This is a genomic window from Paenibacillus sp. P3E, assembly GCF_001909045.1.
In the GTDB taxonomy this organism is placed as follows: Bacteria; Bacillota; Bacilli; order Paenibacillales; family Paenibacillaceae; genus Paenibacillus_AQ; species Paenibacillus_AQ helianthi.
In genome coordinates this window covers 57,672-115,342 of the sequence record NZ_LVWH01000002.1, presented here as the reverse complement: position 1 = coordinate 115,342, position 57,671 = coordinate 57,672, and the positions used below count along the sequence as shown (strand labels likewise).

Sequence of the window (57,671 nt, the reverse complement as noted above, 5' to 3'; positions counted from 1 at the left end):
CAACTGATGGACGCTCTGTCCATCGCCACCGGCGCTTCCCCGGAACAGATTGCCCGCCGGAGCATGCCCGTCGATAAATGAGATCAGCATTTCTTGCAGCTCATCCAGTGAATGAACTGACAGCGCAAGGCGTTCCTCGAACTCCTCACGGCCCGTTTGCAACGTAAATGCGAGCTTACTCAAGGTAATGGAGCTGACCGCTTGAGCATTCTCCAGGAAGTTCAGCAGCCTTTCCGCATACTCCCGGAGAGCCTCTGCGGTTTGGGCGGACAGAACGATCAGGAACTCTTCGCCGGTGTCGTCGCTGACCACGCTGTCAGGCTGCATGAATTCCTCGATGACGATATGGGCATTCACTCCGCCGAAGCCGAAGGAGCTGACCCCGGCACGGAATGGAATATCCCTTCCATCCTTGCCCGTAAGCCGCTTCCAGGCCTGTGTGCCGCGCACCAGATAGAACGGGGAGCGCTCCAGCTCAATCAGCGGATTAGGCTCGCTCAGCTGCGGATTGCCCGGTATCGTCCGGTGCTTCATCGCCAACAGCACCTTCAGCAGACCGGCAATTCCTGCGGTAGCCTCAAGGTGGCCAATGTTCGCTTTCACTGAACCGATGGCGCAGTAAGGCTCTGCGTCCTTGCTGCCGCCGCTCCAATGCCCCAAGGTGTCGAACGCTTTTTTGATTCCGTTAATCTCGATCGGATCACCGAGCGCCGTCCCGGTTCCATGAGCTTCCAGATAGGTAACGGTGGAGGAATCAATCCCTGCCTTCCGGTAAGCCTGGACCAGCAGATCCGCTTGGGCGTTGACATTCGGGGAGGTCAAAGAATTAGTACGACCGCCGTGATTCTCCGCCGAGGCGCAGATGACCCCGTGAATGTGGTCGCCGTCCGCAACCGCCTGAGCCAGCGGCTTTAACAACACGGCCGCAATGCCTTCGCCGCGGACATAGCCGTTGGCGCTTTGGTCGAAGGCCCGGCAGCGTCCGTCCGGACTCAGCATATCCGTTTTGCTCAGGGCAATGTGAGCAAAGGGGCTGAGGATCAGATTGACGCCTCCGGCGATAGCCATGGAGCATTCGCCGTTCAGGATGGCGGCAACCGCTCTATGTACTGCAACCAGCGAGCTGGAGCATGCTGTATCGACAACGGCGCTGGGTCCATGGAAATTGAACAGATAGGAAACCCGGTTCGGGATGACGGTGCGGGACAGCCCTGAAATGGAATGGGCGTTGATCGCTTTGCCGCTGGACTGCAGCACATCCAGAAAATCGGTTCCTGTGCAGCCGACAAAAACTCCCGTATCCGACCCCGACAGCTCGGACAGCCTGTAACCGGCATTCTCGAAGGTCTCCCAGACCACTTCCAGAAACAGCCGCTGCTGCGGGTCCATAATCTCGGCTTCTCTAGGCGATATCCCGAAGAACAGGGAGTCGAAATGGTCTACGCCGGACATGAATCCGCCCCATTTGGAATGGCTCTTATTGCTGCTTCTCTTGGAATCTCCGTAGAACGAATGGTAATCCCAGCGGTCCTCCGGAATTTCCGTAACCAAATCTGCACAGCGCTCCAGGTTATTCCAGAAGTCCTGCAGAGTGGGTGAACCGGGCAGCCGCGCCGACATGCCGACGATGGCAATCCGGTTGTCCTCCCGGTCTTGTTCGGCAGCCGCGCCGGCATTACCGGACAGCACCGCCCCGGCTTCGCCTGGCGCTGCCGCACGCCGGCCCCCTTCCGCCTCCGCCGGAGCCTGCCCGGCAGCCTCCGTCACCGGCTCGGAGCGGAGTGCCGGGACAATGCTGACCTGTTCCGACAAGTAGGCGGCGATGTTGTCAATCGTGCTGTATTCGTAGAACAGTGTCGCATTTATTTTGATGCCAAAAAGACGGTTGACCGCAACCCCAAGGTCCGTAAACGAGATGGAATCGAAGCCGTAATTGCCGATTGGCACATTTGTGTCAATTTCGTCCGGGTCCAGCTCCATTATGCCGGCGATCGCCCGGATCAGCCCGCCTTTCATATCCTCTGCCGCAATTTCGGAGCCTCTCGGTTCCGTTGGTCCCGGTTGTTCCGCAGCAGCTGCTGTCCCGATCCCCCGAAGATCTGCAAGCGGTGCCGTTGACAATGTTTTCCGGTCAATTTTGTTATTCAAGGTGTGCGGATATGTCTCAACGGCAATATAATGGGCAGGAATCATATAGTCCGGCAGCACTTCGGCCAACCGCTTCTTAAGCAGCGCCGCTTCCGGCTCCGCCGCATTTCCGGTTATGAGAAAAGCCGTCAATGGCCTGCGTTCACCTTCATTGCGGAGCACTACAACCGCATCCTGCACCCCGCTGATCCCTTTCAATGCGGTTTCAATTTCACTCAGCTCGATGCGGTAACCGCGAATCTTCACCTGATTGTCCATCCGCCCTAAGTATTCAATGGTTCCGTCCGCTCTGTAACAGGCCAGATCTCCCGTCTTATAGAGCCGCTTCCCGGTTCCGCCGTCCAGACTGTGGACAATGAATTTAGCGTCCGTATCCTTCCGGTTATTCCAATACCCATTGGCGAGACCATATCCGCCGATATGCAGCTCTCCTGCTACTCCCGGCGGACAAGGCTGCAGCCTCTGATCCAGCACATACATCTGCGTGTTGGCGATCGGATGACCCAGGCTGATCGGCGAGCCGCCGCTGACCTTCAGGACCGACGACCAAATTGTCGTCTCGGTAGGTCCATACATATTCCACACTTCTCCGGCCCGCTCCAACAGCTGATCGGCCAATCCGGGCGACAACGCTTCCCCTCCGCACAGTAGCTTGAAAGGTCTGCTTCCGCTCCAGCCGGCCTTGAGCAGCATGCTCCAGGTAGCCGGAGTGGCCTGCATGACGGTAAACCCGCCTTCTTCAATCCGGTCCTTCAGCGCAATTCCGTCCTTAGCCACATGCGAGGGCACAAGCTCCACAACCCCGCCGCAAACCAGGGGCAGAAGCAATTCCAGATAGGCAATGTCAAAGCACACGGTGGTGACGGCAAGCAGATGATCCGTTGCTCCGAATCCCGGCGCTTCAGCCATTGAGCACAGAAAGTTCGTCAGCCCTTGATGCGCCACCTCGACTCCTTTCGGACGTCCGGTGGAGCCGGATGTGAAAATGACGTAGGCCGCATCCTTCGGATCATGCTCTCGGGACGGCTTGCCGTAACTCCCGGCCGCCGCTTCAATGCCGGACCACTCGGAGTCCATGGCAAGCCCGGTGGCAGCTCCTTCCGGCAGCAGGCTTAACAGACCGGCCTCGCTGATAACACAGCAAGTTTCGCTGTCTTCAAGCATCATCCGGATGCGGTCTGGCGGATAGAGCGGGTCCAGCGGCACAAAGCCGGCTCCGCTTTTCAGCACCCCGATCAATGCCGTCAGCAGGTTAACCGACCGCTCCATAAATACGCCAACCAACCGGCCTCTGCCGATCCCCCTGGACTGGAGATAAGATGCCAGAACATCGCTTCTTCGATCCAGTTCCCCGTAGGTCAGCGCTTGTCCGCCTGAAATTACCGCTGTGGCAGCGGGAGCCGCCTCTGCCTGCTCTGCGAACAAACAGGCGGCGCTCTTGTCAATCGGATAGGTGCATTCCGTATGGTTCAGCTTGTCCAGCATCCCGGTTGCTTCCATAGGCTCCATAATGCCGATCTCCGACAGACAAAGCTCCGTATCCGCAACGCAGGCCGACAGCACATTGACATAGTGCCGGTTCATCCGCTCAATCGTACGGTCCTCGAACAGATCCGGGTTGTACTTCCAGTACAGCCGGTATCCGTCCCCCAGGTCCATAATCTCCAGAGTCAAATCGAATTCGCCCTCCTGGCGAAGCCCTTCATACGGGCCAGCAATCAAGGCAGATGCCTTGTTGAGACCCGGCTGCTCCAGCCAGTTCTGGTAATAGAATGCCGTATTGAACAGAGACTGGACCGACTTATCCTGTCTGCGCATATCCTGAAGCAGTGTGAAATACGGATAGTCGCTGTTCTCAAGCGCTTCAAACACGGCTTGTTTGACATTACGAAGCTGATCAATGAAGCGGGAATGCTCATTTAGCTTGCTTCGGATGACCACCATGTTCATGAAATAGCCGATCACCCGCTCGAAATAGGCCTCCGGCCTTCCCGCCATCGGAGTCCCCACCGGGATATCCTCGGACTGGCTGTACCGGTAGAGCAGTGTTGTATAAGCGGACAACATCACCATAAATGGAGTAAAACCATGTTGGGCAGCCAGTTCACGAACCCTCTCTGCGGTATCTCCGGGCAGCGGATACGCCTGGCTCTTGCCGGAGAAGCCCGGAGAGGCCGGCCGCTGCTTGTCATACGGGAGTTCGATATGGCCTTGCCCCCCGTTCAGCTTGCCGAGCCAATACTGCTTCTGCGCTTCTCCTTCTCTGCCGGCCAAGAATGCCCGCTGCCACCGCACATAATCACCGTAATCCAGTTCGTCGCTTCCGGGACTGCCGTTCCCGCCGGACAGCTCCGCCTGATAACAGGCTTCCAGCTCCTCTACAAGAATCTGGGAGGATATTCCATCAAATATGATGTGGTGGATGTTGAAAAATAACAAATGCGCACCATCCGGCCGCCGATACAGCCGTACCTTGAACAGCGGACCGTTCTCCAGCTCAAACGGGCTGCGTGCCTCCTCCTTCATCAAGACCTCCAGCTGCTCCTCCGTCATCCGGGCGGTGTCCTGCTCCAGCATATCGATTGGCAGCCCGGCATCCGTATGCTGCAACGGATTGCCGTCTGTGACGGCAATCCGGGTGGACAGGATGGTCCGGCGCTTCACCAGACGGCCAACCGCCCGCTTCAGCGCCGGAAGATCGGCTTCCGGCCGCAACCGGAAGACCAAGGGCGTATTGTACGCGTAATTGTCCCTGGAGAGCTGATAGATGACCCATAACGCTTTTTGTCCTTCGGATAAAGGGTATCCCGCTGCTTCGTCCCGCTCCGGTTCAGCGGCTTCCCACGATTCTTGTCTGCACATCTCCAATGCTTCTTCGTCAGACAGCTCCGATGCCAACTGGTACAAATCTTCAAGCTTCATCTCGCTTAGAGCCACCTCTCGTTTCAGTTTTGACAAGCCTTTGGTGGAGCCTGCTTGCTTCGGCTGCGGTAAGTCTTCCCGCTTTTACCCCCGCAAGCAGCATGCGGAACACCTCCGCTGCACCATCGCTGCCACCTTCTCTGCGCTGGTCAGCTTCGGTCAATCCGTTGCTGCTCCAGATCCCTTCATCCGCTAAATATTGCGCCAGCTTATGAACGGTCGGATGTTCGTACAAGGCGCTGACCGGTATTTTTGTCCCAAGCCGTTCTTTCAGTTTATTTACAAAGCGCATTCCGCTTAACGAGTCAAAACCAAACCTGTGGAACGGCAAATCGGCATCTAGCTCTTCAACCGGAATTTTGACAATATCGGCGACCATCTGTTTCACCAGCTCTGCAAGTGTGTATCCTTCAGGCCGTTCAGGCTTGCTGCCCGCTGCCACCTCTTCCGGGGGAGCGATCCTGCCGCCCGGCTCTGCACCTGTCCATGATTCTGTAATCCAGCAGCGTTTACGCTCAAAAGGGTACGACGGCAGCGGAGCACGGCGGGCCTGACTCAGCTGCGGGAACGAGCGGGCTTCGATCTGCGCACCGTTCACCCACATCTGTGCGAGCCCACCCAGATCTCCGCGTTCCCAAGCCCGCTGCACATCGTCTGCCTCCTCCTTCCCGGATATCCCGTCCATAGGGTCGAGTGTTCCGTAATAAATCCCCCACTTGCGGCGGCTTCCCTCCAGGACAAGCTCCAGCTTCTTCAGCAGATCCGCTCTGCTCTCTGCAACGATTGCCACTCTGCTCTCCATCCCTTCGCGTCCGCTCAGCAGCGTATAAGCGATATCCGCAGCCGGTAGGCTTGGATGATTCGCGATGAAGCTGTACATTCGGCGCGTATGCTCCATGAGCCGCTCATCATTCTTGGCTGACCATACGAACAACAGCGGCCAGGTATCCGCTCTTTCGCTGCCGCCAGGCTGAGCTACCCTGTACTCTTCCACGACCAGTGCGGCATTGGAGCCTCCGGCACCGAATGAAACGATCAATGAGCGGAGAGGCTCACCGGGGGAAGGCTCCCATTCCTGGAGCGATTGTTGAAGGTATAGCGGCGAACCCTCAAGCTTAATATCCGGATTCAACGGATCGGCGCTGATGGTCGGCACCAAGGTTCTGTGTTTCATCTGCAGCAGCACCTTCGTCAGCTGGGAGATCCCCGAGGCCGCTTCCAAATGGCCGATATTGGCCTTCACCGTTCCGAGCGAAATACTGCCCGGTCGGCTGCCCAACTCCTTAAACGCTTTGATAAGGGCATGGATCTCGATCATATCGCCAAGCGGTGAACCATTGGCGGCAGATTCCACATAACGAAGCGTGTCTATCGGAATGCCGGCCTCTTGCACGGCTCTCGTTACGAGCGCTGCCTGCGCATTGGGGTTTGGCATGGTGAAGCTGTTCGTTTTCCCTCCATGATTGGAGCAACTGCTCTTGATGACGCCATAAATGACATCGCCGTCTTTGACCGCCTCGGACAACGGCTTCAGAAGTACGGCTCCCGCCCCTTCCCCCATGACGTAGCCGTCACCGTCGCTTAAGCTTTTGCTGCGGTCGGCGCTTCCGATCATCCGGGTCTGGCTCAGCCCCAAATACTTGTCGGGCAACAATGTCAGATTGATGCCTCCGGCAACGGCGCTCAAGCATTCTCCCCGCCTGATGCTCTCACAGGCCAGGTGTATAGCATTCAGGGAAGACGAGCAAGCCGTATCAATCACCATGCTCGGCGCCTGAAAGTTAAAGAAATAGGAGATCCGGTTCGCGATCGACCAATAGGAGGTGCTGGCGAGCAGGCTCCCAACCTCCAAATGTCTGGCTGCCCAAGGATAATGCTTGTACATCGTACCCACGAACACGCCCACAGAGCTTCCCAGCGTTTCTCTTGTATAACCTGCGTCTTCCATCGTTGCCCAGACCGTTTCCAGCATCAGGCGTTCCTGCGGGTCCATCAGCTCCGCCTCTGCCGGAGAAATATTAAAGAACAACGGATCAAACCGGTCTACACCGTCGATGAAACCGCCCCATTTGGAATAGCTTTTCCCCTGAACCTCCTGGTCGGCATCATAATACATGTCTCCGTCCCAACGCTCCTGCGGCACCTCGGTAATACAGTTGGTCCCGCTTTTCAACCGCTCCCAGAATTCATCCAGGTCCGCTGCAGAGGGATACTTGCCGCTCACGCCTACGATCGCAATCTCCTGACCGTCACGCCGGTCTGCCGGCTGAACAACGTTATGCTGTCCGGTATAATCCGGGAACGTCGGTTCTGCAGCTTCGGCCGGCACATGCACATCAGTCAACGGTTCGGCTGCCACAGCAGCTTCATGCAGCATATCCAGATGCTCCCGCAACGGCAGCTCATAATGCTCCGTAAAATAATCTGCCAGTTGGCCCAAGGTCTGCAGCTCAAAAAACATCACCTTGGACATAGAAGGAAGGTAAGCCTCCAACTCCGTGCTGACTTTCATGAGCATGATGGAATCAAGGCCGTACCTTTCGAAGGGAACCCGCTCCTGGAAGGTATCGACCGCAATCCCGCTGATCTTGGCAAATACCTCTGTCAGCATATGCAGCGTCCGCTCCCGCAAGCCAGTCGAATCGGCCGCCTCCCGGCTGACGGCTTCTGCCGACAGATCAGCGGCCTCCGCAGGAGCAGGGACGGCAACGTTGGCCGCAGCCGGACCTTGCTCTGCTCTGCCGATGCCAAACACGGCTGCGATTTGATTCCGGTTCCCGCTGAACACAGTAACATGGGCTTCCCCGGAATGAAGCCCCGCCTCCAGGATGCTGCAGGCTGAAGCGGTGTCTATCGCTCCCATGCCCGTCAGCTCCAGCATCTGTTTTTCGGCGGAAGCATCTATCGTCATTCCCCCGTCGCGCCAAAGCGGCCAGTTGACAGATAACGATTTGCCGTGACGCTGCCCCTTCCGGCGAAGGCTCTCCCTCCATACCGCAAAGTGATCCAAAAAGTGGTTGGCATAAGCATAATCGCTTTGTCCCACATTCCCTATCTGGCCTGAAATCGAAGAGAAGAGGACAAACAAGTCAAGCGGCAGGTCACGGGTATACGTGTCCAGATGGAGGAGTCCATCGATTTTGGGAGCGAGCACCTGCCTCATTTGCTCTTCAGTTTTACGCGTCAAATAAGCATCGCGGATTGTCCCGGCCAGGTGCAGCACACCATGGATGCTTCCGAAACACCGTATCGTTTCTTCGATGACGAAGGCCACATCGCTTCCGTTGGTAATATCCTTGTTCCAATACAGGATTTCGCCGCCCAGCTCCTCCAGCTCCCGCAGCTCCCGCTCCTTCTCCCCATCGAGCGGAGAACGGCCAAACACGACTATCCGGGCTTGATAGACCGACAACAGATGCTTGCACACCAACCGGCCTACGCCCCCTAAGCCGCCGCTGATAATATAGACCCCGCCGTTACGGAACGGCGACGGCCCCTTTCCGTTGAGGGGAAGGCCGCATTCGATCAGCTTGCCGGTCAGCCTGTGCCCATCCTGATAACGGACTACTTCTACCGCAGCCGGCTTCGCTTCCCGCCTTAGCTCCGCAGCCGCTTGTGCAGCCAGAAGATCCGGCTGGTCTGAGCTTAAGGAAATGCACGCCAGCAGGCGGTTCTCCAGCGCCATACTTTTGAGCAGCGCGCTTGCAGCGGCGTGGTATACCTCGGTCTCCTGCGGTTCCCGGTGGACCGGATAGGCGAACACAAGCTGCAGCGGCAGCGGCTTCATGATTTGTCCAAAGGACTGCATCATATAGGCCAGTGAATAGAACCCGGACTCTACAGCAGACAGCCCGGCCTGGCCATCCGTCAGCATGCTCAGCAGGCTGTCCGGCTGTATTCCCCGCTCCTGCAGCACTCTCCAGAGAGCCTCATAATCCCGGCGGTTCACCGGATTGATCCGGTACTCCAGCTTGCCGCATGCCGCAAATTCAGTTCCGGGCATAACGGCAATCAGGCATTCGGTACCAGGCAGCTTATCCTTGACCTGAAGCAAGGCCTCTTCGCCGGATACGAATACGACGGCAGTTCTCGGCCGCTCCTCTCTGCCATCCCCATTCAACGGCGCTTCGATCCAACGGCTGCGGGTGAACAGGAAGCTGTCCGTATGCTGCGGTCCAGGCTGAAGGGATGCCGCTTTTTTGGCAAAGTCCGTAAACTCTGCGCAGACACGGCCCGCTTCGTCAAGCAGCCGAATATGATATTTCTTGAACGTCTGCCCGACCGCTGCATCCAAGCCGCCTGCACCTGCCGGAGTTACATACACGTACCCTTTCTCCGGCAGCGGACGGTACCAATACAGCTCTGCCAGGCTGAAGGGCAGATATGCCGTATCGCCGGCTTCTTCAAGTCCGGAGACCATTGTGCTTTGCAGCGCGCCATCCATAATCGACGGGTGCAGCATATACTTTGCATCCCAAGACCTACACTCTTTAGGTATAATCCAATTGGAGAGCGCTTTCATTTCATTTTTATGCACTTTTTGGATACTCCGCATAGCAGGACCGTAGGAGAAACCCTTCCGCTGCGCCTGCTCGTAGAAATCCTTCCCCGTCTCTTCTGAGCCGCATTGGCGAATAAGCTCTGCAAGCGGCAGATTGTCGGGCTCCTTACGGCTCTGCCTCCCCAGCAGAACCCGGCCCTGACAATGAACGATTTCGCTCCCGTCTGCCTGCAGGCTGGAGATTACAAAGTTAAGCCTTTCCGAATCCCGTTCAAGCCCGGAGAAGGAAACAGACAGCTCCCTGCCCCCCTCCGGCACGGTCAACGGCTGAACCCATACCACATCCTGCAATCCCGCAACCGCTTGTTCGGCGGCGAGTTCACCCAGCGCTCTGGCCATCTCCAGGTAGATGACACCGGGAGCAATCATGCCGCCGTGTATGCGGTGATCCCGGATGAACGGGGCGGTGCTGCGGAGTGTCGAAAGAAATTTTACCTGCCGCAAGGTTGAGGTATTGGCCGTATACAGCGGATGGTTGCCGACTGCCTCCGTTAACTTAACCTCTCCCCCCTCAGCGCCTGCTCCACCGGAACTTGGTATCCCGTACAGCCATTTGATGCTGTCTGTTCCGTCTATCCAATGACGTTCTTTCTGGAACGGATATGTCGGAAAAGCTACCCGTGAGCGTGCCGACGACGTATGTAGCAATCTCCAATCAATTCTTGCTCCCTTCACCCAATGAGCCGCAAGCTCCCCCGGATTATACCGCTCTATCCATTCCTGGATCATAGCCTGTTCCGCAGCACCGGCGTTTGTCAGATTGTCCTCGTCATAGATGCTTCCTCTGTACCAGTCGCCGGTTCCACCGCGGATAAACTGCTGAAGTTTGTGAACCAGTGCATGCCTATCTTCTGCAACGGCGGAGAAGCGCACCTCCAGCTCTTCCCTTGCCGTCTGGGACGTAAAAGCAATATCCTCCAAATCCGCTTCTGTCCGTCCAAGCTCCTGCAGCACCCGCTCGGCGTAGGCAAGGAGCCGCTCTTCGTTCCTCGCGGACAGAACGAAGATCTGGCTGCCGGCAGTCCCGGAGCGGGAGATGTCTGCAGACTTGGGCGCCTCTTGCTTCACATATTCCTCAAAGACCAGATGGGCATTTACCCCGCCTGCTCCAAATGAGCTGACTCCCGCTCTGCGGGGAACCGGGTGCCCCTCTCCGTCCCGGAGCCGGCTCCAGGGCCGGCTCTGCTCCAGGATATAGAACGGACTATGCTTCACATCAATATACGGATTTATCTCCTTCACATGAAGGCTTGCCGGAAGGGTCTTATGTTTAAGGGCAAGCAGAATTTTCAGTACCCCCGCTATGCCCGCCCCAGATTCAAGATGTCCTATGTTTGTTTTGACCGAGCCCAGTCCGCAATGCGGAACTTCTCCAGGACGAATGCCCCATTGGTCATACAGCTCTTCAAAAGCCAGCTTGAGCGCGTTAATCTCTACAGGGTCGCCCAGCGGGGTGCCGGTGCCATGCGTTTCAATATACGTAACCGTAGACGGATCTATGGCCGCCTTACCGTAAGCGGCTTTAATCACTTCGGCTTGGGCCAGCGGGTTCGGTGAAGTCAGGGATTTGGAGCGCCCGCAATGGTTAACCGCATTTCCCCGAATTACCGCATAGATCCGGTCACCCTCTGCCTCCGCCCGGCTGAGCGTCTTAAGCAGGAGCGCTCCGACTCCTTCCCCCCGGACAAAGCCGTTGGCGTCCTTGGCAAATGTTTTGCAGCGGCCGTCCGGGCTGAGCATATCCGCATTGCTGTAGCTGATGTACAGCTTGGGACTCAGGATAACGTTGATCCCGCCGGCAATGGCCAGATCACAGCGGCCGCTGCGGATATCCTCCACTGCCCGGTGAATCGCCACAAGCGAACTGGAGCATAACGTGTCGATCGGCTCACTCGGTCCAGTGAAGCCAAAATGATAGGAGATTTTATTCGGAATCATCGGATGATTGTTCCCCGTCATCGTCAAGGCATCCACCGGACTTTGGGCCAGAACCTCCGAATAGTCCCCGTTGGACACCCCCACATATACACCGGTCCGGCTGCCGGACAGATTGCGGGGCTTATACCCCGCATCCTCGATCGTCTCCCATACGGTCTCAAAAAAGAGCCGCTGCTGCGGGTCCATGTACTTGGCTTCGGCAGGGGTTAAATTGAAGAAAGCCGCGTCAAACTTATCGACCTCCTCTAAAAACCCTCCCCATCTGCTGTTCGTCTTGTTGGCTTCTTTCCGGGGGTCGCCATAGTAGTCCCGCCAATCGAACCGGTCCGGAGGGATTTCCGTAATCAGGTCGCGCCCTTCCCGTAAATGCTCCCAGAACGCATCGAGATTGTCTGACTGCGGCATTCTTCCGCCGATGCCAATAATCGCTATCGGTTCTGCTCCCCCTTCATCACTTACGGAGGAAAGAACGGTTTCGCCGGCGTATTCCGGAGAGGAGGCTGTTGCAACGGTTAGCCGCGATAGTTCATGCTCCTGACGGATCTGCTGCAGCTCACTTTCCTTGAGACGCTCTTCTAGTGCTCCCCTCTTCTTGGCGAGCAGATGACCGGCTACATTATCGACAGTCAAATCGTTCACCTCGAAGAAAAGAGCGGGTGTGGTCTCCAGATGCAGTCTGGCATTAATCAAACCGGAGAGCTCCGTCAACAGAATCGATTCGATGCCATACTGGCTCCAGTCACGGGTCGCGGATATGTCCGCAGCCGGAATATTCACCATCCCGGCCAGAATGCCGGTCAGCTCCTCACACAGGTAAGCAAGCAGCGCATCTGTATTCCGCTCCTCGGCTTGAGCCACCGGGACATCAGCTACCGGCGATGTCCGCACTGACGGCTTGTCCTTCGATAACGGCCGTACCATATAATCCTTCATTCGGATTAACACCCTGCCGGACTCATCCACAATAGCCACCTCCAGCTTTCTTACACCGCCGCTCTCCTGTTCCGGCGCAAAGGCGGCATAAGCCCAGCAATCCGGCGTAAGTCTGCTGTGTATCTCCAGGCTGCCCAGCGCAAACGGAATGTATGGGGAGGCCGTTTCCAGTCCGTGATGCACCAGAAATCCGGCCGTTTGCAAGGCACCCTCCAGCAGCACCGGATGCAGCAAGAAGTCGTCCATACTCTCTCTCAGCGGCTCAGGGACGGAAATCCGGGACAAGGCTTCCGTCCGGTTGCAGCTCAAGCCATGAACCGGCTTGAAGCTGGGCCCGTAGCGGAAGCCCGCTGCTTCAAACAGGGAGTAGAGCCTCGGATGCTCGACCTTTTCAGTACACCGGGCAAGAACCTGCTCAATGGCCACCGACCCGCCGGTTACTTCCGGGTACGCATCATATGCAACTTCCCCCTGGGAGTATACGGCCCCTTGCTCGGATACAATCTCATATTCGGCAGCCTTGTCTGTTTTCCGCAGCCTGATGCCGGTTTCCTTCGGTTCGCCGGTCAATTCCAATGGCTGGGTCCACACAACATTTCTAAGCCCGGTTACCTTCTGTCCGGGACTCGATAAGGCCCCGGCCGAACGGGCCATTTCCAGATAGACGACACCCGGAAGAATCATCCGCTGGTTCACAATATGATCCTTCAAATAGAACTCGGATGGATCATACACTTTTCGGTAAAGCTGATCCCCGAAAGTAGACAGGTTGGAATCAAGCAAGGCGCCCAGGCGGCTATGCTCTGCCCGCTGCTCGTTAAGCCCGCGCTCGCTTCTGTTCACCCAGTACCGCTTGCGGGCAAAGGGGTAGGCGGGCAGCGAAACTTTGCGCGGACTTGGATTCGCATACAACCTTCTCCAGTCATAGGTGCCGCCCGCCGTCCAGGACCGGGCAAGCTGATCCAAGCCATCCTCGGTCCGCCAATCGGCGGTTTGCCCCGGCTGCTTGCAGCTGTCCCTGTAGATTCTGCCTGCCACCGATCCTCCCTCGGCAATAAGCTCCAGCTTGCTTGCAAGCTCATCGACGGAGTTGACAATCAAGGCAAGCCGTTCTTCCATGGCCTCTCTTCCCGTTTGCAAGGTGTAGGCCACATCCCGAAGAGAAAGCGGGCCGGAGGTCCGGCCGTTCTCCGGCCTTGTTGCGGTGCCGGAGAACCGGACTATAGCCGAAAGCTGCTTCAGACTGTGCTCAAGCACAGTATCCTGCTCAAGCACCTGTGATCCATATCTGGCTTCAAGCTTCCGGAGGAAGCCGTCTATCGTAATGGGGTCCAATCCGCATTCGGCCAGCGTCATGTCTTCCTCCAGATCCTCCGGCGAGACGTTCAGGCCATCTGCCAGTAGACGCTTCACCTCATCCATGAGGCGACTGTCCTCCCGTTCAGTTGCCGCCGGTTCCGCCGAATCCATACTGCCGATAAGGAAGGCATGGAGGGAAGCGGCGTAAGCCAAAAGACGGTCTTCACTCCGGGCGGATAATACGATCAGTTGCTCACCGTCCTCTTCCGCTGCAGGTGCCGTTGTTCCCGGTTCAGGCACGAATTCTTCAAGCACAACATGGGCATTCACACCGCTGAAGCCGAAGGCGCTGATGCCTGCCCGGTAAGGAAGCTCCTGTCCATCCGAATCCTTCAAGCGGGCCCATGGCTGTGTCTTCTCCACCAAGTACAAGGGGCTGTCATCCAGCTGAATATAAGGATTCCTTACGCTGTAATTGGCCAATCCCGGCAAGGTCTGATGCTTCATCGCCAGCAGGATCTTAATCATCCCAGCAATGCCGGATGCCGTCTCCAAATGTCCGATGTTCGGCTTCAGGGCACCGACGGCGCAATGTTTGGCCGCTGCCCTGGCATCATGCCCCCAGTCTTCATACAGCTGCTTGAAGGCCCGCTTCAAGCCGTTGACCTCGACCGGATCTCCGAGCTTCGTGCCGGTGCCATGGGCCTCCACATAGCCGATGGTCGCCGGGTCCAGCTTCGCCTTGCGGTGCGCCATCGAGACTACATCTGCCTGGGCGTTCGGATTGGGGGCCGTCAGCGAGCTTGAGCGTCCGCCATGATTGATCGCCGAACCGCGGACAAGCCCGTAGATCCGGTCACCGTCGCGGATTGCCCGGCTAAGCGGCTTCAGCAGGAGGATGCCCGCGCCTTCTCCCCGGACTGTACCTTCTGCGGCTTGATCGAAGGTTCTGCATGTTCCGTCCTGACTGAGAATGCCTACGTTGTCGAAGGAAATGTAGAGCGATGGGCTGGTAATGACATTAACCCCTCCGGCAATCGCCAGCTCGCAGTCGCCGCTGCGCAGACTCTCCACCGCCCGGTGAACGGCAACCAGTGAGCTTGAGCATGCCGTGTCTATCGGCTCGCTCGGCCCGTGTAAATTCAGCAGGTACGAGATGCGACCGGTCAATACATTGTGGGCATTGCCGGTTAAAGCCTGGGCCCGGCTCTCAGTCCTTCCCTCTGCCAGAACGTCGCTGTAATCGTGTCCGGCTACCCCGATAAAAACGCTGGTCCGGCTGCCCGACAATTCACTGGGGTTATAGCCCGCATCCTCGATTGCACTCCAGACCAGCTCCAGGCTGAGCCGCTGCTGGGGGTCCATCAGACTGGCTTCCCTGGGAGACATCCCGAAGAATCCGGGATCGAACTTGTCCACATCCTTCATGAAGCCGCCCCAGATTACCTTGGTCTTATCCCTGTCCTCCGGCGACTCCTTAAAATGATCGCGCCAATCCCAGCGGTCCGGCGGGATCTCCGTCACCATGCTATCCATGCGGACAAGCTTGTTCCAGAAATCAGTCAGATTGTCCGATTGAGGCATGTAGCCGCTGATGCCGATAATCGCAACCGGTTCATCGGCCGGGGAAGAAGATTCGGAATCGGCTACAGCAGAGCCGCTATCCTCTCTCGCTCCGGCTGCTTCGGCCTCCGGCTGTGCTGCTGTGGCAGGATGAATCCGTTCAAGCTCCTGCCCGAATGGCAGCAAGACGGTGAGCTTGTCTCCATGCTCCCTGGTCAAGTACACTGCCAATTCTTCTATATTCGGATATTCAAAGAACAAGGTCGGGTAAACCGGAAGGTCCAGCTTGCTTTGCAGCTCCTGGGCCAGTGCGATTAAATCTCCCGATTCGATGCCCATGGACATAAAGTGGCAGGCCGTATCCATTTCAGACGGGTTCTCCTGAAGCAAGCCGGCGATTTTACCGGTCAAGTACATTTGTACCTCCGCCAAAAGCTTATCCGGGGTCAATGTATGCTGTTTCATGGTACCGCTTATGCTCCTCCCGTTTGCCGGGCCTTCCGGCAGATTCTTGTCCGGTCTTATTCTTTTGCAGACAAAGCCCTTCATCGCCACAAGAACCTGTCCGTCGGCATCCGCCCATTCAATATCGCCTTCCCACAGCTCCGCATTCGTCCTCACTTCCCGCACCTGGCAAAAGCACTCATCCGGCAAAGCGCCGAAGATATACATCTGCTTGACCATCAGCGGAATCAGCGCATCCTTCTCTCCATGAGGCAGCAATGCAAGGCGGCACAGAACCGCACCATCCAGCAAGGCCGGATGAACTGCATATGCCCGCTGATCCTGTCTCATCTCAGCCGTGAGCGCCAGCTGTCCCCATACCGTTCTGGCCGCATGGGAGACGATAATTGTTCTGACGGTAAAGAGCGATGGTCCGTATACCCCCGGCTTGGCTTCATACAACGAAGAGCCCGGCAGCGCCTCATGCTCCGAGAAGGATGGAATCGTAATGCTCCGACTTCTTGCAACAACATCGGCAACCACTTCTCCCCGCGATGCCAGACGCTGCGGTCCCGATCCGTTATATTGAAACAGACTGTCCGCATACAGCTTACCGTCCTCCGCAGCGATACGGGACGTTATTTCAACCTGTTCACCCTCCGGCACTTCAACCGGCTCCTGAAAAAGCATGCCCCGGATCTGCAACCCTGGAGCATCCGGCGTGGAGTGCCTGAATGCTTCGTAGGCCAGGCTACAGTAAGTCACCCCCAACAAGGTGCGTCTGCCCATAGACAAATGATCCCTCAAGTAAGGCTCGTTGTAATGGTAGGTCGCCGTATAAGCGGGACGGTCCGGCACTTCATCCAGCGCCCAGCCATCCGCCAGCCAGTATCGCTGACGGTCAAAGCAGTAGGTCGGGAGCGGCAGACGGTCCGGCTTCCGGCTATTCCGATACAACGCTTCCCAGCTTACCTGTCCGCCTGCCACCCAATGCGAGGCCATTGTTTCCAGGCTTATGTCAGCCGGCGCTTCTCTTTCGGAGGGTTGGCCCGCACTGCCTCTGAACAGGCCTTGCACCGGTTCTCCTCTGCCAATCAAGGCCAGCTTCCCGGTCAACTCCGTCAGATCAGCCGCAACAAAGGCAAGCCGTTCCTTCATCTCCGCGCGGCCCGTCTGCAGTGTGTAAGCAATCCGCTCCAGCGACAAGACTTCTTCCGCTTCCGGCGTCAGCCGTCGCGTAATAAACCGCTGAAGTGCTTCCGCATACGCCAGCAGACTGCTCTCTTGGCGAGCCGACAACACAATGAGCACCGGTTCTGTACTGTACGCTGCCACAGCTTCCTTCCTGTATTCCTCCACAATGACATGCGCATTGGAGCCGCCCGCCCCGAAGGAGCTGATTCCCGCTCTGCGCGGAAGAGTCTTCCGCTCCCCGTTCTCCAGAATTACCGGACGGTTCCATTCCGTCAGCTCCCGCTGCAGATAGAACGGTGAACCCTCGAATGCAATGTACGGGTTGATCCTGTCGGTGTGGATGCTCGGTGCAAGCTTGCCGTATCTCATCTGCAGCAGCACCTTGGTCATTGCGGATATGCCCGATGACGCCTCCAGATGGCCGATATTGGATTTGACGGATCCGATAGAGCAATAGCTTTTCTTGGAGGTGAATCTGGAATACGCGATGCTCAGTGCCCGAACTTCGATCGGATCTCCCAAGGCCGTTCCGGTCGCATGAGCGTCCACATAGCTGATACTCTCCGGATCTACGCCGGACCGCCGTAATGCTTGCTCCACCACCTCTGTCTGAGCACTTAGACTCGGCGTGGTGAAGCTGCTCGATTGCCCACCGCTGTTGATGGCCGTACCTTTGATCACTCCATAGATATAGTCGTTGTCGCGGACTGCCTGATTCAGCGGCTTCAACAGAATGGCCCCGATGCCTTCGCCCTCGACAAAACCGTCGGCCCCTTCGCCGAAGGAGCGGTTCCGATCCGATCCGGCCAGATTGTTCAGGTTGGCCAGACGTACATGCTGTCTCGGATGCAGAATGAGATTGATCCCGCCGGCTACCGCCACATTGCAGTCTCCGTTCACCAGGCTTGCGCAGGCATAGTGAATGGCTGTCAGCGAAGAAGAACAGGCCGTATCGACCGCGATGCTGGGACCGGTAAAGTTGAAGAAATGAGAGGTCCGGTTGGCAATAATCCAGTAAGCCGATTGGGCGTTGGTCGCCGTGCCCTTCTCCCATGCACTGGTCGCAAGCTGTCCGTAAGCGCCGTACATCGCACCGACGAATACCCCAACTTTATCGCCCTTGTCCGCCAGCTTCTGTCCCGGATAGCCGGCATCCTCAAGGAGCGACCAGGTCGTTTCCAGGAACAGTCTTTCCTGAGGGTCCATCTCTCTGGCATGGTCGTCCGGAATATGAAACAGCGCTGCATCGAACTTGTCCACATCCCGGATAAATCCGCCCCATTTGCTGCTTCCTTTTCCTTGCTCACGGTTATCGGGATCATAATAACGCTCCCAGTCCCAACGGTCCCCCGGCACCTCTGTAACACAGTTGCGCCCCTGCTTCAGATTGTCCCAGAACTCGTCCAGCGTTTCGGCTAAGGGATAACGGCCTGATACACCGATGATGGCAATGTCAGTGGCATTGGACACCGCTGTTGAAGGCGTTTCACTGGCGTCGGACACCGCTGTTGAAGACATTTCATTGGCGTCGGACACCGCTGTTGCATGCATCTCCGTGGCAGCTGCAGGAGCTGTCTCCATCATTCCGGCTGGTTGCTCGTTCTTCGGAGCAAACAACGAACCGACCGGGGACGGGGTCTGTGGACCAGGCTTCACGCCGAACCTTTCCGTCATCTTCGCCCTATGCTCCCTTGCCAAGTAGACAGCCAGCGCTTCTACGGTAACATGCTCAAAGAACAGCGTGGACGGAAGCTTGCCGAAATCCTTCGCCAGCTCCTTGTTCAACTCGATAATAATGAGAGAATCGACACCAAGCTTATCAAATAACGTCTGCTCCCCGATTTTGTCAGTATCAATTTTCAGTTTGCGGGACAGCAGCTGTTTAATATATTGGCAGGCGCAATGGTAGAGTTGCTCGTCCGTCATCCCGTTACCGGTGACCGTAACCGCACCCGCTGCCGGGCTTGGGGACATGGTTCCCGGCAGCGAAGCAGGCTTCGGTTGATTCTTCACAACCGGGGGGCTCTCCGCCAATGCCTGCTCTGCCGCAGGCTGCTCCGCCCCTTCATTAATGAACACGCCGTTTCCTTCCGCCAGGATGACGGATTGATCGTTTACCCCGTCAACGTCAGCCAGCCCGTAAATACTGACATGAGTATATCCGTTGCGGTTCAAGCATTCTTCCCAGGCTTCGGCGCTTAACAGCGGGGAGCCCTTGATCCGCCCCGAATCGGTGAAATTCCACCATCCTCCCGTCAGACCGAAGGTCAAGGTGGAGAAATTCTGGAATTTGGTAATCTCGTTGATCACAACGATGCCCTTGTTTTTGAGCAGACCCTTCATATTCCGCAGCGTCCGCTCCACCGATCCCGTCGCATGCAGCACATTCGTTGCCAGAATGACATCGAAGCTGTCCGCTGTGAATCCCTGGCCGCCAGGCTCCTTCTCGATGTCGAGGACCTGAAAGCGAACATCGCTGTACCGGCCGCCGTAAGTCTCTTCACCATAGGCCGTGAAGCTTGCCGAAATGTCCGAATATACATATTCGATCGGGCCGCGCGGCCCGTCCAGCCGATCCAGCCGGTCCAGGACAATGGTGCTCGTGCCGCCTGTACCCGCTCCGATCTCCAGAATTCGGACCGGTGAGCCGTCTCCGACATCTCTTCGCTTACGGATATAGCTGCAGACTGCATCGGCAACCAGCCCGTTGTAATAATCAATAATCAGGTTGCCCCGGTAAATGTTCTGGACCAGTTCCTTAGAGCCGCCGGGGAACATAATCTCGACATAATCCTTCCGGCCGCTGAGCACTTCCGTGTAGTGGGCCACACATTGCCAGGTCAAATGAAAGTACGGTGCCAGCGTCGGGTAGGCCTGCTCAAGCGAAGTCTTGAGCGCTATCAGATTGCCGGCGGCAACCCGGAATTGTTCATCCTCCGCCAAGGAGGAGACAACGACCTCATCCCCGTCCCTGACCATTAAGCCGCCCCGTTCGAGCATATCCAGCAATGCGTCGAACAGCTGCTCATACTTTGGCACAATGCCAAGGGCCTTCAGCAGCTCCTGTCTACCGTAGCGTTCACCCGCTGCCGGAAACAGACTCTCCCTGAAGTACAGCCACAGGGCCAGCAGGCCGAATCGTTCCAGCTCCTTAAATCCGTTTTTCAAGAAATCTATCTGCTCCATCCCGTGCTTGCGTGATCCCGAATCCAAGCTGATCTCCTGAATCACGGACGGCAGCCGGGCAGGATATACCTTGGCACGGATGTTATTATCGAATCCCAGCTTATGGATTAGAGATGGTTTGGCTTTGAACATCAGCACCTGCGGGACCGGCTGAGCCAGCGCTCTGCCGATCGTCTTCATACCCTCAGCCGTATCAATGGGAAGCAGACCGGCTTCCGTGAGCAAACTGCGGTATCCATCCGATGCCACGGCCCCGACATTGCCCCAGAAGCTCCAATTGATTACCTTCACCGGATAAGCGGTCTTGGCGCCCAGCCAGATCGAGAACGCGTCCTGAAAGGAACTAGCCGCACTGTAATTGCTCTGGCCTTGATTGCCCAGAAGCGAATTCGTGGAAGAGAACAAGACCATAAAATCCAGCGGAACATCCATACAGGCTTCGCCCAGAGCAACAGAACCTGTCAGCTTCGGAGCAAGAACACTTATCAGGTGATCCTCGTTCATGTTCTCAATTCTCATATCTTGAAGCACCATTGCCGAATGGAACACTCCATGGATGGAGCCGTATAACACACGGGCCTGTTCTATTGCCGCTGTGAGAGCGGACGGATCGGTAAGATCGGCCTGAATGTAGACAGCCTCTCCCCCCGCCCGGCGGATATCGGCAAGCTTCTGCTCCATCTCTTCCGTCAACCGGCTGCGTCCCGTCAGAATCAGCCGGGCCTGGACCGTTCTGCCCAGGTGCAGCCCCAGTTCCCAACCGATTCCGCCCGCGCCGGCAATCCAGTATACTCCCCGGTTCCGGAAAGCGAGGCCGTCGCCGGACGGAAGATCAAGGCCGATGATCCTGCGGGTATACAGCTTGCCGCGGCGAACGGCAAGCTCTCCCGCTGCCCCCGACGCTGCTGCTTCCAGAAACGCATGTGCAGTCTCGCTGCTTGCTGTCGCATTCAGACAGCCCTGCTGCGGAAGATCCGCCAGCAGCAGGGACAGGCCGGGGTACTCCAGTGCTGCGCTTTTTAAGAAACCGCTTATGGCAGCGTGTACCGGATTCGTTGACTCGCCGGGCAGAACCTCGAAGATACCGTTCGTTACAACAGTGAGCCGGATACCCCGGATGTGACCAACGGCCTTAACCAGATGGAACAGCGCCACAACCCCGCAGCTTTGCCTTGCTTCCCAATCGGCGATCTCGCCGGTTGGGACCGGGCTGTCACTAAGTCCGCCAAGGAAATAGACTTCGGCAATACCGTTCTCCTCCACCGTTCTCCGATAAGACGCCTCATCGTTATAGGCAACGGTCCAACTGCGTCCTTCCTCCATAGAGGTTGCTTCCGCCACTCGGATTTCCAGACAATCCGGCATCTTGTTCCGCAGTGCCTGGGTGAAACCGCTAATGCCCGGAACCTCTTGCTCTCCGGAGATAAGAAGCACACGCCCGCTCTTCATCGGCGTACCGCTCCGGCGTTCACTATAACTGCCCATCACCCACTGCGGAACATATAGACTGTGTTCCTCCGCTTTTTTGATTTCGCGGGAAGCAAGGTTGTGGAAGGCTACGCATAATTTGCCCTGCATATCAAGGAGCGCCAGATTGTGGACATCCTTACCTGCTTGGACGGCATAGACGTAATACTCGCGGGAGCGCAGCGGCTCCATAATATGAATCTGCTCTGCGGAGAATGGCAGCTTGGCTACTCCCTTCTCCGTATTCTGATCAAACAGGCAGCCCATAGATTGCAGCACACAATCCAGTAATACCGGATGGGCCGTATAGCTGCCCAGTTCCGCATAAGCTTCATCCGACAGCTTAATCCGTCCCAGCACTTCCTTCGCACTGTGCCATACCTCTTCCATAGCCTGGAAGAAGGGGCCGTATACAATGCCGCTGCCTGCTGCCATCTGCGAGTAAAATCGCTGCTTGTCCATGTACTGCGGACAACGGGCAATAATCTCACTTACATTCACAAATTCAGCCTTAGCCTGGTGAGCAGTCCCGCTGTCGCTGGACACGCTGCCACTGGCATGCAGCCTGCTCCCGCTTACATCGGGACCGGTGCTCTCGATCTCGAACCGGAAGGCATCGCCATCCTTCTGCACCGAAAGATGCACTTCTGCCAGTGCTGCCTCCTCCACGGTTAGTTGCTGCAGCCACACGATGTCTGATATGCGCCATGTTTGCGCATCTCCGAGCATACCTGTGGCTTCAACGACCATTTCCACATATCCCGTTCCCGGAAACACTGATTTTCCGTTCACCATGTGGTCACGAACAATCGGGTGGGAAGCGCTCCAGACTTTGCGGAACACCAGCCCCTCCCCCAAACTTTGTGCGGGCGCGATATGGTCCAGCATAGCCGTTAAGGTTGCCTTGCTGCCGGAGGATGTTCCGTATTGCGGTTTCCGGTTTCGTACCGGCACCCAGTGGGATTCTCGGAGAAACGGGTAGGTCGGCAACGAAATTCTGCCCGGCCCATCCCCGACATACCACCGTCTCCAATTAGGTTCGAAGCCCTTCAGCCATAGCCGTGCGATCTTGTCCCAATGGCCTTGAGATGCAAGCCTGTCCAGAATCTCGGCCAAATCCCCGTCGTCCAGCACCGCTTCCAGACCTTCGCTGTATGCCGATGCATACAGGTTCGGCACCGGATCTTCTCCCTGCAAATACAGACCAAGCTTGTCCAGTAATTCAGCGGCATCCGATACGACCACAGCAAGCCGCTCCTGCAGCGGTTCCCGGCCCGTCTGCAGCGTATAGGCGATCTTCTCAAGTGGAATCGTTGACCCGCTCGCCTGCATCTCGTCCAGATACCGGACCAGATTCTCCGCTTGCCGTTTCAATTCAGTCGTTCCCTTGGCAGACAGCACGATGATAATCGGTGCTCCGCCCTGTGCCGGTTGCGCTGCTGCCGGTCCACTTACATACTCTTCCAGCAACACATGGGCGTTGGTTCCGCCGAACCCGAAGGAACTGACACCACCCCGCAGCGGGATGTCATTGCCTGCCCCGTCTTTAAGGCGCTCCCACTGTCTGGTCTGGCCCACAAGATACAACGGGCTTCCTTCCAGTGAAAGATAGGGATTAACCTCCCGAAGATGCAGATTGCCCGGAAGCTGCTTGTGATGCAAGGCCAGAACTACCTTGATTAGCCCGGCCACTCCGGCCATCGCTTCCAAATGTCCGATGTTTGTTTTGACCGAGCCTATGCCGCAATGGGATGCTTGGGGGGCAGGCCGGTCCCATTCCCGGTAGAGCTGGTGCAGCGCCGCCGTCATTCCGTTGACTTCGATCGGATCGCCCAGTGCGGTTCCCGTTCCGTGAGCTTCCAGATAACCGATGGTTGCCGGATCAAAGCCGGCATCATGGAAGGCCGATACAATCAATTCCTGCTGGGCATTGCTGTTGGGTGCAGTCAGCGAGTTGGTCTTGCCGCCATGATTGACCGCCGTTCCCTTGATGACCGCATAGATGTGGTCACCGTCGGCCAACGCCTGCGACATACGCTTCAGGAACACAACCGCACAACCTTCTCCGCGCACATAACCGTTAGCCGAGGAATCAAACGCCTTGCACCGTCCGTCCCCGCTCAACATATTGATCTTGCTCAGCGCAATGTGGGCGAACGGGCTCAAGATCAGATTGACACCGCCCGCCAGCGCCATATCGCAGGCACCGCTGCGGATCGCCTCCACTGCCCGGTTAACGCTCACCAACGAACTGGAGCATGCCGTATCGGTCAGTTCGCTCGGACCTTTCAAGTTATAGAAATAAGAGATGCGGTTCGGGATGACGGCTGTAACAATGCCCGATAATGTATGCGGGTCAATATCCGACTCCCTCATGAGAATTTCGGCATAGTCGGAGCTGGTCGCTCCGACAAATACGCCTGTTTTGGAGCCGGAGAGCATGGAAGGTCTATAGCCGGCATCCTCAAAGGCTGCCCAGACGGTCTCCAGCATGATCCGCTGCTGCGGGTCCATCAGTTGCGCCTCCCGTGGTGATATTCCGAAGAAGGAAGCATCGAATTTATCGACATCTGGAATAAATCCGCCCCACTTGGACACGGACTTGTTCGGATCTTCATTGGTTTCATCGTAATACTGCTTCCAGTCCCAACGGTCTGCCGGAATTTCCGTAATCAAATCCCGTTCGGCGACAATCTGCTGCCAGAACTGCTCCAGATTTACCGAACCCGGCAGCTTGCCGCTCATGCCGACAATGGCAATATCCCCGGCATTAGCCGCCGGGCCTTCCCCCTCCACGCTGCCGGCCCGCTCATTCGTCGCTCTCCGGGCCTCGTGAGCCGGAAATTGGGCGTGCCGCTGCTCATCTGTAAGCTGCCCACCGTGATGGGAAGCCATTTCGCCAGGGTATGCAGCCGTCAAATAACCGGCAAAGTCCCGGATCGTCGAATAGCTGTAGAAGAGCGTCGGATTCGTCTTCACGCCGTAATGCTTGTTGATAAGCGCTGCCAGAGCCGTAAAGGAGATGGAGTCAAATCCCATCTGGCCCAGGTTCGTCAGCAGGTTCGCCCCAACGGGCAACGCTTTTATTATCCCGGCAAGGCGGACCAGTTCATTCTCAACCAATGGCTGCAGATCCAGGGCCGAGCTGCCGGAGGTATGTAACTGTTGCTTCTCCGGCCCGCTCTGCTCGTCCATCGGGACAGAACCGGCCAGGCCGAACAAATGCGCAATCTGCTCCGTCCCGGCGGACGCCAGCTGCTTCCGGTCCACCTTGCGGTTTAAGGTCAGAGGATAACCGGATACATACATGATCCGGGAAGGAACCATATACTCCGGTAAAACAAGCCGGACTTGTCTTTGCAGATCCAGCACATCCGGCATCCTGTCCGTATGCTGAGGAACAAGGAATGCCGTCAGCTGCTTGTCATTTCCTTCGTCCCGCGCCACCACAACCGCTTCGGCAATGCCTCCGGTCTTATGCAGCACATTCTCGATTTCGCCCAGTTCTATGCGGAACCCCCGAATTTTGACCTGAAAATCCGCCCGCCCAAGATAATCCACGGTGCCATCCAGCATGTAACGGGCCAAATCCCCGGTCTTGTACATTCTTGAGGATCGATCCGGATGAAATGGGTCAGGCAAAAAGCGGCGCTTCGTTTCCTCCTCCCGGTTCAAATAGCCGATGGCGACCCCGTCTCCGCCGATATACAGCTCTCCCGTGACACCGGCAGGCACAGGCTGGAGCGATGCGTCCAGCACATAGAATTGCGTGTTCGCAATGGGCCGGCCAATGCTGATTCGGCCTGCACTTTCCACTTTGCTGACAGAGGACCATATCGTAGTCTCCGTCGGGCCGTACAGGTTCCAGAGCCCGTTGCCCAGCGGCAACAGCTGATCTGCCAACTCCCTGGACAGAGCTTCGCCGCCGCACAGCATTTTGATCCGCAGGGGGGAATCCCAGCCGGCCACAAGCAGCATTTGCCATGTTGCAGGGGTCGCCTGCATCATGGTGATTCTGCCTTCCGCCAGCTTGTCCAGCAGAAGGATGCCATCCTTCTGCATGTCCTCCGGGGCTATTTCCAATTGGGCACCAACTATAAGCGGCAAATACAACTCCAGTCCCGCAATATCGAAGCAGACCGTTGTTACGGCAAGCAGTCTGTCATCCGGCGTACAACCGGGCTGCCGGGCCATGGAGCACAGAAAGTTGGTCAGTCCAACGTGGCTCACTATAATTCCTTTGGGCTTTCCTGTCGAACCGGATGTGAATATGGTGTATACCGGGTCGTCCGGCTGTAAGGATACCAAAGGGGCTATCTGCTCCAGCTCCTCCGGAGAGGCAGCCTGCCGTGCATCCGCTCCATCCACGCACAGCACCGCGCCGGCAAACTGCGGCAAGCCAGATTTGACGGAAGAATGTGTCAGCACATATGATAATGCGCTCTCCTCGAACATATCGGCCAACCGTTCCTTTGGATATAAGGGGTCCAGAGGAATGTATACACCGCCAGCCATCTGCACGCCAATCAAAGCCGCCAGCAAATCCAGGGAACGGTTCAGGTAGATGCCTACAAAGGTCCCCTTCGCAACTCCGTTGGCCTGCAGATGGAGGGCAAGCGTCTTGGCACGCCAGAACAGCTCCAGATAGGTCAGTCTTTCCTCCCGGAAGCGTACCGCTTCGGAATGGGGAGAGCGCTTGACCTGTTCACAGAACAGATCAACAAACGTTAAGCCGCGCGGATAAGCCGTCTCGGTATCGTTCCAGCCGTAGAGCAGCAGCTGACGTTCTTCCTCGGACAACAGTGTAACTCCGGAGAGCTGGAGACCTCCTTGCCCGGCTATTGCTTCGAGCGCGCGGATATAGTGGCGGGCCAACGTCTCCACCGTATCCAATGCATACACATCGGGATTGTATTTCAGATGGAACAGACATCCGTTAGCCTTCTCGATTACTTCCAGCGTCAGGTCGAATTCCCCAAGCTGATGGATATGGTGCAGACAGTCCAGGAAGATACCATCCTCCGCTGCCTGAATGCCGTTCTGAAAATAAAACGCCGCCTGGAACAAAAAACGTTCCCCCGACGGACGCTGGTCATTGAGCTCGCGGGCCAATGTATAGTACGGATACTGGCTGTGTTCAAGGGATCCAAGCACCGTCCGGTGAACCTTCTCAATGAAGGCCAGCAGCGAATCGGCTGGATCGATATCATTGCGGATCACAACCATGTTCATAAAATTGCCGATTACATTATCGAAGCTCTCTTCCGGTCTGCCGGCCACCGGCGTCCCGATGGAGATGTCGGTTTGATTGCCTAGCCGGGAAAGAACGAGCTGATAAGCCGCCATCATTATAGAGAACAGCGTCACCGGCTTGGATGTCGGTACGGACTTTAAGGCGGCAACCAGCCACTCCGGAGCCGAAAATAAAAAAGACGCCCCTTCCGCAGAAGGGGCAGAGCGCATACCGGTTACAGGCAGCTCCAAAGAAGGTACAGGCACAGCCAGCCGGTCCAGCCAAAAGCTGCGATCCCTGCCGGCCTTATCGCTGTTGAGATAACGTTGTTCGTAATGAACATAATCGGTGAAATCTGCACGCCGTTCCTGCAGTACCGGTGTGCGCCCCTGGCTCAAGGAGGCATAGCAGGTCTGCAAATCGCTCAGAAACAGCTGCGAAGAAAGGCCGTCCAGAATGATATGGTGGAACGTAAACAGCAACAGGGAGTACTCATCCGACACATCATACAGACTTGCGCGAAAGAGCGGTCCCGCTTCCAGATCAAAGGGCCGCTTAATGTCTTCCCGGAGCAGGCGGTTGACCTCATCTTCAGCCAATCCGGCCGCAGCGAACCGGCTGATCGCCGGAAGCACTGCACTGTCGGTCACCTGGTACGGGAAGAACTCCCCTTCCTCACGCAGCAGTACCGTTCGAAGGGAAGGATGAACCGAAAGCATATACTCCAGCGCTTTATAGAGAAGATTCTCGTTAAATCCGGCATGTACTTTAAAGGCACCGGGAGTATGATAGGCCCAACTGCCGGGCGATAGCATATGCTCAACCCACATTCCCTTTTGTCCAGCAGACAGAGCTGTCCGTGAAGATCTGCGCCGGTGGCTTCCGGCTATCAGCTTGAGGGCTTCCTCCCGCGACAACCGGCCGTCAGCAAACTTTTGATATATCTCTCTTTCGATCATTCGTTTCACCGCTTTCAACAAAAGACTTTATGATATCCTTCAAAGCCAGCGCCTCTTCTAATTGAAGCTTGTTATCTTCCATACTCGATAAAATCAAGTTGTTCAGGTAATAGTCGAAGGATGCTTCGCCTTCCGGCTCCGCTTCTGTAGCATCCTTACCGGAGAAGAGGTTCTCCGGCAATTCCCAGGTCTGGGGAGCACCGTGTTCCATTAAGAAGCCGCTGAGCCGCTCAATGGAGTAGTGCTCGAACAAATCAGGCAGGGTAACCGTTATCCCTAAAAATTGCCGGATAGCCTTTACCATACTGCTGGCAGTCAGGGAATCCATGCCGTATTTGTCAAACCGCTGGTCCGGCTTAATCTGCTCCGCCTTCAAATCCAGCAGTTCCGCAAGCAGCTCCGTCAGATAGTCCCTGATTTCGCTCGAAACCTCACGGTCCGGTGCAACTTGGTCTGGTGCAGCCTGATTTGATGCAGTCCGGTCCGGTGCAGCCTCTGCCGCTGGTTCCAGCTGTTGCTTTGCAGTCAAGTCGCTGGCGACCCAATAGCTTTCCCGTTCGAAGGGATAACCCGGCAGAGGCAGCATGAAGCATTCCTCCGGCGGGTACAGATCGTCAAGCACCAACTCAATGCCGTGCACCCACCGCTCCGCAAAGACGGACAACCTGGCCGTAGTCCCGTCAGTTGCACTTAGGCGAGATTGGATACCCGGCTCCTCTACACTCCCCGCAAATATTCCGGTCCCGGCTGCGCTTCCGCCCAACACCCGCTCCAGCGCATCGACGGCAGCCTGCTTATCCTGCACAACAAGGGCCAGCCTTTCTTCCATCGGCTCCCTCAGAGCCAGCGAATAGGCAAGGTCCCTCATAGAGACGTATTCGCTGCTTGTCAAATACTCCAGCAAATTGCGGGCCACCCGGCCAAGTCTCTCCGCGTTTCGGGCCGACATTAACAACAGGAAGGGACCTGCTGTCTCCGGCTCTTGTGTCAGCTCTGCCTGCAGAGCGGGGAGATGCTCTTCTACAACGAGCGCCGCATTGGTTCCACCGGCACCGACAGCATGGATCACTGCGCGCAACGGTATTTCCGGGCCGAAGCCATCGTCGCCGTCTTGCCGCAGCCTACTCCAATCGGCCGTTTCACGTTGAATCTGCAAAACGGTGCCCGTCAGGTCGATCCGTGGGTTCAAGCTGTCCGCATGAAGCGAGGGAACGAGCTTACGGTTCACCAGTTGCATAATGACCTTGGTCAATTGGGACATCCCGGAGGCCGCCTCCAAATGCCCGATGTTGGATTTGACCGATCCGACGGCACACACATGACTGTCCGCGCTGCAATCTTGAAAAACAAGCTTCAGCGCATCCATTTCGATTGCATCTCCGACCGCCGATCCGTTGGCTGCCGTTTCGACATAACCAATCGTGGCAGGCTCCGCTCCCGCATCGGCCAACGCCAGGCGGATAAGCTCCGCCTGCGCGTCACCGGAAGGAACCTTGTAGGCACTGGTTCTGCCGCTATGGTTAACGGCGCTGCCCTTGATCCTGCAGAGAATTCGATCATGGTCCGCTTCCGCCGGTTCGGCGAGCTTCAATATGACGACACCCGCTCCTTCACCCGGAAGATAACCGTCTCCGTCGCCCATGCTGAGACTCCTGCTGTGGCTTCCCAGCAGCTTGGCCTGGGACAAGCCTATATACTTGTAAGGATGCAGGCTTAAGTTCACGCCTCCGACAATAGCCATCGCGCACTCTCCCAACCGCAAGCTGTTGACCGCCAGATGCAGCGCCGCAAGCGAAGAGGAGCAAGCGGTATCCACGGCCATACTCGGTCCCTGAATGCCCAGATAATACGAAATTCGATTGGCAATCGACCAATAAGAAGCACCGGAAAGAATGGCCCCGACCTGTTTATCCTTGGCAACCCAAGGATACGGCTGAGTCATAGCCCCGATAAATACGCCTACCCGCCGCCCTTCCTTCTCCAAGCGGTTCAATTTTGCTCTTGAGTAGCCGGCATCCTCCAGCGCGTGCCAGACCGTCTCCAGCATGATTCTCTCCTGCGGGTCCATACCGACCGCTTCCTTGGGCGAAATGTTAAAAAAGAGCGGATCGAACCGATCCACATCTTTAATGAATCCCCCCCACTTGCCATTGCTGCGCATGTGCCGCTGGTCTGCAGCGGCATTCATATACAAATCGCCGTTCCACCGCTCGGCGGGCACCTCCCGGATGCAATCCTTCCCTGTACTCAGATTGCTCCAGAATTCAGCGGCCGTCTCCGCCTCAGGGTACTTCCCGCTTAACCCGATTACAGCAACCTCTTTGGCACCCGGCCGCACCTGCTGAGGGTTGGCCGAAGGAGCCGGGGTCGAAGGCGTCCAAGGAGTCGAAGGAGCCGAGGCAACTGCATTGGCACAATCCTTCCGGAAATAAGCTGCCAGCCGCTCCCGGTGATTGCTCAGCAACCAGCCGCTTATCTGCCGCACCGAATTGTATTCGACGAATACGGTTTGGGCATCCGCACCGATGACAGCCCCTAGCTCACGCCCCATCCCCATAAGCATGACAGAATCCATACCATACCGGTCAAACGTATCGGTATCGCGGATGCGTTCCACCGCTACCTTTGTCGTCCGGGAGATCATTTCTTTCACAAATGCAGCAACCTGCTCCGGGGCCGGATCATCCCCCCTACCTGGGAGGCCGGCAGCCGCATCCGCCTCCAGCCTCGAAGCTTCGGCAGCAGGTAGGTCCTGCGGCGGGAACAGCCAGTCTCTCACCTTGTTCAGCCGTCCTTCCGCCACCGTCAGCCGGGGATAACCGGCACCGAGCATCACTTCAAAGGCCCGCACTCCCCGGTCGGTCTGCAGAGACGACAGACCGGTCTCTTCTTCCATCCTGGCGCTTACGGCAGCGGGCATCACCATGCCGCCCTCCTGCCACAGAGGCCAGTTCACGGATAACGATACACCGGAGCGCCGGCCGATGTTCGTTAACTGCTGCCTATGCTCCATGTACTCATCCATATAACGGTTGGCGAACGCATAGTCGGCCTGTCCTCGGCTTCCCGCCACCGCCGCTATAGAAGAGAAGGCCACAAAAAATTCAAGCGGTTCTTCCTTGGTGACTTCATCCACATGGAAGATCCCGTTTACCTTGGGCGCAAGCACAGCCTGCAATTCTGCTTCGGACTTCCCTTTCACCAATGAATCCCTGGTGACTCCGGCGGCGTGGATCACACCGTGAACGGCCCCGTACCGCTGCCCGATGATCTGGAAGAGTCGACGTGTATCCGCAGCGTCCGACAAGTCGCAGCTCAGATACGATATCTCGGCTGTCTCCCCAAGCTGTTCCAGCACCGCTTGCTTCTCCGAATTCAGCTCCGACCTTCCGGCCAGCACAAGGATGCAAGGACGCAAGGACGCCAAATACCGGGCGAAGACGAGGCCCAGCCCGCCTGCTCCGCCGGTGATTACATATACCGGCCGCTCCTGTGCATGACTGCGGGGAGACGACCCGGCATGCTGGCGGATATCGGCATTCAGCCGAAGACCGATATCCGCTTCCTCCAGCAGCCGCATCATCCGTATACCGCCGGTATACGCAATCTCCGCAAAGGATTGCTGAATGGCGTTTACTTCCCGATACAGCAGTTGAGCCAGCTCCGCAGCCTGCAGCCGGTCATGCACGCGGACCGTTCTATAGACCGCCTGCTTGCTCTCCAGGCAGACACTTTTGACAAAAGCGGCTGCGCAGGAGCTCTCCCATTCTGGATGCTGCCCCGTGTAAGCAAACAGGATCTTCGTTTGTTCACTCCCCCCCGCACCGGCTATTGCTTTGGTGAAGCAGAGCAGGCGCTGCGCCGAGCGGTGTACATGGTCCACGTTATAGCTGCCGGAAGCATCAACGGCGTTCGTCTCGCTCCATAACCACATGATCTGGAAGTCACGGAGACTGGACTCCCGAAGGGATTGGAAAAGTCTAAGGTATCCCTCCTGCTCCTCCAGGTTCAGCTCAAACCCCGATTCCGTTCTACGGAATGCAGTCCCCGGACGCACCCGCACAATCGTAGAGTATGACTTGCTCAGCTCATCCCTTATATGCTCGAACCTTGCGTTGTCGTCGTCGAAGATAAGCAAGCTCCGTTCCATGGATGGCACTTGAATTGCCAGTTTAACCGGCTTCCATTGCTCCCGCACATACATAAGCCCCTTGTCTTCCGCCTGCTTCTTGGGGCCAGGCGTTCCGGTCAAGCGGAAGCCGTCCATCTGGGCCAAGCGGTTCCCGGACATATCGCAGATCGTAATGTCATATCCTGCGCTGCCCTTTACGGTGTATACCCAGCACTCATTCGGCAGGGCGCCATAGAATGCAATTTCCTCAATGGCAAACGGCAGCCCTGCTTGTTCGGCCGATTCTCCCCATGCCAGAGCGGCAACCGAATGCAGTGCCCCATCCCATATCGCCGGATGGCCCCCGCCGCCTTCATACTGCCGGCTTCCGGACGGCAGCTGGATATGGCCCAGTGCCTCAACCTCATTGTGATACAGCTCCGCCATAACCTGATAACCGGGGCCGTATTGAAGACCCCGATCATGGAGGCCGGAATAAAGCTCGGCAGGGAAGATCAAGTTCAGGCACCGCTTTCTTATCATTGAAAGATCGAGCGGATTGCCGGGGGCAGCGTTTCCATAGGATAGAGTACCTTTAAAGTGAACCGTCTGCTCTCCCTGGACGCCGGTAACAATGGTATACTTCGCTTGGTTGCCGTCCGGGGTTAACATGATCGTCGCCTGTTTGCTTCCGGCCGTTACATCAAGGGACGAGAACCACATTGCATGTTTCAGCCCTGCAACGATTGTCCCCGGCTTCGCCAGCGAGCCGGCCGACCTGGCCATCTCGATCATGGCCGCACCCGGAACAAGAACAGCTCCCTGCACAATATGATCCTGGATCAGAGCATTCTCCCTGTCGAAAAGCTTGGTATACGCCAGACCTTCAAAGGTGGATACATTCGCATCTATAAACGGCAGCAGAGTGTCGGCAGCTGTCGCCTCCACCGTTGCCTGAAGTGTGCAGCGGGTCTCTACCCAGTAACGTTCTCTGCTAAAGGGATAGGTCGGTAGCCGGACCGGACGGCGCTTCGAGTTCGAAAACAATTTTTTCCATGGAATTTCAGAGCCCTCCGTCCAGCTTCTGGCAATATCATTCAGACGGTCCCTGGCCGTTAGATCGACAAGCTCAGGGTCTAGGTCAAGTGCAGGAACCTGCCCGAACAGCAGCTTGTCCGCTGCACATCCGGAGTATAGCCCCGGCGCATCGCCGCCTTGAAGATACACATCCAGCAGATCGCTCAGCTCATTAAAATCCTCGCAGATGATAGCCAGCCGCTCCTCAAAGTGTTCACGGCCGGTCTGTAGCGTATAGACGAAATCCTGCAACGAGCAGCCCGCAACGCCGGCGCCTGTCCGAAGCGGTTGCAGAACTGCGGTTGCCGCCGCCCCTTCGCGTTGTCTTCTGGCATCCGCAATGAGCTTGTCCAGGCCGCCGACCGTCAGACCGCCTGCCACATCGTGCAGATTCAGTTCAACCCCGAACCTCTGATTAATCCCGGATGCGAATTGCATGATGTCGGCCGCAGTGCCCAATACATCTCCGAGCATTTCCCCTGCATCCAGCTGCTCCTGTCCGCCTCCGGTCACCGCCTCGATGTACTCCAGCAGCGAATAAGCCGCAGCCGGTTCCTCTGCGCCTGCCGCCGCTCCTTCCTGCAATCGCCGGATGTCCACAAATGCCTTCATGATACCTGCATACTCAGACAGCCGTTCCCTTGTCCTGGCGGAGAGCACCGCTATGGAAGCAGACTGTCTGTTATCGCTTGACCTTTTGCCGGAGACGGCTTGCTCCTCTGCATATTCCTCTATGACCAGGAAAGCGTTGGAGCCCCCTGCTCCAAAGGAGCTGATTCCCGCCCGGCGCGGATACCTCTCCTGCTTCCCGTTCACCGTGCGGACAGGCTGTCTCCATTCACTGCATTCGCGCTGAACGCGGACCGGAGAATTCCGGAAATCGATTCTTGGATTTAACTGTTCAGCGTGCAGCGACGGTACCAGCATCCGCTCGCGCATTTGCAAGAGCACCTTCGTCAGTGCCGCAATCCCGGCCGCCGATTCAAGATGCCCCACATTCGACTTCACTGAGCCTATGGCACAGAAGCCTTTATCCTCCGTAAAGGATGCGAACGCCCTGTTAATGCCCTCGATTTCAATAGGGTCTCCCAGAGCGGTTCCGGTGCCGTGGGCTTCGAGATAGCTGATCGTGCGCGGGTCAATTCCCGACTCATGAAATGCCTGGCTCAGCAGCTCCGCCTGGGATACCGGGCTCGGAACGGTATATCCGTTGGTTTTGCCCCCATGGTTAAGCGAAGTACCCGCAATTACGCCATAGATGGAATCTCCGTCCCGGACGGCTTGGGCCAGCGGCTTCAATAGCACGGCCCCTACGCCTTCACCCGGCACATACCCGTCTCCGCCTTCGCCGAAGCTGCGACATCTTCCGTCCGTGGAGCCGAATTTGCCCTGGCTGACCAAAATATATTTATTGGGATGCGAGGCCACGTTCACTCCGCCGGCAAGCGCATAATCCGCCTCCCCGCGAGCAAGGCTGTCGCAGGCAAGCTTGATCGCAGTCAACGAAGAGGAGCACATAGTATCTACCGCCATGCTGGGTCCTGTAAAATCCATTACGTACGATACCCTGTTGGCAATGGAGGAGAAGCTTGAGGTCGGTTTCTCCCGTTCATCTCCTGAGGCGCCGTACAGCTGATACTGGCTCCACATCGCTCCCACATATACGCCTACCTTGGCTTTATCCAACGCTTTGCGCGTATAACCGGCGTCTTCCAGCGTTTCCCATGCACATTCCAGAAACAGCCTTTCCTGCGGGTCCATCAGCTCCGCTTCCTTGGGCGATATATTGAAAAAAAGCGGATCGAACTCCTCCATGCCGTCCAGAAAACCGCCCCATTTGGTATAGCTCTTCCCCTTCGCTTCCTTGTTCGGATCGAAGAAAGCGTGCAGATCCCAGCGGTCCGCCGGGATCTCGGCAATACAATCCCTGCCCGACTTCAGATTGTTCCAATAGTCTTCCAGGGTCCGGGCCATCGGATAACGTCCGCTAATCCCGATAATGGCAATCCGTTCATCCTTATCACCGTTCTTCCCTGTCCCGGCAGATTCAGCCAGGGAAGTCTCCTGCTCCTTGACCGCCGGGTCTCCTGCAGCTGCATCCTCCGGAAGAAAGCGTTCTCCTGTCTTCTGCTCAGGCTCCTTGACGGCGAGGTCCTCGGCTTCTCCGCACAGCTTCGCCGTCTGATCCGGGTATGCCTTCACTAAATAGACCGCCAGTTCCTTAAGATTGCGGTGCTCGAAGAATACCGTCTGCGGCAAGGCTCCAAATTGACTGATTAGCTCCCCCGTCATATTCATAATCATTAAAGAATTCAAGCCGTATTCATCCATGCTGCGCTGCGGCTGCACCTTCCCGGCCGGCAGGCGGGTCTCGGTGGCCACAAGGCCTATCAGCAGCTCTTCTACCCGCTTGAGCTTGACAGCGTCATCTTCCGGCGCTTTCACCCCAGGAAGCGCCGAGAGCCGGTCTTGCGGCCCGGCCGAAGCAGCTGCGTACGGTTGCAGCTGCTTCTCCCGCCCTCCCGGTTGAATGAAGAGCCGGCTGGCTGTCCGCTGCAACAGAAGCTCGGGATCACCGGCCAGAACGGCAAGGCACGGATACGGAGACTGCAGCGCCTGTTCTAAGGCGGCTATTCCTGCTCGGCTGCCGAGCTCGGCCATCCCCAGCTCCATCCGCAGCTTCTTCTTGTACGCCTCCGTCAGCTGCAGGCCTCCGTCTGCCCACAAGGGCCAATTCACTGCCAAGCTTTTGCCGGACCTTAAGCCGTTGAGACGCTTCTGCTCCCTTCCCGCTGCGAATTCGTCCATAAAGCGGTTGGCATAGGCATAATCGCTTTGACCGGCATTACCGAACACAGACGAAATGGACGAGAACAGAACAAAGAACTCAAGATCATCGGAAGCAGTCAACTCATCAAGGTTCAAGGTGCCCCATACCTTCGATTGCAGCACGGCATCGAAATCATGGCGCTCCTTATGAAACAATAAAGCATCACGGGTTACCCCCGCACAATGAAGCACTCCCTGGATAGGTCCATAACGCTTCCGGCATTCCTGCAGAGCGCTTCTGGCCTCCCTATAGCTGGCGATATCCCCTTGGATGTAATGGGCTTCGCCTGCAAATGTCTGTAATTGTTGCAGCCTGTGCTTTCGCACTTCATCCAGTTCGGAACGCCCGATGACGATGACCCGGCAGCCGGGATCAGCCAGCATGCGGCAGGCCAATTGATAGCCAATGCCCCCAAGACCGCCTGTAATCACGTATGTTCCACGGTAGACTGGCCCGGCTTCCGGCACTTGCCGCAGTTCAACGGACTCCATAACCTTAACGCTCCGCCCAGGCCCGGAGTACATAACCTCCGAATCCCCGGACACCTCATTCAATTCATTGCTCAGCCTGGCATAACAGGCCGCCCAGTCCTTCCGCAGCAGATCAGGCTCCAGCATGACACTTGTGGTGCGGAATCGCGGATTCTCTGCCGCCGCAGTCCGAAGGAAGGCGTTGACTCCCGCGTAGTGGGGATACGCATCGTTGTTCTCGCCGGAGTATGCATAGACCAGACGCACCGTCTCCGAGCTATATGGCCCATGCATATATGCTTTGGTTAACAGATACAACGAGTATACGCCTGCTTCCATATGAACAGAGGGGTCGCGGTACATGCCGGTATCCAGCGTCCATAGATGCAGGATGCCGTCAGGCCGGAAGCCGCGTTCGAATAATACGTCCATAAGTTTGCTGTAATCCGCATATTCGCAGCCCACTTCGTACATTGTATCCGACAGCTGTCTCCATGACGTTCCCTGCTTGACAACTATGACCCGCTGCTCCGCAAGAGCGCCTGCTGGCACCCGGTATTCCTCACTGCCGAATACCATTATGTTCTTGACGTTTGCAGCAGGAGACGATATGAGCAGTTCCTTACTCTTCCAGCGGCCTTCAAAAAACAGCACTTCCGGCTCCGCCGTTATATTGACAACCGTTTTCCCCGGTGTTGTTATCGCTTTGATTACAAAATCTTTCATGCTCAAACATAATTCACTCTGCTCGTCAAATACGTCGATATCAGCCTTAATTATTCCATGACCCGCTTCATTAGGGCGGTGGAGACGGATATGGGTCCAGCACTGTCGGCCTAGAGGCCGATAAAGCTCCAGCTGCCCCAGCATAAACGGCACATACGAATGATCCGCCTCGAACAGCTCGTCGAAGCCGCCCATAGCATGCATTGCCCCGTCCAGCATCTGGGGCAGCAGCTCATAATAGGGGGCTTCTCCGCCGGTCTGCCCTGCCTGTCCGTCCGGCAGCTCCAGCCGGGCCAGCAGTTCATTCCCGTTGTACGCGAGTGTCTTCACTACTTGATAGCCCGCGCCGTAGCATATCCCCTTCTCCGCAAAGGAAGCATACAGCTCCCCAACCGGCCTCGACCGGGTGCATCTATCCAGAATAGAAGCGGTTTTCTCGTACCTTGCGGCTGACCGGGGAGCAACATCCGGCTCCAGCTTGCCTTGGCATACGGTCTGAGGGCCGTCGTCAGTCTGCTCCGTTATCGTAAAATGAACAGCAGCTTCCCGCTCCGAGAGATGAATAGCCACCTGCTTCGATTCCCCGGTGAAGCGAAGCTCTTTCTTCCATACAATAGAAGAAATTAAGTGTATCTTCTGCTCGCAAGCAGACTCCCCGGCTGCCCTTGCCATCTCCAGCATGACCGCCGCCGGAAGTACAGCCGCCCCATGTATGACATGCTCCCGTACTTCGGCATCCTTCAGCGAAAAGACGGTTCTGAATCGTTGCTCCTTCAGCGTAGAGGCATTCTCCCCCAGGTAAGGGTGTAACTTCTGGTCAGGGTTGGCGTGTTTCTCTTCAAGCTGCACCTGCGGGCGGTTTTCCGACGTCCCTGCAATCCAATAGCTCTGACGTTCGAACGGGTAGACCGGCATGGAAATCCGGCCGAGGCGGCCGTCGCGCGGAATCAGGTTCCAGTAGATATCCTGTCCCTGAACGAACCATACAGCGATCTGACCGGCTATATTTCTGTACTCCTCCCGTTCAAGGCCTACCTTGCCGAGTCTTCTGACAAGCGTGTCCTGCCGGTATGGGCCGTGCTCCTCTGCCTGCGCCTCCGCCTGAGGACGAAGATTGCTGTAAATATACGGCAGCTCCTCCCCGTTCAGAAAGGCTTCCAGCTTGCGCTTCAGATCGTGGTGGCCCGCCGCCACGAAGGCGGCACGGCAATCAAACATGCTCCGTCCCGCCTGCAGCGTATAGCCGATCTCGTCTAGGGTATAGCCACTCCCTTCCTTATCCAGCCAAACGGCCAATTCGCCTGCCTTGGCCATCAGCGCCCGTTTCGTTTTGGCAGAAAGCGGCACGATGTGGTACGGAAGTGAATCGCTGCCGCCCCGCGGGGCGTGCGGCACTTCTTCAACAACCAGATGCACGTTGGTTCCGCTGATGCCGAATGAACTGACTGCAGCCATTCGCGGACCCTGAGCCTCCCAATCCTTAAGCGCCGTGTTGACATAGAAGGGGCTGCCGGCGAAATCAATATGCTCATTAGCGTTTTTGAAATGCAGCGACGGGGGAAGTTTTTTGTGCTTCATTGCCAGCAGAACCTTTACCAGCCCGGCTACCCCGGAGCAAGCAATCGTGTGGCCGATGTTCGTCTTTACGGAACCGACCGCACAGTACCCCTTCCGATCCGTCCAGCCGGCGAATGCTTCCGTCAACGCCTTGATCTCGATCGGGTCCCCCAGCTTGGTGCCGGTTCCATGGGCTTCGATATACGAAATCCGTTCAGGATCAAGCTTGTACTTAGCATACAGATTTCGGATTAATTGCTGCTGCGAGGCAGCACTCGGAGCGGTTATCCCATTGGTTTTGCCGTCCTGATTGATTCCGGAGGCAACGATTACCCCGTAAATGTGGTCCCCGTCCTCCAATGCCCGGTCCAGGCTTTTCAGAATGACGATTCCTACACCTTCGCCCGGCACCATCCCGTTGGCCTCATTATCGAATGCCTTGCATTGTCCATCCGGGGAGAACATCCCCATACTGGAGGACTGATAATACAGCGCCGGAGACGACATCACGGACACGCCTCCTGCAAAAGCCATCTCAGACTCGCCCGCCGCAATGTCGGAGCAAGCCAAATGGATGGCGGTAAGCGAAGAAGAGCAGGCGGTATCCACCGTTATGCATGGACCCTTCAGATTGAGATAATACGAAATCCGGGCTGACAGAATGGCGTTATCATTGCCCATGGTCGTGTAATGATCGTGGGGAAGCTGCCGGTCGCGGATCAACTGGACATAATCCCCCGGCCTTCCGCCAATGTATACGCCAACCGCCTTATCGCTAAGCTCCTTTTCCTGATAGCCCGCATCTTCCATCGCCTTCCAGCACTCTTCGAGAATCAAGCGCTGCTGGGGGTCCATCATTTCGCTCTCCCGTGGAGAAATCCGAAAAAAATCCGAATCGAACTGGTCGATGCCCTGCATAAATCCGCCCCATTTGCTGGCAGACCGGAACGGCTTCTTCAGATCCGGGTCATAAAATGCCTCCATCTCCCATCTTCCTGCGGGAATCTCCGTTACGGAGCAGACGCCGGCGGCCAGATTGCTCCAATACTCTTCGGCATTCCGGGCCCCCGGAAATCTGCAGGACAAGCCGATTACGGCTACTTTTCTGTCAACCGGCTGCCGGCTCGTCGAGACGTCGTCCTCCGGCTTGGCCGGATCATCCGTTGCTGCAAGTCCAGACGAACTGGCCTCCTGCGAAGCATTGCCGGTGTCCACGGCAGCAGTGCCCGGCTCGGGCAGCGGGGGAGCAACCGGAACTGGACGGACCCCCTTTCCGGCCAGGAACATAACCAAATCCTTGATGCTGGGATGATCGTAGAAATCCGTAACCTCCAGCTTGACCGCGAACAACGCTTTGATCCGGTTCATGAAATCAACGATGGTCATTGAATCGAAGCCGACTTCGTAATATTTATGATGCGGCTTGATCTCGTCCGGGCCACCTCCCAGGATTTCTGTTGCAATCCGGAGCAGCTCATCCCTGACGGTGTCATGGTCCAGTTCGGCAGAAGCTTCAACCGGCGGAACGACAGTGTTCGCAGCCTTGCCCGCCGTTTCTTCCAGCTCACGCACAAGGGCAGCGGTATCGGCCTTGATTAGTCTGTGACGATCCAGCTTGCCATTGGGAGTTCGCGGCATTTCCTTCAGAACGATGAAGGAGGACGGAACCATAAACTCCGGCAATCTTGCACCCAGGTACCCCCTTACTTCCTCGTCCGAAAAAACGGCTTCCTGCTTCAAGGCAAGGAAGGCCACCAGCCGTTTGGTCCCGTTGCCGCTCTCCTTGGCCACAACAGCGCATTCCTGTATCCGCTCAACTTCGCCCAGCACCTTCTCGACGGCAGATAGCTCGATACGGATTCCGCGGATCTTCACCTGATGATCCTGTCTGCCCAGCAGCTGGATGGTTCCGTCCGGCAAATAACGGGCCATGTCCCCCATCTTGTACAACCGCTCTCCCGCGCTTCCGCGAAGTGGGTTGTTGGTGAACTTGGCTGCCGTCTCCTCCTGCCTATTCACATACTCTACGGCCAATGAGGCACCGCCGATGTGCAGCTCTCCGGGCACTCCAACAGGGCACAATCGCATCCGGGAATCCAGAATGTAAGCCTTGACATTCGTAATCGGTCTGAACCAGGCCATCTTGCCTTCTGCAAGATCACAGTCTGCCGTTGTAAATTGCATGATTCCGTTCACCTCTGTCGCACCGTAATCAGCTACGAGCAGAGCATCCGGGAAGTGCTTCATAAATGGCTTGAACAAATCCAGCGTGAACGGCTCTCCGACCGTCATCCACATCCGAACCTGCTTCAGAACGGTTAAATCCTCAGACGATTCAAACATCCGGCGAAGCATGGACGGAAGCATCGTGCAACAGCTGACCTTATGTTTATCTAGTGCGTGTATAATCTTACCCGGGTCCTTTACAACCGTATCGGACAGAATCACCGTTGTAATCCCCTGCAGAAGCGCCCCAAGAAATTCCCACATGGACGGCATAAAATTCATGCTGGTCCGTTGGCAGGTCCGGTCCCCCTGTCTGAACGGATATCGGGTCCACATGTGGTTGAAATAATTGATTAGCTGCTGCTGTCTGTGTCTGACCCCCTTGGGAGTACCGGTCGATCCTGATGTATAGAGAATGAGTGAAGCACCGTCAGAGGCATAGAGCGTATCCGGCAGTATTCCTCCATCCTCACCGATTTCGCCGGAGATCGGGTCTGGTCCGTCCAGGCGAAGTACCGGAACACGCCCGCTGTCGATAAATGACTCTCGGGAATCCGTGTCCAGAATCAGAACGAGGCCGGCATCCTGAATCATATAAAGAATTTGTGCCTCCGGATAACTTCCGTCCAATGGAACATACGTAAGTCCCAGCTTAAATATAGCCAGGATTGAAACGATGGTGTGGATGGATCTTTCACCGTATACCCCGATGGAAGAACCGGGGGCGATGCCCAGACTGCTGATCCGCAATGCGAGTCTGTCAACCGCAGTTGACAACTCGCGGAAGGACCACGCATCCGTTTCGCCGTTGCCGCTCTCATGAATAACAGCAACGGCATCACTGTCCAGGGAGGCTGAATGTGCAAAACGTTCATACAGCGACAGTTCAAACGCTACCTCTTCGTCATAACCGGCACATTCCAGCAGGAAGGACTCTTCTTCCCCGCTCATCAAAGGCACTTGATCTATAACCGTATCCGGTTCCTGCAACAGATTCGTGAGGAAGCTCAAGAACTGCCGGAGCGTTAACTCGATGGAGATCGAATCACACAATATCGGCGAGTATTTAATCCCTCCGATGCAAGCCTCCCCTTCCTCCCGGAACGAGACTACGGCGTCCGGCACAGCCGCTTCCTTGTTCTCCAAGGGGAGATTCGGAATCTGCAACAGCAGTTGGTAGGAGGATGCTTCCTTATCATTGGGAAGCGCTTCCTTGACTTGTCCAATCAGTGCCCGCAACGTCCTTCCTTCCGCATTGGAACAGTCAAACCAGGTTATGCTTCGTCCTCTTTTGCCAATTGCCTTTACCCCTGCTTTCATTTCATACTCCGGGTACCTGGCGAGCAATGCTATGAAGACGGCTGCGATTACAACCTGTGGCTTAACCCCGATGGCTTCACTGAACGAACGGACCGGACTCCATTGCTCCTCGGACAGCTTGAAAAGACGAACAAGCTCCCATTCAAGAGCCTGCCGCTGCTGCTCACCCTCACCATGGGGAAGCCGGAAGACTTGCGGCACATTCTGGGCGAACAACCGCTGCACTTCCGGCAATGTCTGCTTATCCTTACCTTGTTTAAGTATCCTTGTATGGGACAACTCCGTAGAAGCCAGCTTCAGAGAATCCACGAATTCAGCCAGTGTATTCTGATCCGCTGTAATTCCGGCCGACAGCCCTTCCATGTTGATCGGGTGCAAGTGGGGCTGACTATTGAAAGAAGTATAATAATCGTAATGATGGCCTTTCCGAAAAAAATGCGATCTGCTTGAAATCAACATTTCAGCTATTGCCAACTCCATCGTCTGCTCCTCCTTACAAGTCCCTGGTTCTTCCGCCGGCGACAGAAGAGGTTGACATATGCAGCATCTGTTTCTGCAGATCAATGAGAACTTTGCAGTTCTCATTCTCCACCTTCTCATGATGCTGCAGCATATCCCTGATCTCACTCAAATCGTCAACCACTTGCGTCACAATATCCTCCAGATGAATCCTTCCCGCTTTTTGCAGCGCCAGGATTTGGCTGAATGCGCCGCATAAATGCCCGCGCGACCCAATAATTTTGATTTCATTCGTAATCATATGATCCACTGCGGTAATCTCCAGGGGAATGCCCTTGCGACCCAGTAAGACAACTCGGCCGTTTTCGCTGACATGTCTGAAGATCCGGGTAACATTCTCCACAATGGCAGAGGTTTCAAATACGACGTCGATTTTTCCAGGGGGACTAGACATAAATTCCTCAGGTGTATACACATAATCCGCCCACTTTTTGGCAAAATCCCGCCGAAACTCAATCGGTTCGATGATGTGCACCTCTGATGCTCCGAATACCTGCTTGCTTAACATCGCGGTTAATAAGCCAATCGGGCCTGCACCAAAAATGACCGCCACCTCCCCCGCCTTTAATGCAGCATTCTCGCACGCCACATAGGCGACCCCTGCAGGCTCAATATTGGCTGCGGCCATGAGATCCCGCTCATCATTAATATAGTCCGTAATGTTGTGCGCAATAGATGCCTGCACATCAACGAATGTTCCGAACAAGCCGTCCTTCTCCAGTCCCAGCAGCTTGGCATGCTTGCACTGGTTGAACTTTCCTCGCTTGCACACCTCGCATACATGACAGACGATGATCGATTCCAGCGCAACGAACATGCCCGGCTTAAGATGCTTGACATGATCTCCGACTTCGATTATTCGGCCAACGCCCTCGTGTCCGATCACCCTTCCCTCTTCAGGAATTTCGAGGGGAGACGTACAGCGGATATACCCGGTTTCCGGATGATTCGTAGTCAGATGCAGATCCGTCCCGCATATTCCTACATAATGCATCTGCAAGCGGATTTCATCGGGGGCCAACCGGGACAGCACCCTATTCTCCACACATACACGCACATTCTGATAGATTTGGTTAGGCAACGGATTAGCTACTCCAGGAACCGGATTTTTGTCAGCCCGTACAAGTAGAGTCCTAGTTTCAACCATATGAAATCCCTCTTTCCTCAATATAGTGTGTGTTACTTGTTGCGAATGGCCAGTGTCAAACCGTCTCCAATCGGCAGCATGCTAACAGTAACCCGGTCATCTTGGTGAATCGTCTTGTTGATGCTGCGTATCTCTCTTACGTCCGGACCCTGGTTCCACTCGTTAATGACGCTGCCCCCCCACAACACATTGTCAACGCCGATCAAACCGCCGGGACGAACCAAACGAATGGCACGCTCATAATAAGCTGTATAGTTTTCTTTATCCGCATCAATGAATATAAAGTCGAAATAGTTGGCATAGTCTCTGGATAGCAGATCGTCCAACGTATCCAGGGCAGGCGCCAAACGAAGATCAATTTTGTGGGCTACCCCTTCCTCTTCCCAATAGCGGTACCCCATCCTTGTCCACTTGTCGTCAATGTCACAGGCAATGATACGCCCATCCGAAGGCATCGCCATCGCCATCAGCAGTGTTGTATAGCCGGTAAAAGTACCGATCTCTAATATGCGCTTGGCACCGATTAACTTGACCAGCAAAGCAATGAACTGGCTCTCCTCAGGCGGACTCTGCATGGCGGACAACAACATACGACCAGTCTCCTCGCGCAGCTTTCTGGCAGGTTCTGGCTCCCGCAGAGATACCTGAAGTAAATAGTCATACAACTCGTCTGTCAGGTTTAACGCACGCTTTCCCATCCTTAACTCCTCCTGAATTTTCTAATTCTGAACAGAACCGGTCATTCTTCCAACATGCTCATTCATCCAGTCAGCGGCTGCGTGCATCAGTTTGTCGGCGATACGATCCACATGCCTGCTGCGCCAATTCTCCAGGTCTGTGTCTGCCACCCACCGGTTGAAGGCCCCCATCGCCGGTCCGCAAAAAATCTGGTAATCCACCTTGTTCTCACTACTTCCGCTGCGGGCCAGCCGGTCGGAACGGTCGAAGTACCATTTGAATACGAGCGCCATTCTATATTTCGCATCATGGTCGGCCTTGTCCAACTCCTCATCTGTACATGAGAGCTTAAGTTCTTCGTAGATTTCTTCGAAGCTGCGCTTAAAATAACGCTCCTGGACCATGCTCTTGCTCTTGGCGTCCAGCTCTTCCAACGAATCATACAGGCGGTACAGCTCATACAGCTTGTTGGCCCTTGCCGGGAAGAACAAGCCTCTCTTCAGCACCTGGGCCTGCGCACCGATTTGAAACAGATCGCCTAGCGGAACCGAAGCTACATCCTGCACATTCATGCGTTGAAGCAGCTCTTTTACCTCAACGCTTGTTCCCGCTTCTACAGTACACTGGTTGATGGAACCAGTCATGACGAAGTCAGCGCCGATCATGAAGGCCGCTGCGGCAGCCTCAGGCACACCGATTCCCCCTCCTGAGCCGACCCTTATCCTTCTGCCATACCCGTATTTACTCATCAGCTCGTCCCGGAGCTTCCGGATAACGGGCAGTAATACCCAGGCAGATCCATGATCGGTCGGTCCTCCCGAATCGGCCAGTACGCAAACATCGTCTGCCATAGGCATGCTTCGCAACCGATCGGCCTGCTCTGCAGTTATGCTGTTATCTTGAAGCAGCTTGTGCAGCAACGGCTCTGGAGCCGGACTCATAAAGGCCTCCGCCACTTCGGGCCTGGATACCTTGGCGATCAATTTGTTGCCGGCCGTAATGCTGCCATCCGCTTCTCTGTTAAGCCCGGCAGCCCGATAGAGCACCAACGATCTTGTTATGCCAATAAAGGATGCCACCTCCAGCACCTTCACCCTGTGATGCAAGAGCAGTTCAAAAACAGCTTTTTCTTTATGGGGATCAAATGGATCATGAACCACATTCACTCCGTATGTATGCTTTCCGTTCAATTCCAGTTGCAGGGACTGAATCATATCGGCAATCTGCGGGATGCCAAGGCCTTTCGTACCTATAAATCCCAAATAACCCGATTTGCTGAGCCGTGCCGTCATCTCCACAGATGATATTCCATGATGCATCCCCCCGGCATAGTACGCCGCTTTAAGCCCGTAATCTCTTTTGAACTCGGCATCACCCAAGTCAGCAGCGGTTATGGAGGCGCTTGCGGGTGCATTGCCAGCTTGCTTCCATTCGTCCTGCTCCGGCTGGCTGTCCTCCAGATCGCCTCCCTGCAACATATCGAGTGGAGGCGCTTCCTTTCTGATCTGGTCCACCAGCTTCGTCAGAACCTTGCCCGGACCAATCTCCTCGAACGCCTCTACTCCCATTGCCAGCATATACCGGACACAGTCCGTCCAATTAACGGTATGCGTAATTTGATCGGCAAGATTGCGCTTGAGATCGGCCTGACGGTAGGGCCTGGCATAGACATTGGAGATCACCGGAAGTTCACAGCGCTTGAAATCAAATCTGTCCAAATATACACTGAACTGCTGCCGCGCCTCCTCCATATATCTGGAATGGAACGCACCGCTCACATTCAGAGGCACAACCATCCGTGCTCCCGCTGTCTCCAGAAACGGCATCGCCTGTTCAATATCCTGTTTGAGTCCTGAAACAACAATCTGCGTCGGCATGTTGAGATTGGCGATATCAATCCCGCCAAGGCCGTTCTCTGAGAGAACCTGGCTCACCTTCTCTGCCCCCAAGCCCAATACAGCCGCCATTCCTCCTCCCGAAGCACGGCTCATCAGCTCTCCCCGCTTTTGGACAAGCATTAACCCGGTTTCAAAATCAAACGCACCGGACGCCAGAAGTGCATTGAACTCGCCTAAGCTATGCCCTGCCACAAAATCAGGTCGCTTGCCCGTCGCTCGTACCTTTCTCATGTAACTTAATGCATTGACGACATACAAGGCAGGCTGGGTATACGCAGTCTGACCTAATTTGTTCTGAGTGTCCGCCAGACAAAGCTGTTTGATTGAATAGCCAAGTATACGGTCAGCCTGAGCCGTTAACTCAGGAAATTCATCGAATAATGCCTCCCCCATACCGAGATGCTGAGAACCTTGACCAGGGAACACGAACGCTTGCATCATTGCATCCTCCTCTTATTCTCGAAATTAGTATAGTCGGCCATGGAATCAGTGACCCTTACTCCATGACAAAAAAGACCTATCCGTCTCCCGGATAGGCTTAATTCATCAATATTATCAATTAATGTATAATAATTACAGAAAAAGAAGGTGCAGGTTCCCCCATTCATCTGCTGTAGGCCACACACTACGGATCGATACAGCTATGTCGCATCATTCTTACCAACGTGCCGAAACAGCGATTGGCTCGACGTGATTCGTTAAGAAAACACAACGAGAAGATACTTACATATTTTTGAATTATTAATCTTTACTATAAATTGGTCCATATAATAATTCAATATACATATATGCCCACTTTGTGTCAATATATAGTATTTTCGTAGAGTTCGTGTTACAATTCCAGGGATTATTGTTAAATATTAATCTTTCTCGTCGAAAGGAATGATTTGTGTGGAAGACCGTCATTTATTTACATCCGAGTCCGTGACCGAAGGCCACCCGGACAAGATGTGCGATCAAATCTCTGATGCCATACTCGACGCAATTCTGATGCAGGACCCCAACGCAAGAGTAGCATGTGAAACCGCGACCTCGACAGGGCTCATGCTAGTGACCGGTGAGATCTCAACCTCAGCTATGATCGACTACCCGCAAATCGTTCGCAACACCATCCGTGAGATTGGCTACACGCGGGCAAAACTCGGCTTCGACTGCGATACCAGCGCGGTGCTGATAGCCGTCAATCAGCAATCCCCAGACATAGCCATGGGTGTCGATGTTGCCTTGGAAGCTAAGGAAGGACGAATGGAAGAGGATGAACTGGAAATGATCGGGGCAGGCGATCAGGGACTTATGTTCGGCTTTGCCTGCAAAGAGACTCCTGAGCTTATGCCGATGCCCATTATGCTGGCACACAAGCTCGCCAGAAGATTAACCGAATTGCGCAAAGCCAAGACCCTTTCTTATTTGCGGCCGGATGCGAAGACTCAGGTTACAGTTGAATATGAGAAGGACAAGCCGATCCGCATTGATACGGTGGTTATCTCTACCCAGCATGACCCAAACGTTACATTGGAGCAAATCAGACAAGATATGATTAGCTTTGTTATTGAACACGCTATACCGTCTGAATACCTGGATGAATCCACTAATATTTTTATTAACCCGACCGGCAGATTCGTGATCGGGGGGCCGCAGGGGGACGCCGGTTTAACCGGACGAAAGATCATTGTCGATACATACGGCGGCTATGCAAGACACGGCGGCGGAGCCTTCTCCGGCAAGGACCCGACCAAGGTAGACCGCTCCGGAGCTTATGCCGCAAGATACGTTGCCAAGAACATCGTTGCCGCCGGCTTGGCCGAGAAATGCGAGATTCAGATTGCCTACGCAATCGGAGTGGCCAAACCTGTGTCCATCATGGTAAATACCTACGGCACTGGAACCATTGCCGATCGTGAGATTGTTGAGTTAATCAGAGGTCTCTTCGATCTTCGACCAGCCGGCATTATCAAGATGCTCGATCTTCGCAAGCCCATCTACCGCGGAACCGCCGCCTACGGACATTTCGGCAGAAATGACCTAGATGTGCCGTGGGAACGCACAGACAAAGTTGAAGCTCTGCAAGCTGCAGCGGAAGCCCTGCATACAAGCGCCCAAATCGCATCCGCTAACGCATAATGTGCAGCTGAATCTGATCGGACAAGAGAATCGGCACACTTATGTATATTAATGCCGATGCCGATCCTCCTGTCCGCTTTCTCACTATTCGACAATATCCAGCATTTCAATGCCTACATCCAGCCACTTCTCGCTTCCCATAAATTCCAGAGATATTCGCGCACGTTTTTTATGTTTGTCAATCTTTCTAATTATTGCTTCTTTTCCCTTTAACGGGCCATCACATACAATTACTTTCTTGTTCTCCACATACAAAGTGGAATAATCGATGATATCATCAGTTCCTGCCAGCTCCAGAATCAAAGCAATTTCCTCTTCATCAATCTTAGAGAATGAATAGACTTCAAGAGCATCTTCCAGACTGTTGATCGACTGGTTCGCAGTAGCCTTAGCCTTACAGTTGTCGAATTGGTTGAGAAGACGATAGAATCTGGGGACTCTTTTTAGATCATAATACGTTTGCACAGTCATCAGCGTCTGCACTAATACATATCCAGGAAACATTGTGTGGCAAACCTCATAGGTCTTTCCTTGTTTACGTTGCTTTAACTTCCGCTTGGGGACAAACGCATGCACCACCGTCTTATCGAAAAACTTGTGGATCATCTTCTGAACTAAATCTTCTTGTCCTGCTTGCACGTACAACGCGTACCAATTCATCCCTCTTCGTCTACCTCCCATCAGGTAACTAAAGCCTTAAGCCGTGAAGAAATTATAATTTTTAACTATATTGTTTTTAACTATAATCTCTTCCAACTATATACATATTACCCTGTGTTTGTTGTCGAAGTCCCTCGAATTGTGTATGATACGATTGATTCTCGAATAATCCTGTAAATGAACAAACGCTATACAGAACACAAAATATAATGCTACATAGAAACTAGACAGCAAAAAAGGGGTCCTTAGTTGTGCTGACATCGAGAAGAACGTTTACACCGTAAGAAAAAGCACGGATCGTGCTGGAGATGCTAAGAGAAGAAAAGTCCATATCACAGTTCGCTTCCGAAGCAGGAATTCATACGAGTGTTCTGAATCGCTGGAAAAATGAAGCCACTCAGAGCCTTTCACAATTGTTTGTGGATGACCGAAAGGGCATCACCACAATGAAAAAAGAATACGAACAGCAGATCGAAGAACTCATCGCCGAGGTAGGCAAGCTTACCCCTCAATTGTCGTGGCTCAAAAAAAATCTAGCCGCTAATTTCACCCGAGACTAGCGTCTTCGCCTTCTTGAATGGGATACCCCTACTAATGTCATTCCTCCTTTATTATCCATAAAAAAAAAGGAACAGCGATTTGTCCCTTTAAATTAGGCTTATTGGATTCTTTTACAAACTCAATTACCTAGTGCCTTAAATCTTTTAAAGTGTCCTTTTCCCCAACCCTGATCGCCTGCCCGCGCGTTATTGTCCGCTTCCCGCCCGCTCCGTAAACAAGCGTCCGGCGTAATCACTGATCAGACCACGCAGGGTAAGCATGTCAGACCACCGCGCAGGGATGCCGCCGAGGCCGTAATATGCTCCGGCAATCTGGCCGTAGACGGCGCCGGTAGTATCAGCATCATCGCCCAGATTAACCGCCAGCAGCGCGCCCTCCTCAAAGCTGGCCGACTGGTGGAACGCCCAAAGGGCTGCTTCCAGCGATTGCACCACGTAACCGGAACCCTTAATCTCCGGCGGAGCCTTGCGTTGGTAGGAACCGTGCTTAATGTCCAGAATGCTGCCGGACAACATCCCCTCGTGCAGCCAGCCGCCGAAGGCGCCCGGGGCCAGCATCTCCTGCTTGCTCCACCCCTGCAGTCCGGCCAGGATGTAGGCCGCCATCAGGCGGCAGGCATCCACACATTCTGCAGCAGCATGGGTCGTCCGCGAGCTGAGTGCAGCGTACTCTATGGCGGCAGCCGGGTCCTCAGCATAATAGAGGACCACCGGGGCCAGGCGCATAATCGAGCCATTCCCGGCAGCATGCGGATCCTCCGACCCGCTCCAGGCTTCGCCGCTGGCCTCGAAATGCATCAGCGCTGAGCGTGTGGCGTTCCCGATATCGAAGCACTCTCCCGTGCTGCTCAGGTAGCCTTCGCGGAACCACCGGACATACCGCCGCAGCTGGTCGGCGGGATCAAATCCCCGGGACGCAAGCAGGCTGTCCGCCAGGCACAGCGCCATCGAAGTATCATCTGTCCACTGCCCCGGCTGCAGACTGAACACCCCTCCGCCAACAATATCCTCCAGCGGCGCAAAGGTCCCCGGAGCCTTGAATTCTACGGTGGTTCCCAGCGCATCACCCGCTGCCAGCCCTTGCAGGCAGCCTTGATAACGATCCATATCCAGTGCCATGTTACACCTCCTGCATTCCTCTTCTAAGCATTAACGAGAGTGGGGTGCTGAACAGATAATCATCATGTCCACGTATCTATCCGGGGTTTATTCACCGGGATAGACAAGCCCCCACTCTGCGCGCACCTGATCCAGCAGCTTCAGAATCGCTACTGATTCATCCAGCGTCAGCACAGGACTCTCCGTTAGTCCTGCCTGCAGGCAGCGTCCCACTTCCTCGGCTTCGAAGGCATACCCGATGGACCTCCGGTCATCCTCAAAGGTCTCCACAAGCTCGCCGCCGACATACAGCTCGGCTGAACTCGGGTTTACAAAAGAGCCTTTAACCACTATATAGCCTTCTGTTCCGAACACATAAGCCTCCTGAAGCATATTCAGGCGTACCCCGCCGTTCAGGGAAGCCGATTTGCCATCGCCATAGGACAGCAGCAGCGAGAAATGCTCATCTACCCCCGTTTCACCCATATGTACAGTGCTGGCTACCTTTTCGGGGTGAGGCCCAAAGATCATGGAGGCAAAGGAAATCGGGTAAATGCCAACGTCCAGCAGCGCCCCGCCGCCCAGTGCCGGGTTCAGCAGACGGCTCTCCGGGTTCCATTCGGTGCGGAAGCCGAGGTCCGCCTTCACCATCCGTACGTCTCCAATCCGCTCTGCGGCGACCCATTCTCTGACCTTAACGTTGGCCGGAATATACCGGCTCCACATGGCTTCCATCAGAAACAGCTTATGTTCGCGGGCATAGGCCACGATCTCCTCAAGCTCGCCGCTGTTCACCGTGAACGGCTTCTCGCAGAGCACCGCCTTGCCGGCACGCAGCGCAAGCAGCGCGTTGTCTTTATGAAAAGGATGCGGTGTCCCGATATAAACCGCATCTACCTCGGGATCATTGACCAAATCTTCATACGTGGCATGGGCTACAGGAATACCGTGATTCTTGGCAAATTCATCGGCGCTTTCCTGATTGCGTGAACCTACAGCATAGGCAATCCCGTTCGATGCATGAGCCAGATCGGTTGCGAACTGGTGTGCGATCCAGCCAGTGCTGAGAATTCCCCATTTCACCTTGTAAGCGTTATCGATTGTCATTGATGAATCCTCCTTGTTTTTGTCCATATAGTACTTTTGATTCTATCAAACTATCCCTTGTGAGTACAGGCTCGGCGAGAGCTGCAGACAAACAGGCTGGTGTCCCCTGGATAAGGGATCGCCAGCCTGTATAAGTTCTGTTTAACCAGCAAAGCATAGTAGGGTTCTACTCTTCTACCGGATAAATTAGTGCACCTGCCCAAGTAACTGATAAGCCTCTTCCTTCGTCGTAACCGCAAGAAGCGCTTCTCTGAAATCATCATCCATTAGCTTACGGGACAACATTTGCAGCACCTTCAAATGGGCATTTCCCTTGCTGCTGCGCGGTACGGCAATCATAAATACCAGCTTCGCGTGATTGCCATCCACACTGTTCCAATCCACTCCACCCTGCTTGATGCCAAAAACCACGCTTGGCTTCAGGACCGCATCTGATTTACTGTGAGGAATAGCAATATTCATGCCAATGCCTGTAGAGCTTTCGTCCTCACGGGCCAATATCCCTTCTTTAAAATCACTTGCAGAGCTTATGGCCCCGTTTCTTTCCAGGATTGCAATCATTTCATCAATAACGGCTTCCTTTGTGGTCCCCGCTACATTCAGCTCCATTAGATCCGGTGTTAAAATATCCGTCAGTTTCTCAAGTTGGCCCTGAGTTGTTTCCATGTCAGCAGCTATAGGGGTTTTGGCAGGCTTGACCTGGGGATCATTTCCCAAGCTTTCCGGGGCAACAGCCTCTACTGCTGTACTCTCCGCCACAATAGCAACGTCCCGCTTCAGCAGACTCACCATGGCCACTGTTACGGCAGATCCAACGATAACAGCAATGAAAAACATAACAACATGGTCAACGGCCCCCAGCACAGCTACAACCGGTCCGCCATGGGCTACTCTGTCCCCCACATTTCCCAGCATTGCAATTACCGATCCAACCATTGATCCGGCCATGATGCTTGGGATCACGCGCAGCGGGTCCTGGGCCGCAAATGGAATTGCCCCCTCAGTAATACCAAACAACCCCATGGTAAATGTCGCTTTGCCGGCTTCACGCTCGGCAGATGCAAATTTGCGTTTGTTGATCATTGCAGCCAGTCCCATCCCGATAGGCGGAATACAAATGGCTACGGCGATAGGCCCCATAATTTCATAATTCCCTTCACCAATCATGGCCGATCCGAACAGAAAAGCTACCTTATTAACCGGACCGCCCATATCGAAGGAGATCATCGCTCCCAGGATCAAAGCCAGCAGGATTGAGCTTGTTCCCTGCATGCCGGCAAGCCAGCCGGTTAGTACTTCAAACAAATGGGCAATGGGAGATCCGATGACAAAGATAAAGATCAACCCTACAATCAGGGATGAGAGCACGGGGATGATGATAATGGGCATAATCGGCTGCAGCGCCCGGCCAACTTTGATTTTGCGGATGCCGAGTGCTACATAACCCGCCAGAAAGCCGGCAATAATCCCGCCGATAAATCCAGCTCCCGCTTCACTGCCATATAAGCTTCCGTTTGCGGCGATAAATCCGCCGACGATCCCCGGAGCCAGCCCTGGCCGATCTGCAATGCTCATTGCGATAAATCCCGCCAGAATCGGCACCATGAAAGTAAATGCAGCAGACCCGATATCCTGAATGTTCTTCCAGATGGAGCCTTCCGGTATCACTAGACCGCCCGGTGTCTTCACACCGCCAATCGTCAATGCGATGGCAATAAGCAGCCCTCCGATGACGATAAAGGGTACCATATAGGAGACGCCATTCATCAAATGACGGTAAATCGGATTTTGTTTCGGTGCTTTTTCACCCGAACGGCTGTCGGAAGAACGAGACTGCGATTGGTACACAGGCACTTCGCCTTTCATGACCCGCTGAATCAGCTCTTCCGGACGGCGGATGCCATCCTGTACTCCGACAACTAGCAGCTTTTTTCCGACAAAACGGTCTTTTACTACCGTTTTGTCCGCTGCAATGATTATTCCGTCAGCTTCACGTATTTCCTCCTCGGTCAACGCATTTTCCACGCCGATGGAGCCCTGTGTTTCAACCTTAATTTCAATGCCTAATTTCTTGCCTGCCTTCTGCAGATTCTCAGCTGCCATATAGGTATGCGCAATGCCGTTAGGACACGAGGTTATCGCTAATATTTTCATTTCTATCATCCCTTTCCACTTTTATCAGCGCTTACATTTTTAATTATATCCACCTTATTCCCGGATATCGGACAAACTTTTTACCGGAACTTCCGGAAAAACGGATTAATATCGCCAAAGGCGTTACCTTCCCACGCAAGTGCCCAGGTCCAGCCCGCTCCAAAAAAGTGGGATGTCCCAAGCAGCCACTTCCTGGCTTTTTGAGACACCCCTGTACCTAAGTATTATTCAATTTGCAATTTATCTGCCCAGCTTTCGGAGCAGGACCATCGCATCCGTTTCTTTGGCCAACGCGCTGACCAGTGCAGGCTGCTCGCTGATTCGGGACAATTCTCTGAACAGCAGCCGCATTTCTTCCCGTTCATCATGCTTGACCGCCAGCAGGAACACCAGATGCACGGTTTCGGCCCCCCATGACAGCGGGTGCTTCAGCGTAGCAATAACAATAGAAGACTCGCTGATATACTCTGAGCTCCCGTGTGGGATAGCCACCCCTCCACCAATGGTGGTATTAGATAGCTTTTCCCTGGCCAGCACACTTTCCGCATAGCCCTTTTCCGCATATCCCTTCTGTTCAAGAATTCCTGCCAGTTTGGCAATTAACTGTTCCGGATGCTGCGCCTCCTGCTGGGGATAGACCAGAAACGGGGTGGTATACTTTAAAAAGACAGATTCCTCCACCGCATGGTCCGGCTCATCCAACCGCCGAATGGACTGTTCCAGCAAGCGCTCATCCCTGCTTTCCAGAAGCGGAGAGACGATTACATGCTTGATGTCCTCAGGAAGAGCCACAGTTGATATAACCAAATCCACTTCATGCAGGGCGAGATAACCTCTGACCTCTGCTTTGGATAAAGTTGCTCCTACATGCACAGACGGGAATTTGCGTTCCACTTTTGTACGGAGCAATTGAGACATTCCAATGCCCATGTGACACACAATAATAGCCTTTTGCGGTTGCCTCTCACTCTGCTGCAGCCGTTCAACAGAAGCTTGAAAATGCAGAGTGACATAGGCGGCCTCCTCTTCTGGAAACGTTTGCCTTATTGCTTTGCCTGCTGCTTCCATGGCCTCTATAACGCGGTCAAACATGTAGGGATACATCTTTTTGATATCAGCCAGCATGGGATTGGATACCTTCAGGCCATACTGGAGACGGTTAAGGGTAGTGAACAAATGAACCTTAAGTCCATTCAGGAGCACCTGATCACTGGAGAATTCTATCATATTCAGTTCCGACATCCGCTTGACCAGTTGCCTGATCAATTCCGGCAGGAGCGGGTGGCTGTCCGCTAGCAGAGTCCGTCTCCCCTCTGTCTCCTCCTGCCCATAGCGAAACTTTCCGCCAAGCAAATGCAGGGTCAGGTAAGCTGTTTCCTCGCGTGAGAATGAGACTGAAAACAGCTTATGCAGTTGCTGCAAAAACGCTGCAGCCCAAGTGTATTCTTCTTTTTCCTGCAGAAAGGCAATATCCTGTTCCAAGAGCGAAATGGGCTGGTTTAGCTTTGTCCGTTTGACCATCAGCAGAATATGCAGCATCAGCCCTTCGAAGGTTTCATCCGTAAAAAAGAGCCGGTGCTGTTCCTGAAAGATTTTCAATTCATGATTTACAGCCGCAATTTCATGCGATTCAAACTGCTTGCGCATCCATTGTCCCGTAAGTTCAGGGCTGTCAATCAGCTGGTTCAGCCTGGCAAGGGCCAGACGTTTATTTTTTTCGGTGCCTTTAATCATAAGCCCTATGCGGGGCCGGATAATTAACGCTAGATCAAGGTGATGCAGCCAGTGCTCAATCTTCTCCAGATCTCTGCGGATTAACGTTTTGTTCACGTAATACTGAGCAGCAAGATCTTGTGTGGTCACTGGACTGGCGTTCATCAGAAGCCGGTAAGCGATATGCAGCACTCTTTCTTCATCCGAATCTTGCTCGGTATCATACTCCTCTGAATACAGCAGCTGAAGCAGAGCAGATTGGTCACCTTCACCCAGCTCCAGATAAATCCCAAGCCCCGGTTTTTTTACAAGTTGTGCTGTGGAATGCTTGTTCATATATTTTTGAATGACCTTCAGATCACTTCGGATGGTTTTGTCCGAGCAGCCGGCCTGATCCGCCAAATCCTGAACCAGCCATAAGCGGCCTGGCTCAGTTAACAAATTCCGAATAATCTCTGTCTGCCTCTTGTTCATTCTGCTCTCCCATAATCAATTTAGTTTAGCCGAAAGGGTTAAGTTCTTTAATCCTTATTATAGCTACAATATCGGATTGTTAATAAAATTTTGGGGGAAGAGCATACCGCTAGATCATAGCGAGCAGGGCACAGACGCTAATCGCGGCGAACCCGGCCGTGACAAGTAATGTGGCCGCATTCCAGATCCGGTGAATGAACGCCACATTATGGATATAGCTGTTCAGGAATATTTTCCGCAATAAGAATTGAAGCAGCCGCATAAAACCGAAGCCGAACCAGCTGAGCAGACAGAGCAGAGCCACATCCACACTCCATTTATTCACAAACCGGTCAGCCGTGGCCCCGTTGTAATGAATCGGTACAAAATCGGGCATCCGCGGGTAGAGATAGAAATACAGCACAATCGGTACAATGGCGGCAGCACTGCTTAAGAGCATGGTCAGTCTGCTTTTGAACATGAATTGTCAACCTCCTATGGCTTGAACGAGAACCATCCGGTACGCGGCTAGCTGTCATCCTCTACCCGTAACAGAAAAATACGCTCCTGGAATCCGCCCCGGCGTTCCGCCTTCTCTGCACGGATCTGCTCCAGAACCTCAGGGCTCCCCCCGTGTGTGGCTGCCAGCGCCCGAATGACCTCCAGCAGATCCGCCAGTTCTTCAAGTGCCAGCCTGTCGTTGTCTTCACGGAAATACTCCTCCGCTTCCTCTCGCAATTTCGCTCGCAGCTGGTCTATGTACTCTTCATGCTCCAGTGTTCTTGTAATGCACGAGTGCCCCCCGGCAGCAATCAGCTCCGGTATGCCGTCACGCACAAGCTTATGGTACTCAGGCAGATGAAACAGCCCCTTCCTATGTATATTCTATCGTCTGTTATCCGGTTTACTGTAATGGATCAAGCAGTCTGTGTACAAAAGGGATATCCGCCGGTGCAAAAGCAAACGCGTCCAGCTCATTCGCGGCCACCCACCGGAAAGCATCATGGTCACTCAGTCTGATTTGGCCTTCCAGAAATTCAGCCTCCCAGGCAATCAGCCTGATCTTGAATCCGCCATAGTCATGCTCATTCACTCCATAAGCCGCGTAAGGAAGTATCGCGATGCTCATCTCCTCCATCAGCTCTCTGCGCAGACAGTCCGGCACCTCTTCGCCGTCCTCCAGCTTACCGCCCGGGAATTCCCATAATCCGGCCTGTGATTTGCCCTCCCGCCGCCGTGCGATCAGGATCTGCCCTTCTGCATTATGTATAATCGCTGCCGCCACTTCAATCATGGAGCTTCCCTCCTTCAGGCTATAGGTAAAAATATACCCCGGTGCAGCTGGGATATCCAGTAAAAACAAAAAAACTCCTCCCGGGGAACCCCAAAGAAGCGGCTG

The 57,671-nt window shown here is 55.0% G+C and carries 15 protein-coding genes and 1 pseudogene (1 of these 16 only partly in view); 2 read left to right on the top strand and 14 right to left on the bottom strand.

The annotated features are described in order from the left end of the window. The 6 genes in view from A3842_RS01640 to fabD are tightly spaced (at most 32 nt apart) and all read right to left on the bottom strand, a layout consistent with a single transcriptional unit that may run on beyond the window. Positions 1–5,106, bottom strand: the 5' portion of a protein-coding gene (locus A3842_RS01640) for a non-ribosomal peptide synthetase (protein ID WP_143186121.1). 11,688 nt of this gene lie to the left of the window's left edge; only the first 5,106 of its 16,794 coding nucleotides appear in the window; the start codon lies at positions 5,104–5,106; the stop codon falls past the left edge of the window. After that, positions 5,060–27,847 (bottom strand): non-ribosomal peptide synthetase, encoded by a 22,788-nt coding sequence (locus A3842_RS31765; RefSeq protein WP_143186120.1) that lies wholly within the window; start codon positions 27,845–27,847, stop codon positions 5,060–5,062. Before A3842_RS31765 ends, A3842_RS01640 begins: the two co-directional genes overlap by 47 nt. Further along, entirely contained in the window at positions 27,813–42,644 is a 14,832-nt protein-coding gene (locus A3842_RS31295; RefSeq protein ID WP_178382273.1) for an amino acid adenylation domain-containing protein, read from the bottom strand. Before A3842_RS31295 ends, A3842_RS31765 begins: the two co-directional genes overlap by 35 nt. Before the next feature lie 13 nt (positions 42,645–42,657). After that, positions 42,658–43,830 (bottom strand): zinc-dependent alcohol dehydrogenase, encoded by a 1,173-nt coding sequence (locus tag A3842_RS01535; RefSeq protein ID WP_074082876.1) that lies wholly within the window; start codon positions 43,828–43,830, stop codon positions 42,658–42,660. Between the two features lie 32 nt (positions 43,831–43,862). Further along, positions 43,863–44,528, bottom strand: a complete 666-nt coding sequence (locus A3842_RS01530) for a class I SAM-dependent methyltransferase (protein ID WP_074082874.1) — start codon at positions 44,526–44,528, stop codon at positions 43,863–43,865. A gap of 21 nt (positions 44,529–44,549) precedes the next feature. Next, complete coding sequence (gene fabD, locus A3842_RS01525) at positions 44,550–46,844, bottom strand: ACP S-malonyltransferase (protein WP_074100207.1); 2,295 nt, start codon at positions 46,842–46,844, stop codon at positions 44,550–44,552. A 444-nt stretch (positions 46,845–47,288) separates the two neighbouring features. Between fabD and metK the strand changes: the two genes are divergently transcribed. Further along, positions 47,289–48,527 carry a methionine adenosyltransferase gene (gene metK / locus A3842_RS01520; RefSeq protein WP_074100206.1) on the top strand — a complete coding sequence of 413 codons (1,239 nt, stop codon included), beginning with the start codon at positions 47,289–47,291 and terminating at the stop codon, positions 48,525–48,527. 84 nt (positions 48,528–48,611) lie between these two features. Here the strand turns inward: metK and loaP are convergent, their stop codons facing one another. Further along, positions 48,612–49,187: an antiterminator LoaP gene (gene loaP / locus A3842_RS01515; RefSeq protein ID WP_074100205.1), complete on the bottom strand. Its 576-nt coding sequence runs from the start codon at positions 49,185–49,187 to the stop codon at positions 48,612–48,614. 299 nt (positions 49,188–49,486) lie between these two features. On the opposite strand from loaP, the pseudogene A3842_RS01510 reads away from it, so the two are divergent. Then, positions 49,487–49,729: pseudogene (locus A3842_RS01510) on the top strand (transposase); the annotation flags it as partial. Between the two features lie 204 nt (positions 49,730–49,933). Here A3842_RS01510 and A3842_RS01505 read toward each other — a convergent pair. The 7 genes from A3842_RS01505 to A3842_RS01475 form a co-directional block, all read right to left on the bottom strand. Continuing rightward, positions 49,934–50,866, bottom strand: a complete 933-nt coding sequence (locus A3842_RS01505; protein WP_074082867.1) for an ADP-ribosylglycohydrolase family protein — start codon at positions 50,864–50,866, stop codon at positions 49,934–49,936. 87 nt (positions 50,867–50,953) lie between these two features. Continuing rightward, entirely contained in the window at positions 50,954–51,952 is a 999-nt protein-coding gene (locus tag A3842_RS01500) for a Gfo/Idh/MocA family protein (RefSeq protein WP_074100204.1), read from the bottom strand. Between the two features lie 186 nt (positions 51,953–52,138). Continuing rightward, complete coding sequence (locus A3842_RS01495; RefSeq protein WP_074100203.1) at positions 52,139–54,106, bottom strand: PTS fructose transporter subunit IIABC; 1,968 nt, start codon at positions 54,104–54,106, stop codon at positions 52,139–52,141. A 240-nt stretch (positions 54,107–54,346) separates the two neighbouring features. Next, positions 54,347–56,293 (bottom strand): BglG family transcription antiterminator, encoded by a 1,947-nt coding sequence (locus tag A3842_RS01490; RefSeq protein WP_074100202.1) that lies wholly within the window; start codon positions 56,291–56,293, stop codon positions 54,347–54,349. A 109-nt stretch (positions 56,294–56,402) separates the two neighbouring features. Beyond that, positions 56,403–56,753 (bottom strand): DUF1648 domain-containing protein, encoded by a 351-nt coding sequence (locus A3842_RS01485; RefSeq protein ID WP_074100201.1) that lies wholly within the window; start codon positions 56,751–56,753, stop codon positions 56,403–56,405. Positions 56,754–56,800: 47 nt separating this feature from the next. Then, positions 56,801–57,130, bottom strand: coding sequence for a nucleoside triphosphate pyrophosphohydrolase (locus A3842_RS01480; protein ID WP_074100200.1), 330 nt, complete (start codon positions 57,128–57,130; stop codon positions 56,801–56,803). A 46-nt stretch (positions 57,131–57,176) separates the two neighbouring features. Beyond that, on the bottom strand, positions 57,177–57,635 hold the full coding sequence (locus tag A3842_RS01475) for a (deoxy)nucleoside triphosphate pyrophosphohydrolase (protein WP_305953362.1): 459 nt from the start codon (positions 57,633–57,635) through the stop codon (positions 57,177–57,179). Positions 57,636–57,671: the final 36 nt, after the last annotated feature.

Coding starts and splice junctions, on each gene's coding strand:
- A3842_RS31765 (WP_143186120.1), bottom strand. CDS start 27,847: ATGATCGAAAGAGAGATATATCAAAAGTTTGCTGACGGCCGGTTGTCG.
- A3842_RS31295 (WP_178382273.1), bottom strand. CDS start 42,644: ATGGAGTTGGCAATAGCTGAAATGTTGATTTCAAGCAGATCGCATTTT.
- A3842_RS01535 (WP_074082876.1), bottom strand. CDS start 43,830: ATGGTTGAAACTAGGACTCTACTTGTACGGGCTGACAAAAATCCGGTT.
- A3842_RS01530 (WP_074082874.1), bottom strand. CDS start 44,528: ATGGGAAAGCGTGCGTTAAACCTGACAGACGAGTTGTATGACTATTTA.
- fabD (WP_074100207.1), bottom strand. CDS start 46,844: ATGCAAGCGTTCGTGTTCCCTGGTCAAGGTTCTCAGCATCTCGGTATG.
- metK (WP_074100206.1), top strand. CDS start 47,289: ATGATTTGTGTGGAAGACCGTCATTTATTTACATCCGAGTCCGTGACC.
- loaP (WP_074100205.1), bottom strand. CDS start 49,187: ATGAATTGGTACGCGTTGTACGTGCAAGCAGGACAAGAAGATTTAGTT.
- A3842_RS01505 (WP_074082867.1), bottom strand. CDS start 50,866: ATGGCACTGGATATGGATCGTTATCAAGGCTGCCTGCAAGGGCTGGCA.
- A3842_RS01500 (WP_074100204.1), bottom strand. CDS start 51,952: ATGACAATCGATAACGCTTACAAGGTGAAATGGGGAATTCTCAGCACT.
- A3842_RS01495 (WP_074100203.1), bottom strand. CDS start 54,106: ATGAAAATATTAGCGATAACCTCGTGTCCTAACGGCATTGCGCATACC.
- A3842_RS01490 (WP_074100202.1), bottom strand. CDS start 56,293: ATGAACAAGAGGCAGACAGAGATTATTCGGAATTTGTTAACTGAGCCA.
- A3842_RS01485 (WP_074100201.1), bottom strand. CDS start 56,753: ATGTTCAAAAGCAGACTGACCATGCTCTTAAGCAGTGCTGCCGCCATT.